The organism is Bradyrhizobium australiense (assembly GCF_013114825.1).
GTDB classification, from domain to species: Bacteria; Pseudomonadota; Alphaproteobacteria; order Rhizobiales; family Xanthobacteraceae; genus Bradyrhizobium; species Bradyrhizobium australiense.
In genome coordinates, this window is record NZ_JAAVLX010000009.1 from 169462 (window position 1) to 224252 (window position 54791).

Genomic DNA, 54791 nt, shown 5'->3' on the forward strand with positions numbered 1-54791 from the left:
GACGTCGATCTCCGCTTCGATGAAATGATGCGGCCGGTCGTAATAGGCCATGAATTTTCCGACCAGCCGGCCGCCGATCAGGATCGGAATGAAAGCGACGGCTGCGATGTGCTCGCGCGCGATCGTTTCCTTAAGGGTATCCGAAAGGGCTGAAGCGCCGACATTTTCGAAACAGACCGGACGCGGATTTCGTTCATCCCTGCCCCATGGCGAGTGGCCCTCAACGGCTTTCCGATACCCGTCCGACAGGCCCCGCCATCCGACGAAACGCATCACGTCCTTGTCGTCGAACAGGAGAATGGAGGCGCGCTCGCATGCGAGACCAGCGAGGATGGCGTCCAGAGCTGCGTCGTAAACCTCTGGAAAGGACGCGACGGACTGAAGCCTTTCGGAGAACTGGAACAGCGCCGCCTGCTCTTCGCTGCGGCGCGCCAGCGCCTGTTCGGCTTCCTTGCGAGCGCTGATATCATGCTGAGCGCGCACCGCATAAAGAAAATTTCCAGACGCATCGCGAACGCTCGAGGACGTCACCTCCGCCCAGATGTACGAACCGTCCTTTCGCGCGAGACGCTTTTCGGTGGTGTAACGATCGATTTCGCCCGCGATCTGTCGCCTGAACTGCGCGAGATCCTGTGCGACGTCCTGTGGCGAAGTCTCGTCAAAGATGGAGCGGCCGAGCAAGTCGGCCGCTTCTCGTCCGACCAGATCGCAGGCCTTCTGGTTGACGCGCAGCATCCGTCCAGCCTCGTCGATCTCGACGATGCCGACGCCAACATGTTCGTAGGTGACAGCCAATCTTTCTTCATGCGCCTGCCGCCATTCATCGCGGGGCAAATGAGGGACGTCCAGACAGGCAGACCGGCCCGGCTGGGAAAGAGTCTTGGCCGTCCGTTGCTGGATGTTCATTCCCGCCATCCCTGCCTCAAGGGCAATTTTGCGTCGCACGATACTCGGTGTCGGCACATGCAGGGACCAGCACGCATGACCGCTGAGCGCTTAGCTGTGGTCAAGTCTGGCAAGAGAAGATTGTTCCAAACGGTGGACCGGGCGCGGAAGTGTGCGTTTACCGGCGCGCTTCGTTTCCCGCGGGATGGACTGCAATTTGATCGCTAGCAACCCCGGCAGATCCCCGTGAACGTACTCACCTCCGCCCGCCCCCGTCGGCGAACCGGCGGCTTGCGCGGGTGAGCCTGACGCGCGCTGATGATCCGCTGCGAGGCGCCTGGATGTGGCGGCGTCACCAAGCGTGCGCGCGGCGCCGGCGAGTCGACAGAGCCGTAGGAGACGACCGGCGGTGGAGGATTGGGACGGAGCGGCGGCGTGTTCGCGGCGTTACCGATGCCGCTCGGATCGGAGAGCACCCTGGGATTGGCCGGTCCGAACGGTACGCCCGATATCGGCGAATTGCCGGCACCCGCCGAGCCGGCTGGCGGCGTCAATTGTGCTAACGCCTTTACGGGAACGATCAGCCCGAGCGCCACGAGGAGGACAAGCGCCGGATTGCGGGACATCGAGGTCTCTCCAGGAGGCACCCACTCAACGAAGATGTAGGGCGCGCGTTCCCTCGCCTCCGGGCGAACCCATTTTCGTGCTGTCCGTCCTGTTACGGAGTAGTCGTCGGTAATAGAATCAGACCTAATCAAGGCGCGATCACGTTTTGAGATTACGGCGGCATGAACCAGCCCGAAGTGCTCGATTCCGATATCCGCGCCCTGCAGCAATGGCTGCGCGCTGCCTGGCAGCAGCTCGGCGATCCTTCCCTCACCGTCTTCGCCCGGCGCGAGTTGCGCAACCAGATGAAGCAGTGCAGCGACGACCTGCGGAGATGCCTGAATAGAGTGGCTGAACCACAGCCCGAGCCGGTCCGACCACCGGCCTCGACCTATTCCAGACCATCACTGCGGATCCTGTCATGGTGACGGAACAGGATTAGGCGCCGGCCGCTCCGCTTTGCTAGTCGTCCCGCCCTGTTGATAACCCGAGCGCCTGTTAGGGAGCATCGAAACAGGCCGGCAGGGTGTGCTATCGGCATATCGGCTTGATTAACCACGGACAGAACACATGCGGATTACCCTGGTCGGTTCCCGCCATTTTGGCGTGACGACATTCAATACGCTACGCCAACATGGGGTCGATATCGTCCGCGTCGTCGTTCACGATGGCGAGGATCGGCTTGCCGCCGCCGCGCGGGCCGCCGGGGTTGACGTCGTGGTGCAGGCCGATCCGAAACGCGTCGTCGCGCCTGAAATTGCGCCCGGGACCGACCTCATCATCACCGCGCACAGCCATGCCCGCGTCACCAGGGAAGCGCTGGCCGCAGCCAAACTTGGCGGTATCGGCTATCATCCCTCGCTGTTGCCCCGGCATCGTGGCATCGCCGCGGTCGAATGGACCATCAAGGAAGGCGACCCGATCGCGGGCGGCACTGTGTACCACCTCGCCGACCGGATGGATGCCGGCGCGATCGCCGCGCAGGAGTGGGTGTTCGTCAAGAAAGGAGAAACTGCCCGTGAGCTCTGGGAGCGCGCGCTGGCGCCGCTCGGCCAGAAATTATTGGCCGATGTCGTTTACCACGCCAAAGCCCACGGCAGCCTGCCTGCCACGCCCCAAGATGAGGAATTTGCCACCAAGGCACCTAGCCTGACCGATGCCAGGCCTTGATTCCTACCATAATACCGCGGAATCGCGGAATTCCCGCCGCAAGCGAAGACGAAACTGAGAATTTTTGTTCCCGAGGCGGAACCGGATTCACCTTGATGTGTTTGAGATCGCGGGAACTTTCCACAGTGCTGCGGCGCACCCAAGTTTGGACACATTGTGACCAGATAAGGCGCGCCATCACACACATTTCGGGGATTTGATCCATGCGTTCCAACCGCATTCACAACCTGTTGTTTGTTTCGTTGCTTGCTTCCGCCGCCACCTTTGCCAGCGCGCCTGCCTCCGCCCAGTCCCCGTATGACGGCCTTTGGCAGGTCACCGTTGTCACAAAAACGGGCAATTGCGATGCGCAGACTACCTCGACCGTGAATGTCACCGACGGCAAGATTTCGGGCGGTCCGGTTTCCGGCAGCGTCGGTAGTGGGGGACTTGTGCGAGTCTCAATCAATGGTGCATATGCGAACGGTCAACTCAATGGCAACTCCGGATCGGGGAAATGGAATGGGGCTTCAGCTGGTGTCGCATGTAGCGGTCGATGGGAAGCGTCCCGTCAGTAAGGCAAGCGAGGCTTTTGAATTTTTCGCCAAAGCGCGGCGGCTGACATTCGCAGCCGTCGCTTTTTTTATCGCGGCATCCTCGGCCTCCACGAGCCATGCCCAGTCCAGCGCCTTCGCCGGTATGGCCGGCACCTGGTCCGGTGGCGGCACCGTGACGCTGGATGACGGTTCGAGCGAACGCATTCGTTGCCGCGCGATCTACAAGGTGGCCGGCCCCAACATGGAAATGGTCCTCACCTGCGCCAGCGACGCTTACAGGTTCAATCTGCAAGCCGCCGTAGTCGCAGCCGGCGGTGAAGTCAGCGGCACCTGGACCGAGTCCAGCCGCAATATCGGCGGCAGCATCCAGGGCCATGGCGCCGGCGGCAGCTTCCAGGTGGTCGCCCAGGCCGCCGGATTCGCTGCCAACATCTCGCTCAAGACCACCGGCAACAAGCAGCATATCGCCCTGAGGGCGGACAGTCAGTTCCGCGCCGCCAATATCTCGCTATCGAAATAGGTCAATCCGCCCGCCACCGGGTCATCGCCCGTCCTGTGTGCAATTGCGCACTGGGGCGAGCGAACCAGTACGCCGCGGCCTATCGATTCTAGCCGTGACGTCTCTGGAATACTGGGTCGCCCGCTGGAGCCTGTCATGGGGCGCGCATTCGCGCGACCCGTTGGCGGGCGACGACAGCACGGAGTTGGCGATCGCCCTAACTCGTCTTCGGCTTTTCGAGCTTCGCCGCGGTCTCCTTGATGGTCTTGGCGATCAGCAAGGCCTGCTCCTTGTTAAACGCAAAATCCTGCACGCCCCGGTGCGTGGTCAGCGACAGCACCATGATGTCGGGCTGGTGCTCGGGCCAGCCGGTTGCGAAGGCGGTCACGAAATCTGCAGAGGTTGATCGAGTGGTCATTGGCTCACGATATCCTTTTGTCTCTTCCGGCGCGCCTGTTGAAGCGGACAGCGCCCGCCCAGTGATGTCTGGTTACGCCTTGGGCACGAAGGCGGTGACTTCGATTTCGACCTTGGCCCTGACGTCGACCAGCCCGTCGATGTAGAGCAGCGTTGATGGCGGGAAATTGCGCCCGAGTGTTTCCTTCCAGGCTGCACCGATTCCGGGACCTGCGGCCTCGTACTCGCTGCGGCTGGTCAGGTACCAGGTCAGGCGAACGATGTGCTCGGGACCGGCGCCTGCTTCCCCAAGCAGCTTGACGATACGCTTCAGCGCGGTGCCGACCTGGGCGGCCATATCGGGGGCATAATCGCCCTTCTCGTCGCCGCCGGTCTGGCCGGCCAGCACGATCCATCTGCCGGGGGCGTCGAATTCGACGCCATGTGAGAAGCCGCGGGGTTTCGACCATTCGGCCGGTTGCAAGATACGCATGTTTCCTCCTCCTGTCGTTCCGGGATGCTCCGAACGTCCAAACCTCAGATGCGCAATTGCGCATCGGGGAATCTGAAGATTCCGGATTCGATGCTTCGCATCGCTCCGGAATGACGAAAGTGCTTAGCACTGAACCGCCGACCACTCCCACAGCGAACGCGTGCATCGCTGCCCCCGCGCATTTGCGCGTTGCAAATCGTGGCGCGCTCGCCGATACCGGCCTGCCCTCAACCGATCTCCCCCGCGAATGGACCGGACACAATCCAAAACCCTGGCCGCAATGTGGATGGCCGGCTGGCTGACCCTGATGCTGATCATCGCGATCGCCGGACGCGAAGCGGCGCGCGAGATCAACGTGTTCCAGCTCATGGAGATGCGTTCGATCCTCGGTTTCCTGATGCTGTACCCGATGATCCGCGCCAGGGGCGGATTTGGCGCGATGAAGACGAAACGCCTGCCGCAGCACGTTGCACGCAACCTCATTCATTATGGCGCGCAGCTCGGCTGGTTCTTTGCGCTGACGCTGATCCCGATCGGCCAGGTGGTGGCGATCGAATTCACCATGCCGATCTGGACCGCGATCCTGGCCGCCACGTTTCTGGGCGAGCGCATGACATCCTGGAAGATCACCGCCATCGTGCTCGGTGTAGTCGGCGTCGTCGTGATCGTTCGCCCGGCTGCCAGTGAGATCAATCCGGGGCAGTTGATCGCGCTGGCCGCCGCGGTCGGGTTCGGCGTTTCGGTGGCGATGGTCAAGTCGCTGACCCGGACCGAGCAGACGCTATTGATCCTGTTCTGGATGCTGGTGATACAGTCGGCGGCCGGTTTCTTCCCCGCGCTCTACGTCTGGACATGGCCACCGCCCCATCTCTGGGGCTGGGTCGTGGTGATCGCGTTTTGCGGCACGTTTTCCCACTACTGCATGGCGCGCGCGATGCTGCATGCGGATGCCACGGTGGTGATCCCGATGGATTTTCTGCGGGTCCCCCTAAGCGCCGCAGCCGGCTGGCTGATCTATTCGGAACGGCTGGATGCCTTCACCGTGCTCGGCGCGGCGCTCATCCTCACCGGCAATCTGTTGAACCTGAAACCGAATCCTTCGCCACCTGCGCGCGTGCAAGGCTGAAGTTTATTTCCCGGGCTGTGATCTAGATCACGTCAGAACGCGTGTCGCGTCGGTAACGGATGCTTCCGGATTTGGCTGTTCGCCTGCTTTTTTGTGGTGCGAAGCGGGCGATTCTTTGTAATGTCCGGCCCGCGTTACAGCCAAAGCCTTTGTTGATTCTGCAGGGGGATTTCCAATGCGTTACCAAACCCTCATTTTGTCCATCATATGCATGGTCTTTACGGCCGGCGCCGCTCAAGCCGAGAAGCGCGTTGCCTTCGTCGTCGGTAACGGCGCCTACAAGAACGTCGCGCCGCTGCCGAACCCGTCGGTCGATGCCAAGGCGATGGCTGCTGCGCTCCGCAATGTCGGATTCGAGGTGGTCGAGGGTTCCAATCTCACGCGCGACAAGATGACCGAGCGGCTGCTCGATTTCGGCAAGAAGGCGCAAGGCGCCGATGTTGCGCTGTTCTTCTACGCCGGCCACGGCATCGCGATCTCCGGCACCAACTATTTGCTGCCGATCGACGCCGACATCAAATCCGAAATGGACGTCAAGCTCGGCGCCGCAATCAACATCGATCTCACGCTCGAGCAGACCATGGGCGATGCCAAGGTCAAGCTGGTGTTCCTCGACGCCTGCCGCGACAATCCGTTCGCGGCCAAGATCAAGTCGAACTCGGCGACCCGCAGCGTCAACGTGCAAACGGGCCTCGCCGAAATGAAGTCCGGCGAGGGCACGCTGATCGCGTTCGCGACCGGCCCAGGCCAGACCGCGCTCGACGGCCAGGAAGGCTCCAACAGCCCGTTCACCCGCGCGCTGCTCGCCAATCTCACCCAGCCCGGCGTCGAGATCCAGCAGGCGATGACCAAAGTCCGCGCCCAGGTCAACGAGGAGACCAACAAGGGGCAGCTCCCCTGGGGGCACACCAATCTGATCGGTTCGGTCTATCTGAACGGCGCGCCCGCGCCGGGTGCCGTGGCTGCGGCAGCGCCGGCGGCGACGGCTTCGAAAGCGTCGGACGTGGAATTGGAGTTCTGGCGCTCGATCAAGGATTCCAACAAGCCCGAAGAACTCAACGCTTATCTGACCAATTATCCTAACGGTCAGTTCCGCTCGCTGGCCCTGTCGCGGATTGCGTCGCTGGAGAGCGGTGCAAAGGATGCAACCGCTACCCGCAACCTGAGCACGGGCATCGATCCCGCGACCTTCAAGGAAGAAGCGAACCAGACCACCGAGGACCAGATCGGCCTCGACAAGGGCCAGCGCCGCGACGTGCAGCGCCGCCTGACCGGGCTCGGCTTCGACACCAGGGTCACCGGTCAGTTCGACGCCCCGACCCGTGCCGTGATCACGCGCTGGCAGGCGGCGCGCGGCTATCCCAAGAGCGGCTACCTCAACAAGCTGCAGCACAAGGCGCTGCTGACGGAGATCGTGGCGGCCGCACCGACGGCGAGTTCCGATGAGGAGCGCCCCACTCCCAAGCGCCGCGCCCCCAGCACCGTTCAGGCGCAACCTCAGCCGCAGCAGCCCTCGCCGCAGCGCCAGTACAGCAATCCCGGCCCTGATCCGGCCGGCGCCGGACGCTTCATCGGCGGTGTCGTCGGCGGCATGCTGCGCTAACGGCGAGCGATCCATCTGCCAAAAAGGCCCGGGATGGTCCCGGGCCTTTTTTCAATACAGCTTGGCGGCGTGCTACTTGCCCGCGGCTTTTCGCAGCGCCTCGTTGATGCGATCCTGCCAACCCGGACCGCCTTCTTGAAACCATTCCAGCACGTCGTGGTCGATGCGCAGCGTGACCTGCTCGCGAACGCCGGGAACAGCGGTTTGTTTGGGTGGCGTTTGCGCCACCTTGGCGGTGGCGCGCTTGAATGCGGCCTCGGCCTCGGTGCGCGCATCGTTCAGGGTTCTCGGCCGCCGCGGCTGGTCCGCCATCGCTAAATTCCTTCAAACAACGCCGTCGACAAATACCGCTCGGAGAATGACGGCACGACGGCCAAAATGGTCTTGCCGGCGCTCTCGGGACGCTTGCCGATCGCCAGCGCCGCCGCGATCGCCGCGCCCGAGGAGATGCCGCCGGGAATGCCCTCCATGCGCGCCAGCGCGCGCGAGGTTTCGATCGCGATCGGACCGTTGACCCTGACGATCTCATCGATCACGGAGCGATCCAGGATGTCCGGAATGAAGCCGGCGCCGATGCCCTGGATCTTGTGCGGCGTATGCTGCCCGCCGCCAAGTACCGGACTTTCCTCCGGCTCAACGGCAACGATCCGCAAAGACGGCTTGCGGGGTTTAAGCACCTGTCCGACACCGGTGATGGTGCCGCCGGTGCCGACGCCGGCAACGAAGACATCGATGTCGCCACCGGTGTCGTTCCAGATCTCTTCCGCCGTGGTGCGGCGATGAATTTCGGGGTTAGCGAGGTTCTTGAACTGCTGCGGCATCACGGCGTTGGGCGTGGTCCGCACCAGTTCCTCGGCGGTTGCGATCGAGCCCTTCATGCCCTGCGCAGCCGGCGTCAGGATGATCTCGGCGCCGAGAAACGCCAGCATCTTACGCCGCTCGATCGACATCGATTCCGGCATCACCAATTTCAGCCGGTAGCCGCGCGAGGCCGCGACGAAAGCCAGCGCAATCCCGGTATTGCCCGACGTCGGCTCGATCAGCACGGTATCGGCGTTAATCACGCCGGCCTTCTCCATCGCGATCACCATTGCCGCGCCAATGCGGTCTTTCACGCTCGCGGCGGGATTGAAATATTCGAGCTTGGCCAGGATGGTTGCGCTAACACCATGCTGCTCCGGCAGTTTGCGCAAACGAACGATTGGCGTGTCACCGATCGCATCGACGATGGAGTCGAAGACCCGTCCCCGCCCCGGACGCTGCATTGCACTCGCGGCTGACGACGCATCCATCTCGACACTCCCAATGCGAACATGTGCGGGGAAAGGCGCTCTCCCTACTTAGGAGGCGGCCACATCGATGCGCAAGCCGGAATTGCTTGAACGAAGAGTTCGCTGCATTGCAAAATAAGAACGTCGCCAAATATCGCGAAATCAACGCATTTGTGTTGCGACTTCGTCAAAGATTTCTGTTTATACTTTGGTCGTGACTGAGCCTGAGGCTCAGATCGCCAGGAGGTCACGATGCCAGCTTTTGCTGAACTCCGGTCGACCGTACCATTAGGGCCCGATCCGCGTGGGTGTGATTTGCCGACGTGCCCTGTGTGCGCCGACACCATGGTCGCGGCGGAAGCTTCAGCTTACCTCAACGACAACGTGATCAGCTATCTCTGGACCTGTGACACCTGCGGTTACGGTTTCGTGACCAAGCATTCGGTCAAGAGGTTCGCCTGTAATTGAGATTTATCTCGGAGCAATATCACCGCGCGCCCAACCGGCGCGCGTTTGTTTTTGGAACGTCTCGAACGTGCCGGCGGTGATCGCGTCGCGCATGCCGCGCATCAGATGCTGGTAATAGGCGATATTGATCTCCGACAGCAGCATCGCGCCGAGCGTCTCTCCGGAGCGGACCAGATGATGCAGATAGGCGCGCGAGATGTTGCGCGCCGACGGCCATTCGCTTTCTTCGTCGAGCGGCCGCGGATCGTCGGCATGGCGGGCGTTGCGCAGATTGATCTGGCCGAAGCGGGTGAACGCCATGCCGTGACGCCCGTTCCTTGTCGGCATCACGCAATCGAACATGTCGATGCCGCGCGTCACCGCCTCCAGCAAATCCTCCGGCGTGCCGACGCCCATGAGGTAGCGCGGCCGATCGGCAGGCAACGCCGGCGCCGTTTCCTCAATCATCGCCAGCATCACCGCCTGCGGCTCGCCGACCGCAAGCCCGCCGATCGCGTAACCGTGGAAGCCGATCTCGACCAGTTCGCGCGCGTTGATGTGGCGCATTTCGGCGATATCGCCGCCCTGCACGATGCCGAACAGCATGCAGCCTTCTGGCGCGCTCTCAAAGGCCCGCTTGCTGCGCTCAGCCCAGCGCAACGACAGCCGCATCGCACGTTCGATGTCGTCGCGCCCTGCCGGCAGCCGCACGCACTCGTCCATCTGCATCGCAATGTCGGAGCCGAGCAGCCGCTGCACCTCGATCGAACGCTCCGGCGACAGCTCGACCTTGGCGCCATCGATATGCGAGCGAAACGTCACGGCGCGTTCGCTGACCTTGCGAAGGTCAGACAGCGACATCACCTGGAAGCCGCCGGAGTCGGTCAGCATCGGGCCGTTCCAGCCCGTGAAGCTCTGCAGGCCCCCGAGCGCCGCGATCCGCTCGGCGCCTGGCCGTAGCATCAGATGATAGGTGTTGCCGAGCACGATATCGGCGCCGGCGTCACGGACCTCGCGCCAGTGCACGCCCTTCATCGCGCCGGCGGTGCCGCACGGCATGAAGGCAGGCGTTCGCACCACGCCGTGCGGCGTCGTCAGGTGCCCGGTGCGCGCAGCACCATCGGTGGCGAGCAAATCGAAATGATTGGGAAGACTCATGGCGCTGCTTATTGCGTGCCGGGAACGACCAATCAACCCGCCAGTGCGCGCTCTAAGCAGCCCACGGCCCCACGCCGGACACAATTGGGCCGCCCAGAGCGCTCAACTCCTCACTTGTCAAACAAAACGATACCGTGTAGTTTTATAAGTAGAGCCAGGACGGGACGCCGGCGGGCGATGAGGCCAGCGGCGGCAAGTGCGTGTACGGTGACTGACGGCGGATGCCCTCCCCCTCTTTTCTGAATGAATCAATCCTCTCCGACAGGCGGATCAGGAGGACAGGCTCACGCCTGCTCAGGTCAGCCGTGTTGCTGTGCAGCCTCGCGGCTGCCGCCTGCACGTCCCTGCCGCGGACGCCCTACAGCGCTGCGGATGCCTCTAGCTCCCGCGTGCTCGATATCGATGGCCTGCGGCGCTACACCGACGAACCCGTCACAAAATTCCGTTTCGAGAAAGACGACCTCTCCTCAACCAGGACCTATCTCGCGCTCTCTGGCGGCGGCGCCGATGGCGCCTATGGCGTGGGGGTGTTGAACGGCTGGACCGCGGCCGGCACCCGCCCGACCTTCTCGGTGGTCTCAGGCGTAAGCACCGGCGGCTTGATCGCCCCTTTTGCGTTTCTCGGGTCCCAGTACGACGATACGCTGAGGGAGGTCTACACCAGCGGCATAGCTTCGAGCCTGCTCCATGATCCCAGCATCATCCGCGTGCTGTTCGGATCCGGCCTGTTCGGCAATACGCAATTGCGCGAGCTGGTGGCCCGCTATGTCGGGCCGGAGATCCTGGCCGCCGTTGCACGCGAAAATGCCAAGGGCCGAAAATTGCTCGTGGTGACGACCGATCTCGACACCCAACGCACGGTCGTTTGGGACATGGGGAAAATCGCAGCCGTCGGTTCGCCCGAGGCGCTGCGCCTGTTTCGCGACGTCATGGCGGCCTCCGCCAGCATTCCCCTGGTATTCCCGCCCATCCTGATCGAAGCCGAGGGCCAGGGTCGGCGCTTTGAGGAGATGCATGTGGATGGCGGCGTGACCGCTCCGGTCCTGACGCTGCCGGATGCCCTGCTCTTCCAGGGGCGTCTGCCCGGAAACAGCCGGATGAACATCTACATCCTCGTCAACAAAAAGCTCGAACGAACGTTTGAGCTCGTGTCCAACAGCACGATCGATGTCGCCTCACGCAGCCTGTCGTCGATCACCCAGTCCCAGACGCGCTCGGTCATCTTCTCGACCTACGATTTCGCCAAACGCAATCGCTGGGGCTTCCATCTGTCCTATATTGAGCGCGACTATCCCGCGTCGCCCTCGGAGGGCTTCGACACCGCCTATATGTGCGCCCTTTATCAATATGGGTATGAGAAGGCTGCGTCGGGCCGCGCCTGGACTTCGACGCTTCCGTGAGCCGCGCAGGAGCGGAACGACTACCTGCTTGGACCGCTGCCGATATAGCCAATTCGGCCAGATTCGCGATGACGCCCCTCTTGCTGCGCGTTATAGAGCAATGACTGATATCACGACCGCGCAGGAATCAACGGGCATGGGATTGACTGCGACCAAGGCCAGACCGGCAAGACGGGACGTCCCGAAGTCGCGCGGCGGCCGGCCGACGAAAAGCGCCGCCATCGAGCGCGATCAGCGGCTGATCGAAGTTGCCACCCGTCTGTTCTTGGACCGGGGCTACGATGCGACCTCGCTCGATGCGGTTGCGGAAGCAGCCCGGGTCAGCAAGCCCACCGTCTATTCGCGCTACGGCGACAAGCGGGGGTTGTTTGCGGAGGTGCTGAGGCGCGAAATTGCGCGCTGGCTTGCTCCGCTTGCTGAAGCGGCGGAGCTACAGCTCACGCGTTCCTCGGATATTTCGGTTGAGCAGCGGCTGATAGAGGTCGGGCGTGAGATGCTGATGTTCACCTGCGGCCCCGATGCCGTCGCGTTCAGCCGCATGATGACGTCACAGGCCATCAACTTCCCCGACATTGCCAAACTCGGCAGGGAAGAGGGCTGGTTGAAGGCCGTTTCCACGACCGCGCGCTTCTTTGATCATTTGGTCGCCCAGGGCGCGATGGACGTCGAGGATACCGGGGTCGCGGCTGAGGTCTTTCTCGACGTGGTCGTGGGTCACACGCACCGCATGGCGACGTTCGGAACGCCACTGGAGATGAAGTCCGCCGAAAAACGCATGCGCTCGGCGATCAGGCTGTTCCTGGCCGGCGCGCTTGGGCCATCGAGCCGCGTTCAGTCCATCCCCAAGGGAACCGTTCGGCGGCGCCCTCCCCGCTGACAATTCCGTGAGAACGGCGTTTGCGTCGATACGGGCTAGAAACATTCCCTTGACCAAAACAGAACGATACGGTATGGTTTTGTTACAAGCGAAGTGCGGGTCCTGCTTTCACGGGTCCCGGCGGGACTCGCGCCGCTTTGTTCGCCGTAGACGGCGGTACAGCCCGTTTACGACGCTCCGCGGCCGATCCGAATGCCTCCAAAAGGGTCGGCCGCGCGTTGTACGAGACGATCCGGCCCGTCCGCCGGCAGAGACAGCCTCAAGGATGGAGATAGCAACATGCGCACGCCCTGTTGGAGGCAGTGGCTCGCTGCGGTCGTGATGGCGATTATTCTCCCTGCCCCGGTCTATGCCATCGCGTCGTCGTCCGGTGAGCCAGCCTCGCTCCGCAATGAGGCCGGCGATAGCGCCGTGTCCGATCAGCAGGCGGTCAGCCGCGAGCTCGCGCTTTTCCGCGGGTCGGCGGTCTCACTGACGCAGGCGATGGCCATCGCCGAAGCCCTGCATGCCGTGCGACGACCGCCGATGTCAGCTTCGACGGCGCGCCGGATTCTCCGGTCTACCGGATAAAGACCCTTCACAACGACCGCATCTGGCAACACGCCATCGATGCCGCGACCGGCAAGATCGTCGGCGGCGAAGCCGCCCTGCGCTTGCAGGAGTTCGATGCCGAGGACCGCAGCAACCTCGTTGCACTCAAAACGATCCGGCACCGTTTGGCAGATGCCGTTCGCGTCGCCGAGCACGCGGCGTCGCGCAAGGCAATCAGCGGCGCTCTGATCCGCGAACGCGGCCGGCTGAATTTCGCGATCATCGTCATGAGTGGCAACGACCTGAAGCAGGTGATCCTCGAGCCTCCTGACGCCCCAAAGCGGTGATGACGGGGCTCGTCTGTACCCGTTGCAGCCCGGATGAGGCAAAAGCCGTTGACGGCGGCGCCAAGCTGCCGCATAAGTCCGCGCCATGACGACTTCGACCAAAGCGACCGCGAAAACCAAAGCACCCTCCGGGGGCTCGGGAGCCGTGCGCGCGTAGTCGAACGACCGCATCATCTAAACCGAAGCCCCGCCTGAAAAGGACCGGGGCTTTTTTATTGCCCGCAAGCATATGCTTAAACCAGAGGACAGACCCGTGAACCACGAACCCGTTGTAGCCATTGCCGGTGTAACCGGCGCGGTCGGCGCCGAATTCATCGCCACCATGGACAGGCGCGCCTTCCCGGTCCGCAGGCTCAAGGCGCTGGCCAGCGCCCGTTCGGCCGGGAAGACCATCGACTTCCGTGGCGAGCGGATCGTCATCGAGGAGCTCACCGAAAAGTCGTTCGAGGGCGTCGACATTGCGCTGTTCTCGGCCGGTGCCGGCATCTCCCGGAAGTTCTCGCCCGCAGCCGTCAAGGCCGGTGCGGTCGTGATCGACAATTCCTCGGCCTTCCGCATGGACCCGAACGTTCCGCTGGTGATCCCGGAAATCAACGCGGGCCGCATCCGCGAGCACAAGGGCATCATCGCCGTTCCGAACTGCTCGGCGATTACGGCGCTGGTGCCGCTGTGGCCGATCCACAAGGCCAACCGCATCACGCGCGTCATCCTCTCGACCTATCAGGCGGCGAGCGGCGGTGGTGCCGCCGTGATGCAGGACTTAGTGGAATCGACCCGCGCCTATCTCGATGGCCGGCCGTTCGCCCCCAAGGTGATCCAGCATCCCTACGCCTTCAACCTGTTCAGCCACAACACCGCGATCGATCCCGAAACCGGCTACAACGACGAAGAGACCAAGGTCATCAAGGAGACCCGGAAGATCTTCGAGGACGACAAGATCGCCATCGGCGTCACCTGCGTCCGCGTGCCGGTGCTGCGCGCCCATTGCGAGGCCATCACCTTCGAATGCGAAAAGCCGATCACCGAGCACGAGGTGCGCGCGATCCTGTCGAAGGCGCCGGGCGTTAGAATCGTCGACGACCGCGCGAAGAACTATTTTCCGATGCCGATCGATGCGTCGGGCCAGGATGACGTTTTGGTCGGCCGCATCCGCCAGGATCTCAGCGACGCCTCCGGCCACTCGATCTCGATGTTCGTGTCGGCCGATCAGCTTCTGAAGGGCGCGGCGTTGAATGCGATCCAGATCGCGGAATTGCTGCCGCAGCGTGCGATGGCGTGAGGTTGCGAGTTATAGCAGGCATTAATCCCTCATGGTGAGGAGGCGCCAACGGGTCCGCGCGAAGCGCGGCCCCGTTGGCGGCTCCTCAGGAATGAGGTCTGACAGAAGTAGCGGTGGGCACGCTTCGCTTTGCCCATCCTACGAAGCTACGCACCCGTCACGCGCCAGATAACGTTGCCGACATCATCCGCCACCAAGAGAGAGCGGTCCGGACCGAGCGTCACCCCAACCGGCCGCCCGTACGAGACCTTCTCATCCGGCGCGAGAAACCCCGTCAGAATGTCCCGCGCTGGGCCCGAGGGTTGCCCATTCTCGAATGGCACGAACACGACGGCGTAGCCGCTCAGCGTACTGCGATTCCAGGAGCCGTGCTGGCCGATCACCATGCCGTCCGGAAAGCCCGGCAGCGTGCCTGACGGCATCCAGCACAGGCCGAGCGAGGCGGTATGCCCGCCGAGCGCATAATCCGGTTGAATCGCTCTCGCCACCATGGCCGGATCCTGCGGCACGCGGTCGTCCACCGTCTGTCCCCAGTAGCAATAGGGCCAGCCGTAGAAACCGCCGTCGCGCACCGACGTCAGGTAGTCTGGCGGCGTCTCGTCGCCGAGGCCGTCGCGTTCGTTGACGACGGTCCAAAGCACGCCCGTGGTGGGCTCCCAGGCTAGACCCACGGGGTTGCGCAGGCCGCTGGCAAAGATGCGGCTCGTGCCATTAGCCAGATCGAGCTCATAGATCGCGCCACGGCCTTGCTCGACCTCCATGCCGCTCTCGGCGATGTTGCTGAGCGAGCCAACGCCCGCATACAGCCTTTTGCCGTCCGCGCTCGGCAGCAGACTCCGGGTCCAATGCCCGCCGGGCTTGAACGTGACGAGTTTCCGCCCTTCGGCCGTGATGCGGTCAGCGCCCGCGGCATAGGGAAAGGCCGCCACGCCATCGGTGTTACCGACATAGAAGGTCTCGCCCACCAGCGCCATGCCGAACGGCTGGCTCAACCTCTCCATGAAAATCCCGCGGCCCTCCGCAACACCGTCTCCGTCACGATCGCGCAACAGCGTGATGCGGTTGGCGCTGACGCCGAGCGCCGCGGCGCGCCGCATCGTCGCTTGCATCGCATAATGAAACACGGTCCTGATGGGACCTGGGATCTGCGTCGCCTCGGCAATGAGGACGTCGCCATTGGGCAGCACGTTGATCCAGCGCGGATGGTCCAGGCCCGCCGCAAACGCGTTGACCTTGAGCCCGGGCGCTGCGGTCGGCGTCTGTCCGTCGCTCCAGCCCTGCGCCGTCGGCATCTTGAGCGTCGGGATCGCGCCTTGCGGCTTCGCGGCCGGAATAGCCGGCGCGCTGCCCCAGGCTGGCTTGTGCGTTGCGCCCTGTAACCGGCGCCACAGCAGCGCGCCGGCGCCGATCAGCGCGACCATTCGCGCAAAAATGCCGGAAAAGGTCATGTAGGGCCCCTGTTATTGAGCGCGCACCGATGCGCCGAGAGACGGTAGTTATACGATCTTGGCGGCAACAGCCGAATCGAAGAGATAGGTGCTGGCGCTTCATTGTCAGAGCGCTTCCTCCCTGAACCTTTGCCCGCCCCATTGGCGGGCCTCTTTTTCAGGCGAAGACGCCCGGCTTTGCCTCAATCCGGCGCACGAAACAGCAAACAGGCATCGCCGTAGGAATAGAACCGGTAGCCGGCTGCGATCGCATGCGCATAGGCGCGCTTCATCGTATCGAGACCGGAGAACGCCGACACCAGCATGAACAGCGTCGAGCGCGGCAGGTGGAAATTGGTCATGAGGATATCGACCGCGCGAAAGCGATAGCCCGGCGTGATGAAGATCGAGGTCTCGCCGTCGAACGGCTGAACGGTGCCGTCTTCGCTGGCAGCGCTCTCCAACAGCCGCAGCGACGTGGTGCCGACAGCTATGATGCGCCCGCCTTTGGCGCGCGCGGCATTCAGTGCCGCCGCGGTATCGTCCGAGATCGATCCCCATTCGGCATGCATCTTGTGCTCGGAAGTTTCCTCGACCTTCACAGGCAGGAAGGTCCCTGCCCCGACATGCAGCGTTATCAGATGCAGTTCGACGCCATGACTGCGTAGCGCTGCCTCGAGCTCGGGCGTGAAATGCAATCCCGCCGTTGGGGCCGCGACGGCACCCTCATTCGCGGCGAACATGGTCTGGTAGTCGGCGGCATCGCGATCGTCGGGCGTGCGCTTGGAGGCGATATAGGGCGGCAGCGGCGGCGTGCCGAGATCGGCGATGGCCTGATCCAGCGCCGGTCCATGAAACGAAAACGACAGCGTGATCTCGCCCTCTTCGCCCTTGGCCTCGACCTCGGCATCGAGATGGCCGAGCAGGCAGACCTTGCCTTCATTGCCGAAACGAACGATGTCGCCGGGCGCGAGCTTCTTCGCCGGCTTGACCAACGCGCGCCAGCGCGACCCGTCCAGCCGCTTGATCAGGGTTGCCTCGATCTTCGGCTCGGTCTCGCGGCCGATGCGCCGGCCCTTGAGCTGGGCGGAAATTACCTTGGTGTCGTTGACGACGAGTTGATCGCCCGGCTCCAGCCATTGCGGCAGCTCGGCGACGGTGCGATCGCGCAGCACCCCGTCGGGTTGCACCACCAGCATCCGCGCAGCATCGCGCGGGCTTGCGGGCCGTAGCGCGATGCTCGTGGCGGGAAGTTCGAAATCGAAGAGATCGGTGCGCATGGCGCGCCTGCGCCTCACTTGGCATTACGGGGCACGCGAAGCGTGAACCTCAGATGCGCAATTGCGCATCGGGGAATCTCGAGATTCCGGATTGCCGCGCGTCGCGCGGCTTCCGGAATGATAGTTGAATCAAGCCGCGTCCAGCGCCATGCGCGCTTTCACGATCTTGTCCGGGTTCTGCACCGGCTCGCCGCGCTTGATCCTGTCGACATTCTCCATGCCCGAGGTGACCTTGCCCCAGACGGTGTACTGGCCGTTGAGGAAAGAGGCGTCGTCGAAGCAGATGAAGAACTGGCTGTCACCGGAATCCGGGCTCGCGGCGCGGGCCATCGACGCGGTGCCGCGCACATGCGGTTCCTTGTTGAATTCGGCCTTCAGCTTCTTGCCGGAGCCGCCCATACCCGTACCCTGTGGGCAGCCGGTCTGCGCCATGAAGCCCTCGATGACGCGATGGAACACGATGCCGTCGTAAAATCCCTCACGCACAAGTTCCTTGATCCGGGCGACATGGCCCGGCGCGAGATCGGGACGCATTTCGATGGTGACGGGGCCCTGGGTGGTTTCAAGGATCAAAGTATTTTCTGTATCAGCCATGCTCTTTTCTCTTCCGGTTTGGGTGGACGTTTGCGGGTTCTAAAAAGGACCGCGAAAGGCCGGCCGGCGACCGCACCGCCCAGTCCCTCGGTAAATGGCAACGGCGTGCAGCGTTGCAATGTCTCCATCACGGCAATCCGGTACGCGATCCGGTCGTTATCGTTGGCGCGTTCCGATTCATAGGTGATCCTGGGTTGGCCCAGAATGGCGCCTTCCCGGTTGAAGCTGACGACGACCGTGATGTCCATCGGGTTGGCGCGCGAGTAAGGCGGCGGCCGCCAGCAGGAATACAGTTTGGCAAAGACATCCTTGATGGTGTCGAGTTGCTGCGGCTGAGCCTGCGCATGCGCACCCGATGCGAGCCACACGAGAGCAGCGGCAAACCAGACGAATGGCTTGCTGCGGCCCGCTGTCATGGCCTCACTTAATGTCGGATGCGACTTGCACCTTCACCATCTTGTCGGGATCGACGACTGGTTCGCCGCGCTTGATCTTGTCGACCACGTCCATGCCCGACACGACTTCGCCGATCACGGTGTACTTTCCGTTCAGCGACGCGCCTTCCGCGAACATGATGAAGAACTGCGAATTCGCCGAGTTGGGATCGCTCGTTCGCGCCATTCCGACGACGCCGCGCTTGTACGGCACGTTGGAGAATTCGGCCGGAAGGTTCGGATATTTCGAACCGCCGGTGCCGTTAAAGTTCTTGCCGTCGCCGGTCTGCGCCATGAATCCCTCGATCACGCGATGGAACGGCACGTTGTTGTAGTAGCCCTCGCGCGCCAAGAGCTTAATGCGCTCGGCATGCTGGGGCGCAATGTCGGTCCGCAGCTTGATCACGATGCGGCCCTTGGTGGTGTCGATCACGATCGCATTCGTCTTGTCGAGATTGGCCGGCAGCGGCTGGGCGATTGCGGGAACCGCGCAGACGAGCGCGGCGACGAGTGCGAGAATTCGGATCATGTAGGCTCCACGCATGTGAAAACAGGAAAGCGCGTACGAGCGCGTTAACCCGCGAACTTGGCCTTCAGGCTCGCGGCAATCTGGGGCGGCACGAAGGCGGAGAAGTCGCCGCCCATGGCGGCGATCTGGCGCACCAGCGTGGCGGTGATCGGGCGGACCGCGGGCGACGCCGGGACGAATACGGTGTGCACCTCTGGCGCCATGACCTCGTTCATGCCGGCAAGCTGCATTTCGTAGTCCATATCGGTTCCGTCGCGAAGGCCGCGAATCATGATGGTGGCGCCGACCTGCCGCGCCGCAGCTACGGTGAGGTTGTCGTAGGTGGTGCAGTCGAAAGCGCAGCCGGCCTTTTGCGCAATCGGCTCACATACCGCCCGAACCATGTCGAGCCGCTCCTCGGTCGAAAACAGCGGCTTTTTGCCGGAATGGACGCCGATAGCGACAATCAGGCGGTCGCACAGCGTCACGGCGTGCCGCAGCACGTCCAGATGGCCGTTGGTGATGGGATCGAATGAACCGGGATAGAGCGCGATACGGGACATATGCCCTCCTACCCCGCCCCGGGCGGTCCGGCAAGCCGGGCCCGGTTCCCCCTGGTGCGGCTTTTTATTGGGATCGGCCAATGAACCAGTTTTGGGGCCCGGTGTCTCGCTGGGTGGACCGGCAATGTTTCGTCCGTCACTGGCCGACGAAACAAAACTCAGCCGCGACGAAACCATTTTTGGCGGCGGCGAAGACGGCCGGAAACTTGCGCCCATTACAAGTCTCCCAACGAAACGACGGGCCGCCAAGGCCCATGACAGGGGACCGTCATGATCAAGGCTTTTTCCGCCATCGCTGCTGCCGCTTTCATTGCCGCCGCGCTGACCATATTGCCCGGCTTTGCCCCTCAGGTCGAAGCCAGCGTGCCGCAGGCGCTTGCCAAGGGTGACCGTCTGGACATCCGCACCGTCGGCAAGGATTGCTCGCAGCAGGCCTGGCCAAATTTCGAAGCTTCCTGCCTGCGCACCGCCGGCTCCAGGTCGATGGTGAAGGAAGCCCGCCTGGTTACCGCTGACCGTACCCCGTAAGGGTCAAGTTCCGTTCCGACCTCCAAGGGACCGCAGTATTGGCGAGTAGGGATGCCTCCCTACTCGCCGTTTGCGTTTCTCGCCGAGCGGTGGGCGCTACTGCCTGCATCACTCGCGCGGCCCGTCTTGCCGGAAGGTCGCGCCGGGCGTACGTCTGCCGCATCAAACGGGAGTGAAGCAAGCGCGTGGCCAGCACGATATTCGACAGCGCCCTCTATCGCGACGTTTTCTCCACGCCGGCCATGCGGGCGGCATTTTCCGACGAGGCGCAGCTCAAGGCCTATGTGCAGGCCGAGGTGGCGCTTGCCACCGCGCAAGGCGAGACCGGCATGATTCCGCGCGAGGCGGCCGAAGCGATCACGCGGCAGGCGCCAGCGATCGCGCTCGATATCCAGCAGTTGAAGCGCGATACCGAAAATGTCGGCTACCCGATTGTCGGCCTGGTCCGCCAGCTATCGGAGCAATTGGGCGAAGCCGGCCGCTATTTGCACTGGGGGGCCACCACCCAAGACATCATGGATACGGCGACCGTGCTGCAACTGCGCGAAGCCGTTGCGCTGATCGAAACCCAGCTCGCCGAGGTCATGGCTACGCTCGCCAATCTCGCCCGCCTCCACCGCGATACGCCGATGGCCGGCCGAACCCATCTGCAGCAGGCGCTGCCGATCACGTTCGGGCACAAGGTTGCGATCTGGCTCTCGGCGCTGCAGCGCTCGGCCGAACGGCTCGAACAGGCCAAGCCACGCGCGCTTCAGGCGCAGCTCGGCGGCGCGGCGGGAACGCTGGCGTCACTCGGCGAGCGCGGACTGGACGTCCGTGCGGCTTACGCGCGCGTGCTCGGCCTCGCCGAACCCGACATCACCTGGCATGTCGCGCGCGACGGGCTGGTCGAACTGGTGCAGACGCTGGCCGTGATCTGCGGCGCGCTCGGCAAGATCGGCTATGACGTCATGATCCTGATGGCGACCGAGATCGGCGAGGTGTTCGAACCGTTCTCTTCGCATCGCGGCGCATCCTCGACCATGCCGCAGAAGCGCAACCCGATCTCGTCGGAAATTCTGCTGGCGAACGCGAAGGCGTCCCGCGACGCCGCTTCGCTGATGTTAGATGCCATGGTTCAGGATCTCGAGCGCGCCACCGGGCCGTGGCACTGCGAATGGCTTGCCATGCCCCAGGTCTGTCTTCTGACGGCCGGATCGCTGGCGCAGGCGCAATTCATGCTGTCCGGCCTGACCGTCGATCCCGAGGCGATGAAGCGAAACCTCCATGCCACGCGCGGGCTGATCGTCGCCGAAGCAGTCATGATGGGGCTTGCGCCGGCGCTCGGGCGTCAGCTTGCCCATGACGAGGTTTATGCCGCCTGCCGAGATGCGTTCGACTGCGGTGACGCGCTGCTCGACGCCCTGCTGCGGCGCCCAGCCATCGCGTCCGCCCTGCCGCGCGATCGGCTCGCCGCCTTGTGCGAACCATCGAACTATCTCGGCACCGCGGGGGCGATGGTGGACCGCGTGCTCGCGCGTCAAAACCAGCGATAAGCACGATCGATAAGCATCAGGGAGGATCGATTCGTGGCGACCCGCACTCTTGATCCGCCGCGCGGTTACCTTCGGCTTGGATGGCGCGCTTTGCTTGCCCTCGATCCCGCGCGCCCAGGCGAACTGTCCGGACTGGCCGATCAACGTCATCGTGCCGTTTGCCGTCGGCGGGCCGACCGACGCGATCACGCGCATCTATGCCGAATTCCTCTCGCACGACTTGGGCCAAAAGCTGGTGGTCGAAAACGTCGCCCGCGCCGGCGGAACGATCGGCTCGACGAGAGCCGCGCGCAACACCTGACGGCTATATCATCCAGTGGCGTACCCGGATGGACGAAGCGCAATCCGGGAAGGGTCTCACCACCGGATAGCTGATCCCGGTTTACGCAGCGCGTCACCCGGGCTGCGTGTCAGCGATAGCGACGAGAACTCTGGAAGCATTCCCAATACAACTATCGCGGCGCGAACCAGCAGATCATTGCCCATTGTCCATAATTGCTTCTGGCAGACCCGGTCTGATGTGCAGTTTGTGCCAATCGCGACCGAGCCCGGCACGTTGCAAGTCGGTTCAATTCGGTGACTGGGCGATGGGGGCGGCGCTCTCGCGAGGGTTGGAGGCGACTTGTGGCAGGGCAAGAGTGAAAGCGTCGACCAGCCGACGTCGCCAAGGTTGCGTCAGCATCGATAGCTTGCCTTCGAGCAGAGCCGCCCTTTCCCGGGCTCCCACGCTTTCCGTGCTGACTTTGAGCAGTTCGGCCAAGAGCTTGTTGGTGCGTTCGCATTCTCTTTCGAAGTCGGCCCGGTGGCCGCTGGCAATCACCTTCATCTCGGCCAGCTCAGTCTGCAAGGTCTCGATTTTTTGCTTTAAGGCGGTGACCACCTGGTGACCGCCCTGCGTTTGCGGCTGACGGGATATTGGGGAATGGCTGAATTCGCTGAGATCGACCTGGACAAGCGTCTTGCCGTCGTTGGAGCGGGAGCGCGGCCATCGGTGTCGTTTCACCAGAGCGCGGGCAGCTTCTGGGGAAATCTTGAGCCGTTCGCCCAGATCGGCATACGTCAGCATCTCGACGGGCATGATATCCGCTCCCGTTTGGCCGGACGGTCACCACCCGGACACAGCAAATAGTATCAATCCATAGTTAATGGCTGGTTTACCGTGAGCGGGAGCCATGACCGGCGCGCCGGGGCGAGTGTCCAGCTCATCCGGACCACGCACCTTGTCATTCCGGGATGCGTGCGCAGCACGCAGGCCCGGAATCCATCGCGCTGCAAACGCAAATGGCGGTATGGATTCCGGGCTCATCGCGTTCGCGATGCCCCCGGAATGACGGTGGAGGCGCTAGCCGCCGTTCCCGTTGACGCCGTTCTCGTCTTCCGAGATATGCTCGACCGACACCACGTGCTCGTCCTCGGCCGTATCGAACACGATGACGCCTTGCGTCGAGCGGCCGGCGATGCGGATGTCCTCGACCGGGCAGCGGATGAGCTGGCCGTTGTCGGTGACCAGCATGATCTGATCGCTGTGCTCCACCGGGAATGACGCCACCAGCTTGCCGTTGCGGTTGTTGACGCTCATCGCCACGATGCCTTTGCCGCCGCGGCCGGTGGTGCGGTATTCATAGGACGAGGTGCGCTTGCCGTAGCCGTTGACGGAGACCGTCAGCACGACCTGCTCCTGCGCCGACATTTCGGCGTAGCGCTCCTGCGAGAGCTGGAGCGAACCCGAGGTCTCCTCGCCCTCGGCATCAACAGGCTCTTCAAGCGCGGTTTCGCCGGCGACCGCGCGGCGCATCTTCAGATAGGCCGACCGTTCGTCCGAGGTGGTCTCGACATGGCGCAGGATCGCCAGCGAGATCAGTTTGTCGCCCTCCGCCAGCGCGATGCCGCGCACGCCCATCGAGGTGCGCCCCGTGAAGACGCGCACATCCGTGACGGGGAAGCGGATGCACTGGCCGCCGGCCGCGGTCAGCAGCACGTCGTCACGCTCGGTGCAGATCTGTACGTCGACGATCGATTCACCCTCCCCGAGCTTCATGGCGATGATGCCGGAGCGGCGGACATCGACGAAGTCGGACAGCTTGTTGCGGCGGACGGTGCCGCCGGTGGTGGCGAACATCACGTCGAGATTGCCCCAGGAGGATTCGTCCTCCGGCAGCGGCATGATGGTGGTAATGCGCTCGCCCTGCTCCAGCGGCAGGATGTTGATCAGCGCCTTGCCGCGCGCGTTGGGCGCCGCCACCGGCAACCGCCAGACCTTTTCCTTGTAGACCTGGCCGCGCGAGGAGAAGAACAGCACCGGCGTGTGGGTCGAAGCCACGAACAGCCGGCTGACGAAATCCTCGTCGCGGGTCTGCATGCCGGCGCGGCCCTTGCCGCCGCGCCGCTGCGCCCGATAGGTCGAGAGCGGCACGCGCTTGACGTAACCGGCGTGCGAGACCGTGACCACCATATCCTCGCGCTGGATCAGGTCCTCGTCCTCGACCTCGCCTTCCTGTTCGACGATCACGGTTTTCCGTGGGGTAGCGAATTTGTTCTTCACCTCGGCCAGTTCGGTCTTGATGATCGCCTGCACGCGCGCCCGCGAGCGCAGGATCTCGAGATAGTCGGCGATTTCCACCGCGAGCTTGTCGAGCTCTTCGGAAATCTCCTCGCGGCCGAGCGCCGTCAGCCGCTGCAGGCGCAAGTCCAGAATGGCCTTGGCCTGCTCCAGCGACAGCCGTGCGGTGCCGTCCGGCGCCATCCGGTGGCGGGGATCGTCGATCAGCGTGATCATCGCTTCGACATCCTTGGCCGGCCAGTCGCGCGACATCAACGTGTCGCGCGCGGTGTTCGGATCGGGCGAAGTTCTGATGACGCGAATGATCTCGTCGATATTGGCAACGGCGATTGCAAGGCCGACCAGGATGTGGGCGCGGTCGCGGGCCTTGCTGAGCAGGAACTTGGTCCGACGGGTGACCACCTGCTCGCGGAACGCGATGAACAGCGTCAGCAGATCCCTTAGGTTCATCGTCTGCGGGCGGCCGTTATCCAGCGCCAGCATATTTGCCGGGAAATTCGATTGCAGCGGCGTGAAGCGATAGAGCTGATTCAGCACGACATCGGCCATCGCCTCGCGCTTCAACTCGACGACGACACGGAAGCCGTCGCGGTCGGATTCATCGCGCAGGTCGGCGACACCTTCGATCTTCTTTTCGCGCACCAGTTCGGCGATGCGCTCGACCATGGTGGCCTTGTTTATCTGATAGGGAATTTCGGTGATGATGATCGCTTCGCGATCCTTGCGGATGGTGTCGATCGTGACCTTGCCGCGCATCACGATCGAGCCGCGGCCGAGGTGGTAGGCCGAGCGGATGCCCTGGCGGCCGAGAATGATGCCACCGGTTGGAAAGTCCGGTCCCGGAATGATGTTGATGAGATCGTCGATGCCGAGCGCAGGATTGTCGATCAGCGCCACGCAGGCGTCGATGACTTCGCCCAGATTGTGCGGCGGGATGTTTGTCGCCATGCCGACCGCGATGCCGCCGGCGCCGTTGACCAGCAGGTTCGGGAACTTGGCCGGCAGAACCGACGGCTCCTTCTCGGAACTGTCGTAGTTCGGCTGGAAATCGACAGTGTCCTTGTCGATATCGCCGAGAACCTCAAGCGCCGATCGGGTCAGACGGGCTTCGGTATATCGATAGGCCGCGGGCGGATCGCCATCGACCGAGCCGAAATTGCCCTGACCGTCGATCAGCGGCACGCGCATGGAGAAATCCTGCGCCATCCGCACCATCGCGTCGTAAATCGACTGGTCGCCGTGCGGGTGATACTTACCGATCACGTCACCAACGACGCGGGCAGATTTGACGTACTTCTTGTCGGGCGTGTGCCCCTGCTCGTACATCGAATACAGAATGCGGCGATGCACGGGCTTCAACCCGTCGCGCGCATCCGGCAGCGCCCGCGCCACGATCACGCTCATGGCGTAATCGAGGTAGGAGCGTTTCATCTCATCGAGGATGGAAACGGGACGGATATCGGAGTGCTCCGGCGGCTCGCCGGGCTTGTCGTCTTCGTTGTCGGACAAAGGGGAATCCAGTCAGTTCTCAGCTAAGAATCATATAGCGCATCGAAGCTCGAATCACCACCCCGAAGCGCGCTAACGAGGTCGTTTTTCCGCTCGTTTTTTCATGGACTTACCGGGATCGGAGACAGCTTTCGCGAGCCCTGCCGGAACCACCATTTCAAGGCAGGAAAGATAACGTAAAACTGTGCTCCCACGGTCGGCCTACTGGCCGAAAACCACCGCATGCATGATCCGTCCCGGCAGGAAGGTGAACAAGCCGGCGACGACGAGCGCGCCGAAGAAGATCGACGCCATGGCCTTGCGATGACCGCTGACATTGTGCCGGCGGGCATGCAGCACCGCGAGCGCCAGCATGACCGGCACGAGGATCGACAGCAGGTGGATCGGGCTGAACAGCCCGATCATCCGGATCTCGTTGATCCAGAGCGAGCTGATTGCGACCGCAGCCATCAGCGCGACCCAGATCCAGCCGATGGTCCGGTGCGGCAGGGTTCCCTTCGGTGCCGCGAATTGCACAATGCCGAGCGCGAACGCCGCCATGGCCGCGAAGGCATGCAGCGGGATCGTCCCGGGGGCCTCCAGCAGCGGTGCCAAGCTCATATGGTGGGCTCCAGATCCGGTTTAGGTTCGAGTTTAGGAGCAGCTTAAGTGAAACACCTCATGTAAATCACATGACGGCTGGGCGAACCGACCGCAGGCTCGGATCGCAGCGCGCCTGCAGACAGGTTTTCAGCCGAATACAGCGGATCCTTGCCGCGGCACATTAGTCGTAAAGCAGGCGTAAACGCCCCTTCTCGCAAGCGGATTTCTTGCTGGGCCAATGCGCCGGCCGAACGCCTCGCTCAGAAGGGAATGTCGTCGTCCATGTCGCTGTTGCGGCTGCCGGCCGCGACCGCCCGCCGTGGCGCGGAACTGGCCGGACCGCTGGAGCCGAAATCGCCTGACTCGTCGGAGCCGAAGCCGCCGCCCCCGCCGCGGCCGTCGAGCATGGTCAGGTTCGAGTTAAAACCCTGCAGCACGACTTCGGTCGAGTATTTGTCGACCCCGCTCTGGTCGGTCCACTTGCGCGTCTGCAACTGCCCCTCGATGTAAACCTTGGCGCCCTTCTTCAGATACTGCTCGGCGACCTTGCAGAGTCCCTCATTGAAGATCACGACGCGGTGCCACTCGGTCTTTTCCTTGCGCTCGCCGGTGGCCTTGTCGCGCCAGGTCTCCGAGGTCGCGATGCTCAGATTGGCAATCGGTCGCCCGTCCTGTGTGCGCCGGATTTCAGGATCCTTGCCGAGGTTGCCGACTAGAATCACCTTGTTCACGCTTCCCGCCATCGCCGCTCTCCACTCAATATCGCCGGCAAGAATCACTGGTCCGGCCCGCTTCCGTGCCGGCCGTCTTCAATTCTTGACCTGTCGCTTGTCCGTTTTCCGCGTCCGCTCCCGGACATCCGAACGGACCCTATACGCTCGCAGGCCCCGCTGACTTGGCGATCCCTCGGCAAGTCAGCGGTTATCCACATATAGCATCCCTGGGGCAAGCGTTCCAGCTTTGTTCCCGTTATTGATCATTGATCTATTCCCGTCCACCCGCTCAACCAGCGGAGGAGTTCGTCGGAACAAAATGGAACCCGAAAAAGACGAAACGGAACCCGAAAGTTCCACCTGAAATCGTGAATATGTTAAGCAAATCATTAGCTTGGTTCCACATACTTCGTTCGCGACTGTTGCAATTCGGAGACGCAATTTTCCCGCGAGTCACGCTATAGAAATTGCACAGCGGCGCGGGCGCTCGCGTCACCAACAACGCTTCAGGACCAGCGGAAGCGGATTAGAACTGGGGATAGACCATGAAGAAGTATCTGTTAGCTACAGTTGCTCTCATTGCATTTGCCGCGCCTGCGGCGGCCGCCGACCTCGCTGCGCGTCCCTACACCAAGGCGCCGCCGCCCGCGATTGCCGCCGTGTACGATTGGACCGGCTTCTACATCGGCGCCAACGGCGGCTGGGGTTCGAGCCACAAGTGCTGGGATTCGGTGGCACCGGCTCTGCTGCTTGGCCCTGAGGGTTGTCATGACGCGACCGGTGGGGTGGCCGGTGGTCAGCTCGGCTATCGCTGGCAGACCGGCACCTGGGTGTTCGGTCTCGAAGGCCAGGGTAACTGGGCGGATCTGAGGGGCAGCAACGCAAGCACGCTGTTCCTCGGCTCCCGGAACGAGTCGCGGATCGATGCCTTCGGCCTGATCACCGGTCAGATCGGTTACGCAGCCAACAACGTTCTGTTCTACGTCAAGGGTGGTGCGGCCGTCACCGCGGACCGCTTCCGCATCCGCGATATTCCCACTGGCATCGTCACTGGCACCACTGGCGATGATACCCGCTGGGGCGCCAGCGTCGGCGCGGGCATCGAATTCGGCTTCGCTCCGAACTGGTCGGCCGGCGTCGAATACAATCACCTGTTCATGCAGGACCGCACCTACACCTTCACCTCGCCAGTCACTGGCGCGTTCTTTGCCGCCGATCGCATCCGCCAGGACGTCGATCTCGTCACCGTCCGCGTCAACTACCGCTGGGGTGGCCCGGTCATCGCGAAGTACTGATCGCGACGCCAGCGCGGGACTACGGAAAGGCCGGCTTTACGCCGGCCTTTTTGCTGGGATGTCGACATGGTCACACCGTGCATCAGCTAAAGTTCGGCGGCCCGGTGATCGCCAGATACTGATCGTCGCTTTCAACCACCGCGGCCGGCCGCGCGCCTTTTTTGGTTGTAGCCGGGCGCAACCGCTGCCCGCCATGGTTGTATTCTCCACGCTTTTGACCCAGATGCGATATTTCCGCGACAGCATTTCGCGGGAACTTTCGCGCTATATGCCAAAACAACCTCAAATTGACGGCTGAGGAAAGTTAGGTTGGAGAGCCGCGAAAGGAAAAAACGTGGAGAAGACCCTGCTGACCACCACAGGCCTGATCGCGCTTGGGATGGCGCCCGCGATGGCCGCCGATCTTGCTGCCAGCCCCTATACCAAGGCGCCCGCCGCAGCGATTGCGATCAATAATTGGACCGGCTTCTACATCGGTGCGATGGGCGGCTATGCCCAACAAAACTCTTCGTCCCTGGGCGCGGGCGAGGTCAGCGGCGGCTTCGCCGGCGGTACGCTCGGCTACGACTGGCAGACCGGCAACCTTGTGCTCGGCGTCGAGGTCGATGCCGCCTGAGCGGATGTCGGCTTCACTGTGGGCAACCCAGCGCTTGCCGCGTTCGAGACCCGGATTCGCGAGATGGGCACCGTTCGTGGCCGCATCGGCTACGCCTTCGACCAAGTCCTCGTCTACGGCACCGGCGGCTATGCGTGGGCCGACAATCGCGTGACGATATCGGGGCTCGGTTTGAGCGTGTCGGACAGCAAGATCCACTCCGGCTGGACTCTCGGTGCCGGCGTCGAGGTGATGTTCGCACCGAAATGGTTCGGTCAAAGCCGAGTACCTCTATCGCAGCTTCGAAGGCCAGACCTACTTCGCAGGCATCGCTCCTCTTCCGAGCGGAACACTCAACCTGAACAGCGTTCAGGTCGGCGTGAACTACCACTTCTAAGATTTCCTGCTGAAGCTGCCTGCGCCTCCGTTCCGCAACCCGGAACGGAGGCGTTTTGTTCATCGGCGTTCCGCAACCGCGCTGCTGACGGCTGCTGCCAAAAAGATCTCAGTTCAAACAATCCGTTGATGGTTCGCGCGCGGCACTGGAAATTTTCCGTCGTTCTTCCTATGTTCCGACTTTCGATCAACGGCGCCTGATCCCGGTTCTTGGCCGGCAATGCGCGCCCAACGTGGCGCGTGCGATCTGCGCGCCTGGAAATGCCGATATGGATGAAGTGCTAAGGGCGAAGCGCCAACAGAACGTCGGCTCCGCATCGCGTGCGATTACCATTCGCGGTGCGCGCGAGCACAACCTCAAGAATGTCGATATCGAGATTCCCCGCGACAAGCTGGTCGTATTCACCGGCCTCTCGGGCTCCGGCAAATCCTCGCTCGCCTTCGACACCATCTATGCCGAGGGCCAGCGCCGCTACGTCGAGTCGCTCTCGGCTTACGCGCGCCAGTTCCTGGAGATGATGCAGAAGCCGGATGTCGACCAGATCGATGGCCTCTCTCCTGCAATCTCGATCGAGCAGAAGACCACGTCGAAGAATCCGCGCTCCACCGTCGGCACCGTCACCGAAATCTACGACTACATGCGCCTCTTATGGGCGCGCGTCGGCGTGCCCTACTCGCCCGCGACGGGCTTGCCGATCGAAAGCCAGGTCGTCTCACAGATGGTCGATCGCGTGCTGGCGCTGCCCGAGGGCACGCGACTCTATCTGCTGGCGCCGGTCGTGCGCGGCCGCAAGGGCGAGTACAAGAAAGAGCTCGCCGAATGGCTCAAGAAAGGTTTTCAGCGCGTCAAGATCGACGGCACGTTCTATGAGCTGTCGGAAGCGCCGACGCTGGACAAGAAATTCCCGCACGACATCGACGTGGTGGTCGACCGCATCGTGGTCCGTCCCGACCTTGGCCAGCGCCTCGCCGAAAGTTTTGAGACGGCACTGAAGCTCGCCGAAGGGCTGGCGGTGATCGAATATGCCGACGCGCCGGCGGGCGCACCTGCGGCCGAGGACAAGAAGAAGACCGCCAAGATCCACGACAAGAGTGGGCCCGAGCGGATTCTGTTTTCTGAAAAATTCGCCTGTCCGGTTTCCGGATTTACGATTCCCGAAATCGAGCCGCGGCTGTTCTCGTTCAACAACCCGTACGGCGCCTGCCCGGCCTGCGGCGGGCTTGGCGTCGAACAGCACATCGACGAAGACCTCGTCATTCCCGACAAGGAATTGACCTTGCGCAAGGGCGCGATCGCGCCGTGGGCAAAGTCGTCCTCGCCCTACTATATCCAGACGCTGACCGCGCTCGGCAAATTTTACAAGTTCACGCTCGACACCAAGTGGAAGGACCTACCGAAGAAGACGCAGGCCGCGCTCTTGCACGGCTCCGGCGACGACGAGATCAAGTTCTCCTATGAGGACGGCGTCCGCTCCTACGATACCAAAAAACCGTTCGAGGGTGTCATCACCAACCTCGAGCGCCGCTACCGCGAGACCGAGAGCGAATGGGCGCGCGAGGAGCTGGCAAAATATTTCTCCGACATTCCCTGCGAGGCCTGCAAGGGCCATCGCCTCAAGCCCGAGGCGCTCTGCGTCAAGATCGACGGCAAGCATATCGGCGAGATTTCAGAACTCTCGGTAAAGCGCGCCGGCGAATGGTTCGAAAGCGTGCCGAAGGCGCTCAACGACCAACAGAACGAGATCGCCGCGCGCGTGCTGAAGGAGATCCGCGAGCGGTTGTCCTTCCTGCTCGATGTCGGCCTGAACTATCTCACGCTATCGCGCTCTTCGGGCACATTGAGCGGTGGCGAGAGCCAGCGCATCCGCCTGGCCTCCCAGATCGGCTCCGGACTGACCGGTGTGCTCTATGTGCTGGACGAGCCCTCGATCGGCCTGCACCAGCGCGATAATGCGCGCTTGTTGGAGACGCTGAAGCGGCTGCGCGACCTCGGCAATACCGTGATCGTGGTCGAGCATGACGAGGACGCGATCCGCCTCGCCGACTACGTGCTCGACATCGGCCCCGGCGCCGGCATGCATGGCGGCCACATCGTGGCGCAAGGCACGCCCGCCGATATCATGAAGAATCCGAAATCGCTGACGGGTAAATATCTCACCGGCGAATTGTCGGTCGCGATCCCCGAGCGGCGGCCGCCGAACCACAGGCGAACGATCAAGGTCGTCAACGCCCGCGGCAACAATCTGAAAAACGTCTCGGCGGAAATTCCGTTGGGGCTGTTCACCTGCGTGACGGGAGTCTCCGGCGGCGGCAAGTCGACGCTGCTGATCGATACGCTCTACCGCGCGATCGCGCGCAAACTCAACAACGCCAGCGAAGGTGCCGCCCCGCATGACCGCATCGAGGGGCTGGAGCATATCGACAAGATCATCGACATCGACCAGTCGCCGATCGGCCGCACCCCACGCTCCAACCCCGCGACCTATACCGGCGCCTTCACCCCGATCCGCGAGTGGTTCGCCGGCCTGCCGGAGGCCAAGGCGCGCGGCTACGAGCCCGGCCGGTTCTCCTTCAACGTCAAGGGCGGCCGCTGCGAGGCCTGCCAGGGCGATGGCGTCATCAAGATCGAGATGCACTTTCTGCCCGACGTCTACGTCACCTGCGACACCTGCAAGGGCAAGCGCTACAACCGCGAGACACTGGAGGTCCTGTTCAAGGGCAAGTCGATCTCGGATGTGCTCGATATGACGGTGGAAGAAGCCGCAGAATTCTTCAAGGCCGTCCCCCGCGTCCGCGAGACCTTTAAAACGCTGCACCGTGTCGGCCTGGACTACATCCACGTCGGCCAACAGGCGACGACCCTGTCCGGCGGCGAAGCCCAGCGCGTCAAGCTGGCAAAGGAGCTGTCAAAACGCGCGACGGGACGCACGCTGTACATCCTGGATGAGCCGACCACGGGTCTCCACTTCCACGACGTTGCAAAGCTGCTCGAAGTGCTCCACGAGCTGGTCGCGCAAGGCAACACGGTGGTCGTGATCGAGCACAATCTGGAGGTCATCAAGACCGCCGATTGGGTGATCGACCTCGGCCCGGAAGGTGGCGACGGCGGCGGCGAGATCGTTGCGTGGGGACCTCCGGAGGATATCGTCAAGGCGCCGCGGAGTTATACGGGGAAGTTTCTGGCCGCGGTGCTGAAGAAGGCGGATGGGAAGCCGAGGAAGAGCGGAGCCGCGAGCGAGGCGGCGGAGTGAGCGAGGCGGCAGGTGTTCATCAATCCTTCGTTCACCTGCCGCGTGTGTCTGGGATAATCTATGTCAGCTTCCGTCGCCGCTTACCACGATTTCAGATCACCGTAGGCATATTTTGCCAATTATCGAATCCGACGGGGATCAGTTGCGCTGCCACCACGATTCACATTGCACTGGCGGCCAATTTCCATAGATGCTCTGTTGAATCTTCAGGCCGGCCGGGAACCCTGGGCTCCATACGTCGATCCATTGTCAGCACCGAAACGCGCGCACCTCATCGCCGACGTCCGTCGCAACGCCGCTTTCTACGGCACCCCTACGCCCCTCCCCGAGATCTACCGTCTGAGAAACGCCCCGAACGCCCTTGGCCCGTCGCCGACCTTGATCTCGCCTGTCACCTTCAGCTCGACCGCATCGATCACGCTGATCGAGTTGCTCTCCCAGTTCGCCACGATGATCTGCCTGCCGTCCGCCGTCGCCGCGATCCCTTCCGGGTAATCGCCCACGGTAATGCGCTTGACCGGAGCCAGCGTTAAGAGATCGAACACGCTGACGGTGCCGTCATACTGGTCGGAGACGAAGCCGCGGCCCTGGGCCAGTGCGACCGCATAGGGCCGCAAGCCCGTCTTCACGCGCGCGATCTCGCGGGCCTCCGCGATATCGATGACAGACACATCGTTCGATCCGACATTAGCTGTGTAGGCGCGCCGGCCCTCGGCATCGATGGTAATGCCAAACGGGCGCTCCCCGACCTTGATCGTGGCCCGCCGTTTCCGCGTCGCCGTATCGATGACGGAGACGCTGTCGGCATCGCGGTCCGCCGAAAGCAGGAGCCGCCCGTCCGATGTCACCGCAAGCCCCGACGGCGAGGCACCGACCGCAATATCCGCGACCACGCGCAGCTCTTTCGGATGGATCACCCGCACCGCCGCGGCGTACCAGTCCGCCACATAGACCGTCGCACCATCCGGCGCCACCGCCACGCCGAGCGGACCGCCGCCGACGTCGATCTTGCCGACGACCTGGCGCGCAGCGGCGTCGATCACCGTGAGCGCCTTGGCGTCAGGACTCGTCACATAGGCGAAGCGTCCATCCGGCGTGACGGCGACGCCCGCCGGCTTGCCGCCAATCGCGATGGTCGCGACCGGCCGCGACGTCGCGAGATCAACGACGGTGAGATTTTCGCTGAGCTGATTGGTGACAAACGCCTCCTCGGCCCAAGCGCTCCAAACCGTGCCGATGCTGGCGACCAGCGCCGCCAGAACAAGGACCCGCACAATCAGCTTCCGCGTTCGACCTTCTTCTTCAGCGCTTCGAGCCCCGCGCGATAAAGCCCGCTCACCGCCTTCACGGCAGCCTCATCGCTCAGCTCCGGCGGCGGATCGTTGTTGGGAAAGCCGCGATAGAACGCGCCAGCCCATTCCAGGACGCTGCCCTTGCCGTCTGCGCTCGGCGACACCGTCAGCGTGGAGGAGTAATTAGTGACCGGCAGCACCTTCACGTCGACGGCCGTGATCCGGTAGGAATAGGTCATCTTCTCGGCATCGTACTTGTAGAGTTCCTCATCGACGGTCGCGCCGTCTGCCAGCGTCAGCCGCCGCGTCGCCTCGATCTCGTTGCCTTTCGTGCCCTCGGTCCTGCTGACCGGCTGCAGCCAGCTCATGTCCTGGAAATTGCCGACCACCGCCCACATCTTCGCCGGCGGCGCGTTGATCTCGATCGATTCCCGCACCTTCTGGCGGGTTGGCCCGTGCGCCCAGGCGGCCCCCATTACCGCCAGCGCCATTACCACAGCGCCCACCCTCGCGATCGTCCCTCTCATGTCGTTTCCCCAAGGTTTCATTGGCCCCGCGCTGGCGCGCGGTGGCGATATCGTTACGCATTCTCGTGCCAAAGAAGGCTGGTTCGTGGCGCAGCCGGGGAAGCGGTCGCGACAGGATGGCGTTGGCCGGCCTGTTCCTCGCCGCGCAGCAAGCGGGTCGCGCGGCAAGGCTGCCTACGCCGCTCCCAAAAACTGCAAAGCCCGCGCCTACACCGTCCAGTAGTGCGGATGCGGCTGCGAGCGGTCGCCCCAGTCGAAGGCGTCATCATCGAGCTCGCACGGACCCTTGTGGAGATCCTCCAGTGTCACGTCGGTCTGGTAGGCCTGACGCGCGGGATCAAACCGGAGAGCGTCCCACCGGATCGGACAATGATGGTGGCTGCCGAGCAGCCCTCCGGTCTTGACGACGGCGTAGGCAACCGTTCCGCTCACCTTGTCGAGCATCAGCCGCTCGATCGAGCCGAGCTTTGTGCCGTCGCGCCCGTACACGTTCACGCGCTCGACGCGATCACTGGGCACGAGGGTATGAGGCATGGCGACCTCCCTGTTTTCCCTTGTTCGGTCGAGATAATAGCACAACCGAGTCCGGCATGGGTGATCGCACGCTGCGACAAAGTCTGCAGTTACCGTACGATGGGTAGAGCCAACGGGGCCGGCCGACAGGCCGGACCCGTTGGCTCTACCCGTCGTACAAGCCCTCACTCCTCGATCGCCGCCTGCACGAAACCGTCCGGATCGTCGCAAAACTCGCGCAGGACCTTGTAGTGATCGGTCTCGCGCACCGTCACGGGCTCCAGCCCGTACTTTGTCAGCCGTAGCAGCGTCGCGTTCGGATAGGCCATTAGCACCGGCGAATGTGTGGCCATGATGATCTGGCAGTGGCCGATCTGGTCCATCCGCCGCATCAGTTTCAGAAACTCGATCTGGCGCGCGGGCGACAGCGCGGATTCCGGTTCGTCGAAGATGAAGATGCCCTGCCGCTGGCAACGCTCTTCGAAGAAGCGCAGAAAACCTTCGCCGTGGGAGTGCGAGAGGAAGTCAGGAGGCGGCGGCCCGAACGGGTCATCCAGCGCTGCCTTGTCCAGATATCTCGCAACCGAGAAGAAGCTTTCCGCGCGGAAGAACCATCCGTTGGTAATCTTGGGCAGCCAGCTGGCGCGAAGTGCGGCCGAGAGACTGCCGCCCATCTTTTCCAGCGCGCCGGAGTGGTCGACTGGCGCATAGCCCTTGCCACCGCCGGCTTCATCGTAACCGGCAAGCACAGCGATGCCTTCGAGCAACGTGGATTTCCCGGTGCCGTTCTCGCCGACGATGATGGTGATCGCACGCTGAAAACTGAGTTCGAAGTCGTCGCACAGCAGCGGCAGACAGAACGGATAGGCCTCGCGGTTGGTGATCCGCGTCGGCTCGAGCCAGATGCGCTTGAGGTACGGCGCCGGCAGGTTGATCGGGCGATTGCGTCGTGAGGCCATGTGGGCGGGTCCGAAGGGAACAACTTCGCATTCAATGCATATATCAGGATCGTCCTGCAACCCCAGATGGCAGGAAAGCCCTTTGCCAAGAACCAGCGATGCCGAGCGCCGCCTACGCCCTCTTCCGCAATGCCATCCTCAACGAGCAGCAGGTCGTCTGCGACTACAGCGGCCGCAGCCGCGAACTCTGCCCACATATCATTGGCACCAACAAACGCGGCGAAGAGGTTGTGCTGGCCTGGCAGTTCGCCGGCGAAGCAGTGGCCCGCTGCCGCAATGGCGCTGCCTGAAACTCGCCGATGTCAGCGATGCCCGGGTGCGCCCGGGCCGCTGGCATGAGGGCGGCTCGCATCGCACCACCCAGACCTGCGTCAGCGATATTGATCTCGACATCAACGTTCACGTTCGCAAGCGGCGCTAATGCCGCCTCACATTCAATCGTCATCACCCGCGAAGGCGGGTGACCCAGTATTCCAAAGACGCCAGTGATTGAACGAAGAAGCCGCAGCGTACTAGATTCCTCGCCTCGCGGGAGATGACGAGTTCACGTAATCCTCGCCCTCATTGGGATGAGGGAAGCGATTATCGAATGAATACACTCGCCTCTCTCTCGCAAACCGAGAACGCGCGCCACGTTACACGTCGCCGCACTGCTGTCGAAATAGCAACCTGCCCGCGCCAATGCGCGAACGCGCTTCGGTCCAATTTTTGCCGGCATACATGTCGTATGGTTAATCTGCGAACGACGTTTCTCACATCCGTACAAACGTCGCTTGCAGACGGCTCTTCGGGGGCGCGTTCGCGCCCACTTCCACAAACGATACGTCACCATGCCGGTGCAATCAGTCCGCGATGGCGGCCTGCAGGGGGGTTATACGAGTGTTCAACTTCAGGGGACAAAAAATGAAACGACTACTTCTAGCTGGTGTGGCTTTTTCGGTCGCGACCGCGGCCTCGGCGGCCGACATGCCGGCGCGGCCCTACGCCAAGGCTCCGGCGGTGGTGTCTCCGGCGTACAACTGGTCGGGCTTTTATATCGGCGCGATGGGCGGCTTTGGCTGGGGTGGCAGCGATAGCGACGGCAGCGGCGGGTTCGGCGGTGGCACGATCGGCTACAACTGGCAGCTCCCCGGCAGCCAGTTCGTATTCGGTGTCGAAGTCGACGCCGCCGGCGCCAGCATCAAGGACAGCGTCACCGAAGACATCGGCGGCCTCCTGGTCACGACGGAAAACAAGATCAACTCATTCGGCAGCGTGACCGGCCGCGCCGGCTTCGCGATGGATGCGGCCTTGATCTATGCCAAGGGAGGTTATGCCTGGGCCAACAACAAGGCCTCGATTTCAGCGCTGGGCACGACGTTTTCGGACAGCCAGTCTCACTCGGGATACACGATCGGAGGCGGCCTCGAATATTTGTTCACGCCAAGCTGGTCGGCCAAGGCCGAATACATGTACACCAGCCTCGGCGGCGAGACCTACAATTTCGGCGGTTTCCCGCTGGATTCCGGCACGCTCGACTTCCACACCATCAAGGTTGGCGTGAACTATCACTTCAGGTGAGGTCGAGAAGTGTAGAGCTGTAGGGTGGGCAAAGCGTAGCGTGCCCACCACTCAGGAGCGAACCGGAAAGACGGTGGGCGCGGCGCAAGACCGCATTGGCACCTACAGACTGTCGTCACCCGCGAAGGCGGGTGACCCAGTATTCCAGAGATGCTTGTAACTGAAACGCAAGGCCGCGGTGTACTGGATGCCCCGCATGCGCGGGGCATGACATCGCATTTGGGGAAACAGTGCCCCCGTTCAAACCACCTCGAGCACCAGCTCCATCGTCATCAGCACCGGATTGTCGCCGCGTATCAGCCGCCCCTCGGCGATGCCGCCGAGATAATCGACGAGCGCGACGTCGAGCTCGGCCTGCAGCGTGCCATCAGCGCCGGGCGCGATCGCGCCCGCCGTGATCGCAAGCTCGGTCGCAAACGGCACGACGGTTCGGCCATCGGTGAAATGCGCGCCGATGGTGGAGCCGACGCCGCCGTGAATGCGCGCGCGCAGGATACCGTGCTGCCGGCAGAAGGTCTCCAGCGCGGCGGCAAAATCCTGATTCGGCCGCAGCCGCAGCGCGAAGGCGCGGCTGGTGGTCTCGGCGTCCGTGCTCGCGCGCGCGATGGGACCGAACAATTTGAAATTGGTCTCGGGATCGTGCTCGGCCGTGAAGATCGCGCCGTCGAGGCCGAATGCTTCCACCGCAAACGATTCGGCGATGATGCTCTCCTCGGGCAGAATGTGGCCGCCGTGCAGATGTCCGTCGGTCTCTGTCCACAGCCCGTGGCAATGGAAGAACGGCGCCCTGTCGCGCTCGCCGAGCGTCATCGCGCCGAGCTTCAGCCGCGTCAGGCCGGACGGCCGAAACGTGTCGCTGTAGAACGCAGCATTCGCGCCGGTCTTCGACAGCGCCGGCATCACATAGGCAAACGGCCCGAGCGCCCCTCCCCGCATGCTCAACACGCCGCCTGAAAATCCGGCTTCGGCAAAGCCGCGGCGCACGGCCTCCAGCAGCGGCAGGCCGGCCTGCAGCGTGAACGAAAACGCCCGGCCCCGCGCCTCGACCCATTGGATGCGTTCGGGCGCGGGCGGCCCGGGCTGCGCGATGCTGCGCATCGGTTCAACTGCCAGTCTTCGAGACGTTGTCATTGGACGCGATTTCAGCACGCGAACCGGGCGCCACTTCGCCCGAAAACGCTTTGGTCTCAAGCAGCCCTCGCGCCTCGAGTTCATCGCGGACCAGCCGCTTTGGAATTTTGCCATAGCCGGATTTCGGCAGCGCCTCCCAGAAGAAGAAGCGCTTCGGCATTTTATAGCGCGGCACCTTGGGCGCCAGGAATGCGGCAAGCTCCGCTTCGCTCACGGCAGCGGCGCCCTCGCGCGCGACGCAGACGGCCACCCCGACCTCCCCCCAGAACGGGTCGGGCACACCGAGGACAGCGACTTCGCCGATTGCGGGATGGGTGAGAATCTTCTCCTCGACCTCGCGCGGATAGATGTTGGAGCCGCCGGAGATGTACATGTCCGAGGCGCGACCGGTGATGTAGACGAATCCCTCCTCGTCCATATGGCCGAGATCGCCGGTGCGAAACCAGCCGTCGCGAAACGCCTTCGCATTGGCCTCGGGGTTGTCGTAATAGCCAGCGAACACGGCGGGGCCGATCACGCAGATCTCGCCGGTCTCGAACGGCATCAATTCGCGGCCGTCATCGCCCTGAATCGCGACCTGCATGCCGGTGCGCTCGAAGCCGCAGGTGCCAATGCGGGCATGCGGACTGTCCTCGGGATCGTGCAGACTGGCCGGCATCACCGTGATGTTGCCGGTGACTTCGCCGAGCCCGAAATACTGTACCAGCACCGGGCCTAGCTTGTTCAGCGCAGCTTTCTGGTCCTCGCGATACATCGGCGCGCCAGCATAGATCACGAACCGCAGGGAGGAATGGTCATATGTGTCGACCGCCGGATGCTCGACCATCATCTTCAAAATGGTCGGCACGGTGAACATGTTGCTGACGCGATGCACCTCGATCAGCCGAAATGCTTCCGCGATGTCGAATTTTTCCGACGGCAGCAAAATGGTCGACACAGCGCGCGCGGCCTGCACGAGCTGGTGCACGCCGGCGCCATGCGACAATGGCGCGACCACCAGCGAGGCATCGGTCTCCGTCGTGCCCGGCATCAAATCGGCGAGATGGTTGGTCACGACGAACGCCATCTGTCCGTGGGTGAGCACGGCCGCCTTGGACCGACCCGTCGTTCCGGACGTGAAGAAGAACCAGCAGGGATCGTCATAGTCGACCGCCGCATTCTCGACCCTGGCGCCCACGTGCGCCGCGATCACTTCGCTCACCGCGCGTTCGCCAAGGGTGCCCTCGCCGATCCGCCAGATGAATTCGAGCGCGGGATTGGCCGCCGCCGTAGCGTGATCAGGGAAATCGCCATGGCACAAAAAGGCCTTCGCGCCGGAGGCGGTGGCGAGATAGGCGACCTCGTCCGGCATCAGGCGGAAATTGGTCGGCACCCAGACCGCGCCAAGCCGAAACGCCGCGAACATCGACCAGAACATCTCGTCGCAATTTTTGGAATGGACGAGGATGCGGTCGCCCTTGACGATACCGCGCGCGGCGAGACCTGCGGCCAGAGCCGACACGGCACCATCGATCTCGCGCCAGGTCCAGGATTTATCGCCCCAGATGAAGCCAACGCGGTCGCCATGGCGGCGGGCATTCTGGGTCAGCATATGCGCGAGATTCATCACCCGGCGCGACATCCGCGCCAGACCGCCGCGCGGGGTAGGAATGGTCACCGTTTCAGTCACAGGGAATCAACCATTAGGGTTTGGAAAACCGACATAGAACATCTCATTGCAAGGATACCAGAAAGCCCGGCGTCAGCTCAAATTCGCCGTCGGGCGCTACCGGCCATGATAGTCTCCGGCCGGCGGATCCCGTCACCAATTCACAGGATCCCGACATGAAGTCGTTCAAGGTGGTTACCGAGAAACGGAAGAGCGACAAGGCGGCCATCGCGTTCACGATCGAAGCTCATCAGCGGAATGCCCGCGCTAACCCGGCCGACAGGATCATCCGCTACGATTTTGTCCGCGAGGCCAGCCAATGGAAGATCGACGACATCAAGGGCGCCGTCGACGGCAGCCCGTGGTCGGTCCGCACCCTGCTTGTCGTCTCATTCAAGTGTTCGGATTTAATCGATGGCCCGCCAGCCATGTGTGAGCCGGCGGGCTCTCCAGAATCTACTGCGGATGGTTGGCCAGTTCCTGATCACTCAAGCGCCAGTCCTGCCAGAGCTGAAGCGCGCCCAGCACGACGACGATTCCACCGAGGGCGACGTGCCAAGCCCGCAACATCTCATCACCGGCATAGCCGAGAATGAACGGCGAGGCGGCCAGCCAGAGGCCGAGCGCGATCTCCCCCACCTCCTCCCAGCGCTGCAGTGCAACATATTCGAGCTGAGCCAGACCGAAGACCAGCATGCCGACCACGAATGTATTGAGGATCATGGTGCTGCGTTCGGCGTCCATCACGTCGTGGCTGGAGAAGGGAAACCACGGCGATACCACGATCAGCACACCAAGCAGCATGCCGAACCAGTCTTCCCAAGTGCGATGCTTGCTGAAGAAATGAATGCCCGACATTGTAAACCTCCCCTTGAAAAGAGGCATACGTCGGCGGCCGCAATCACAGCATTTTCGATATCGAGCCCAGACCCGGCCGCCACGGCGGCGTATGTCATTCCAAACACGTAGGAACCCGACCCACGGTTGCCAAGGCCTCGCCCGCAAAGATCCTGTAAGCGCGCGCGTCCCTTGTTGCACTGCACCGAGCCGCTGCAGGTTCTCGCTCGAGGTACGCAGGCCTAGATTGATTCCAGGGCCTTGCGGAAATCGGCAATCCTTGTCGCCGAGCCGCATCTTGGCCTGGCCACGATCGTTCCAGGAAGTCGTCGGCCGGGTCATATTGCGCGCCTTGTCATAATCGGCCAGACCGCCCCTGGTATTGCCCTGGAAAAGTTTGATCATGCCGCGATTGCGCCACCTGCGCGCGTCCGTCGGCGCCAGTTTGAAGACCTCGCCATAATTTGTCGCGGCACGGTCGAGTTGCTCGCTGTCGCGATAGGCATTGCCGCGGTTGATATAGGCCAGCACCTCGTCACGTTGATGCAGGTTTGCCAGTTCTGGTCGTCTTCGGCAGACGCGGCGGTCGGTTGCGCTGATATCGCCGCGGTGCCCAGCAATGCAGCGGTCAGGCAGGTCACAACACGCATGTCAGCCAATCCCAGCGAGCCAGTTGTCCCTTCGCCGCCGGGTTGCATCGGCGGGTTCATTCCCTAAATGAAACGGTGAATCATCCGGGAATCGCCGCATGGCCGCCGTCCGCGACAACAAGGCTCAAAACCGTTTCGAACTCGACGTCGAGGGCGCCGTGGCGTTTGCGAATTATCGGATCACGCCCGCGGCGGTCATCATCACCCATACCGAAACACCGCGCGCCCTGCGCGGCCGCGGCATCGCTTCCGAGCTGATCAGGGGCGCGCTCGAACTAATCCGCGCCGACGGACGCAAGGTCATCGCCGGCTGCGGCTTTGTCGTGGATTATCTGCGCAGAAATCCGGAATTTGCCGATCTGACCGGATAGCCGCCTTGTAGCCCGGATGGAGCGCAGCGCAATCCGGGATCAGTTTCCCCTCGGCAAGAGACCCCGGATTTCGCTGCGCTCCATCCGGGCTACGAGATAAGACCCCTCACGTAATCCGGATCGACATATCCGGCAGGCCGTCGAGCTTGCACAAGATAACGTCGCCCTTCACGACCGGTCCGACATTTTCCGGCGTGCCCGAATAGATGATGTCACCGGCCTTGAGTTCAAAAGCCTCCGAAAGCTTGGAAATCTGCTCGGCCACGCTCCAGATCATGTTCTGCAGATTTGAGTTCTGCTTGACCGTACCGTTCACGGCCAGCGAGATCGCGCCCTGAGTGAAATGGCCGGTCTTCGTGGCCGGATGAATCGGCCCGAGCACGGCGGAGCGATCGAAGCTCTTGCCAATTTCCCATGGCTTCTTCTCGTCGCCCATCGCCCGCTGCAGATCGCGCCGCGTCATATCGAGGCCAAGTGCGTAGCCGTAGACATGGTCGAGCGCCTGCCCCACGGGGATATTGGTGCCACCGGACTTCAGCGCCGCCACCAACTCAACCTCATAATGATAGTTCTTGGTAAGCGAGGGATAAGGATGATCGCCGACCGTTCCGATGGCGACATTCTGGATGGCGTCGGTCGGCTTCTGAAAGAAGAACGGCGGCTCGCGACTAGGATCCGAGCCCATTTCGCGGGCATGCGCGGCATAGTTGCGTCCGATGCAATAGATCCGCCGCACCGGAAAGACATCGGTCTCGACCACGATGGGTATGGTCGTCGTGCCAACCGGAAAAAGCGATTTCGGGCCAGCCTGCCCTGCGGCCGTGCCACCTTGGGCCGCTGTACCCGCCAGCGCGAGCGCACCCGTGGCCAGAATGGTCCTGCGATCAACATCGGTCATTGGCATCCTCCTTGTTTTACGAGTCTTCTTGTCCGCCCGTATCTACAGCGTTTGCTCCGCGAAGTAGATACCGTTTGCACGTTGCTGCATTGCAATCGCACCAAAAGAAAGAAGGCCCGCGTCGCCGCGGACCTTCGCATGTCAGGCCGAGCGAAGCGTCAGTGCTTGATATCCGGCGGCAGCTTGCCACCATTGGCGGCCAATTTGGCCATGACCTGCTTGTGCAGCCAGATGTTCATGCTGGCGGAATCGTTGCTGTCGCCGGTATAGCCGAGCTCTTTTGCAAGATCCTTGCGCGCAGCGAAGCTGGAATCGATGTCGAGCGCCTTCATCAGATCGACGATCGAGGTGCGCCACTCCAGCTTCTCACCCTTGGCTTTCACCGCCTGATCAAGGATCGGCGCAACGTCGACGGTCGCCACAGGTGCAGCGGCGCCACCGGATGATCCGCCTCCCGCAGCCGCACCGCCGCCAGCCGGCGCGGCGTCTGCCTTGGTGCCGAAGATCGCGCTCATGATTTTTCCGAAAATGCTCATCGTTCGCTCCCAATGAGTTGAGGATGGGGTGAGTCTCTGGCGGCACTATTTGACCGGCAGCACCACGCCGGGATCGCCTGCAACTTTAGCTTGCCAGGCGAAGCTTGCCAATGAAACATTCACCTAAGCGTGAGTGCGCTTGTTGCTGTTCGGGAGTACGCTGTCGGCACAGTTCGCGACATGACCAGCTCCATCCTCTGTCTTCGCGTCTGGCTTGATCGTGATCGTTTTATGACACGGCGCGTTTGAGTCTTTCGATTGGCGCGCGATGCGACCGCGAGGGAGACAGCGACCATGGCTACATATCACGGCAATGTCACATCGATGGCGCAGAGCGCACGGGATACCGCCGCCGCGCCAGTCATCCGAACGATAGGCTTCGCCGAACTCGGCCGTGCGTTGCGGCGCGGCTGGGAAGATTTCAAGGCCGTGCCAACCCACGCCATCATCCTGTGTGTGATCTATCCCGTTCTCGGACTGGTGCTGGCACGCGCCGTTCTCGGCTATTCTGTCATACCGCTGTTATTTCCGCTGGCCGCTGGCTTCGCCCTGATCGGCCCGTTTGCGGCGCTCGGCCTCTACGAGATGAGCCGCTGCCGCGAACGCCGTCAACCGGCAACCGCCTGGGATGCGCTCGAGGTAGTACGCTCGCCGTCGTTCGGCGCGATGCTCGGACTCGGCGTGCTGCTGCTGGCACTTTTCGTGACCTGGGTGGCGACCGCGCAGGCAATCTACATCGCCGCGTTCGGCTATGCGGGAGCGACCGGTTTTTCCGATTTCGCGACGCGCGTGCTGACCACACCGCAAGGCTGGTGGCTGATCGTGGTTGGCTGCGGCGTCGGCTTCCTGTTCGCCTTCGTCGCGCTCTGCGTCAGCGTGGTCTCGTTCCCGCTGATGCTGGACCGTCATGCCGGTGCCGGCGATGCAATGGTGACCTCGCTGCGCGCGGTCGCGCGTAACCCCGTGCCGATGGCGGCTTGGGGATTGATCGTCGCGGTGCTGCTGGTCGCGGGAACGCTGCCGTTCTTCCTCGGACTTGCCGTCGTCATTCCGCTGCTCGGGCACGCTACCTGGCATCTCTATCGAGAGACGATCGAGCCAGAACTTAACCCGCAGCCGCTTCCGCCCCGCGCGCACCGCGAGCGGAAACCTGCCGCCGATTTCCCGGTCAATCTGTTCCCCTGGCGGCACAAGGATGGCGCATAGACCTGCACGGAACCTGATCGATCAAGCCGCCGGTCGAGCCCGACCGGCGGCTTGGCTGTTCACCCCTCACTAACGATGAATTGAGCATGTTCAACGGAATGGCATTGCGGGCACTTAGATAAGCCTTGTTTTGGCCGATCTTGCTTCGAACATTCGGCGTGGCGTCGACACTAACGCCGAAGACGCATCGATCGTGGAGCGAACGGCACGATGATCTCTCGCCTTTGTCTGCGCGCCCTGCCCTTGGGCGCGCTGTTACTGACCTCGGCGGCCGCGCTCGCCGCGCCCTGCGGCACGGGCCCGTTCGAAACATGGCTGGAGGACTTCAAGAAGGAAGCGGCCTCCAACGGAATATCGGCATCTGCCATCCAGGCCGGCTTGACCGGCGTCACGCTCGACAAGAGCGTGCTGGCCCGCGACCACTCGCAAAAGGTCTTCAGCCAGAGTTTTGAGGAATTCTCCGGCCGCATGGTTCCGCCCCGGCTGACGCGTGGCTCCAACATGCTCAAACAATACGGCTCAGTGCTCGGGCGCATCGAACAGGCATACGGCGTGCCTGGCGAAGTGCTGGTGGCGATCTGGGGCTTGGAAACCGATTTCGGCGTCAACATCGGAAAGTTTCCGACGCTGCGCTCGCTGGCGACGCTGGCCTATGATTGCCGCCGCGCCGATATGTTCAAGGCCGAGTTGATGGACGCGCTACGCATCGTCGAGCGCGGCGATATCGCGCCACAGGATCTGCGCGGCGCCTGGGCCGGCGAAATTGGCCAGACCCAGTTCATGCCGTCGTCCTACGTCAAGTTCGCAGTCGACTTCGACGGCAACGGCCGCCGCGATCTCTTGCGCAGCCCTCCCGACGTGCTGGCCTCGACCGCCAACTTCCTCGCCAGCCACGGCTGGCAACGCGGCAAGGACTGGGAGCCCGGCAGCGCCAATTTCGCTGCTATCAAGGAGTGGAACAAGAGCGAGGTCTACGCCCGGACGATCGCCTATTTCGCGACACAGCTCTCACGGGCGCCTTGACAACTCAAGGGCCGGCCGCAGCGACCGGCCCTTTGAGTGCCGATCTATCTCACCGTGCCTGCGTGCATTGCTTTACTGAGATGCGCCGCGCAGACACCCGCCCTGCCGCTCAGCAGCGCATCCTGGGCAGCGGCGATTTCCTTTTGGGCGGCGATCTTGCCCTCACCATCCGCCATGTTCTCGATCATCGTTTCAGTCTTGCTCAGATTGTCGCCGCTGCAGGACGCTTTGACTCGCGCGGCGTCGGCGGGAGAGACGGCGTGTGCCAAGGCTGCAATTGCAGCGACTGCGAGTAATTTGTTGAGCATGGTAACTCCCTTTTTGTTTTTGGACATGCGGCGCCATTGCCGCCTGCGAGAGCGATTGTTCGTCGAAGCGCGAGAACTTCGGAATGAACTTCGCGCGAGATTGTGAGCGCGGCGCGCAAGGGGCTTATGCGGAATCGTGTTTTTCATTACAGTTCGGTAATGAAGCGCGGCTTCGGCAATCATCTTCCGCCGAATTCACGGCAACGACGGTTGGCGCGCGCGCTCGCTTCGACGCGGACTGTGCGACAAAAATGAGTGCGGGCTTCCTCGGCGCGTGAAGAACCTCAACGTCAAGAGACCGGCACGTACGTCCACTTGCGCGAGCCATGTTGCCGCAACGGCCCGCTGAACAGATCGGCTCTATCCGCGGGTCGCGAGGAACTTGCGGGGCTTTCCTTCTGATAATGAATTTATCTTCATTTCATTCCGTACGCTGCATGCGATTCGTGCATAAGAAGATTCCAAAAACTTCGGAAACGGTTGCACATTTCGTCGGCCCTTCGAGGGCCTGCGAACTTGTTATCGGCCTTTTTGGTCGCCGATTAGGGATTTTTGCCGATTACAAGGAACCCACACATCTAGGGCATTACTTTCATGTTTTGTGCACGGATCGCGCGCTCCGGCCGGCAATCCGCCAGCTATGCCGAAAGGTTAAGCGGCCCTTACCTTAGTTATGCGTTCTAGGATTAGCTGCACCGCAACATCGGAACTTCTGCACTGCAAAATCTAAGCTATATTCATTTCAACGATGAAGCCGTCCTCCAAGGGCTGAATCGTAATGCAAGGAGACTACGATGCTACTCTCGCTCATCCGCATGATCCAGGCGTTCCGGGATTACCAGCGCAATGTCAGCGAACTGTCCCAGCTCAGCGATCGCGAACTGGCCGATATCGGCCTTGATCGCTCGGACATCCCGCGCGTTGCCGCCGGAAGCTATAACGGCTGATCTCTGTTCAGCCGCCTGATGAACCGATAACGCCCGCCCCGCTGCGGGCGTTGTCGTTTCTGGTGCTGCGCGCCGCTTGAAAACGCGCTAACCCTGAGCGCATGATTTCCTCTAGTCCCCAAACTGACACCGTCCATGTGATCGGCGGCGGCCTTGCCGGCTCGGAAGCGGCCTGGCAGGTCGCCAATGCGGGCGTTCGCGTCGTCCTGCACGAGATGCGCCCGTTGCGGATGACCGAAGCGCACCGAACCGAGGGCCTGGCCGAACTCGTCTGCTCCAACTCATTCCGCTCTGACGACGCCGCCAACAACGCCGTGGGGCTGCTGCATGCCGAGATGCGGCGGCTGGGCTCGCTGATCATGCGCTCCGCCGACGCCAACCAGGTGCCCGCGGGCGGTGCATTGGCGGTCGACCGTGACGGGTTTTCCGCCGCCGTAACCCGGGCCCTGGACGACCATCCTCTGATCGAGATCAACCGGAGCGAGATCGCCGGTCTGCCGCCCGTCGAATGGGGCAACGTGATCGTCGCGACCGGCCCCCTCACCTCGGCGCCGCTGGCCGATGTCATCCGCGAACTCACCGACGAGAACGCGCTGGCGTTCTTCGATGCGATCGCGCCGATCGTGCACAAGGAGTCCATCGACATGTCGGTGGCATGGTTTCAGTCACGCTACGACAAGGTCGGGCCCGGCGGCACCGGCGCCGATTACATCAACTGTCCGATGACGAAGGAGCAGTACGACGTCTTCGTCGCAGCGCTCCTGGCTGGCGAGAAGGTGGATTTCAAGGACTGGGAGACCAACACGCCTTATTTCGACGGCTGTCTGCCGGTCGAGGTGATGGCCGAACGCGGCCACGAGACGCTGCGGCACGGCCCGATGAAGCCGGTAGGACTCACCAATCCGCATAATCCGACGGTCAAACCCTATGCCATCGTACAGCTACGACAGGACAACAAGCTTGGCACGCTCTACAACATGGTCGGCTTCCAGACCAAACTGAACTATGGCGCTCAACAGCGTGTGTTCCGCACCATTCCAGGACTCGAGAAAGCCGAATTCGCCCGGCTCGGCGGCCTGCATCGCAACACCTTCCTGAACTCGCCAAAGCTGCTGGATGGGCAATTGCGGCTGCGCGCGCAGCCGCGGTTGCGCTTTGCCGGCCAGATGACCGGCTGCGAGGGCTACGTGGAATCCGCGAGCATCGGCCTGATCGCAGGCCTCTATGCTGCGGCCGATGCCCGGGCGCAGTCGCTCGAGCCGCCGCCAGTGACCACGGCGCTGGGCTCGCTGCTCGGTCACATCACGGGCGGCCACATCGAAACGTCAGAGGCAGGAACGCGCTCGTTCCAGCCGATGAACATCAATTTCGGCCTGTTTCCTCCGCTTGCCAGCCTGCCGACCAAGAAGTCGGACGGCACGCGGCTGCGCGGCAACGAGAAGACGGTCGCCAAGAAGCAGGCGCTCAGCGCACGCGCCTTGTCCGATCTCGATCGCTGGATCGCCGATCATCTGCGCGTAGCGGCGGCGGCGTAATCCCATGGGCTTGCCGAAAGACGATGCCGCCACTCTGTCGGCGCGATGGACCGAAGGCGTGCTGTTGAAGCGCGACGTGTTCTCGACGGTCGAACGCGGCCGGTTTCGCGACGATGCCGGCGATGTCGATGCCGTGCTGCGCCGGCTCGATCAGGTGCCGCTGTGGTCCTACTCGCTCGCCCGCCATTTGTTCGCCCGCGAGCGCCGCGCGCTGGCGCTGGCGCGCGATCTCGACGTCGGCCCGAAACTGCTCTGGGCCGGACGGCAGGCTCTGGTGCGTGGTTTTATCGATGGTGTCGCGCTGCACCTGGCGAAACCTCATGGCGACATAGCCTATTTCCGCTCCGCCAAATCAGCTCTTCGCAAGCTGCACCGCGCTGGCATTTGCCACAACGATCTCGCCAAGGAGCAGAATTGGCTGGTGGGCCGCGACGGCCGAGCCTATCTCACCGATTTCCAACTGGCGGCTTGCTTTTCGAGCAGAAGCCGGCTGTTCCGGATCGCGGCCTACGAGGATCTGCGGCATCTTCTCAAGCACAAGCGCAGCTATGCGCCGTCGGCGCTGACGCCGATGGAGCGCAAGATTCTGGCGCGCAAGTCCTTTGTCGCCAGCATCTGGCTCAAGACGGGTAAGAAGGTCTACCAGGCCATCACCCGCGGCCTGTTCAATTTCACCGATCGTGAAGGCGGCGGCCGCCGGCTGGTCAACGATGCGCCGGTGCTGAGCGCCCTGATCAGGAAAAATCCTGAAGTGCGCGATACCGCCATCGTCGCGTTCGCCGACCGCCGTACCGGTGTCGGGCTATATGCCTTCGTCGAGGCCGATAGCATCGCGCTGGAAAAGCAGTTGCGCAGCGAGCTCTCGTCGGCGAAGGGCGTCAAACCGCCGGAGCATATTCAGGTGGTGCATGCCCTGCCGCGCGACACCGCCGGCAAACCGCGCACGGAGATCCTGCAACTCGTCGCCATGAACCAGCTCGATCTGATCGAGCCGCTGATCGCGAATGACGTCGACCGCGCCTTCCTGAAGGATATTCTGGAAAGCCGGAAGAATCTCCGCGACCGCTTCAATTTCGAAAGCAGCGAGTTGAATTCGCGATCGAATTGACCCGGATGTCGTCACCCGCGAAGGCGGGCGAGCCAGTATTCCAGAGGCTTTGGAGACCAATCGAGAGGCCGCGGCCTACTGGATACCCCGCCTGCGCGGGGTATGACAGGCCTGGATTTACGCCGCCGCCTACCCACCAAACTCCCGCGAGCGCGACGCGCGCCACAACGTCCATAGCGTCCGGAGTCGTGACGTCACGTGCGGCACGAACGGATCGACGTCAGCCCGCGACATACGCTGCAGATGGCGGCGGACCATCGCCAGCGGCAGGAATACCGGCCGCAGCTGCGGCGGCACATGCGTGAGTAGCTCGAAGGCGGTGCGGAGGTGTTTTTGCCCCTCTCCGATCAACTGGTCGATCGCAGCACGCGCTTGTGGCGTCTGCTTGCCCGAAAATACCTGCTCTATCCCGCTGCCATGTTGCTGCAGCAATTGCAGCGGCACGAAAAGCTGGCGCCGCGCGGCATCGTGCGGCAAGGCGATGAGTACTTGCGCGATTCCTTGGGCCAGTCCGGCGTGGCGCGCGAGATGGTCGACCGCCGCCGATGGCGGCACCGCAATCCGCGCAGCCAGCGAGAACAGCGCTGAGGCCGTATCGGTGATATACCCTTCCAGCGCCGCCATCGACGGCATCGGGTCGTTGTAGAGATCGAACTGATGCTCGTCGATCAGCCGCGATAGCGGCTCGATCGGCAGGCGGAATTCGCCGATGGTCTGCAACAGTTCAGCTGCGACCGGATTGCCCTCGACGCCGCCATGGCCGGCGCCTTCCAGCATGTCGGTCCACCATTGCAGCCGCATCTCGCCCGGCAGCGGCTGGGTGACATGCTCGCGCACGCGCGATATCTCGACGTTGAAGGCGTAAATGGACAGCAGCGCCCGGCGCTGGACCTGAGGCAGGAACAGCGTCGACGCATAGCCGACGAAATCATGCGTGCGCACCAGGTCGGCACAGAACGCAGCGGATTCTTTCGACGTCGCCGCGGCGCTCATGGCACCGCGATCAACGCCGCCGCAACGCGCCGCCGCTCGCCCAGCATGATGTTGTAGGTGCGGATCGCCGGCCCCGTCTGCATCGCATCGAGCACCACGCCCACGGCGCGCAGCGCCTCGCGAAGACCGCGCGGCGGCACCCAGACTTCGGTGCCGGTGCCGACGATCAGCGTATCGATGGCGTTGGCGGCCTTGAAGACGCGCGCAAGGGAATATTCGTCGATCTCGGCGGGCTTGGTCACCGGCCAGGCCCAGATCGCATCCGGCAGGCACAACAGGGAGCCGCGATGCGACATGTCGGCGAAGGCGAAGCCGCCCTTGCCATAGGCTTCGATCGGCGCTGACCTCGGAAGATGCGGAGCGTCCGAGGATGAGCTTGTCTGATTGGGCATGACCTTTTCCGAAAACCGGGTTCCCGCCCTTCGGGTCCAGCCCGAGGGCATGCTTTTCGGACTATGCGCTATTTCTTCGCAGGCCTATCCGGCGCGTCGCGGTGCTCGCCAACGCCGAGATAGATCAGGATCGGTGCCGCGATGAAGATCGAGGTGTAGGTGCCGACCAGCACCACGCCGAACATCATGACCGCCGTGAAGCTGTGGATCGCGTGGCCGCCGAACAACAGCAGCGCCAGCAAGGCCAGCGTCACCGTGACGTGGGTGATGATCGAGCGCGACAGCGTCGAATTGATGGATTCGTTCAAAAGCTGCGGCATCGGCATTTTCTTGTAGCGCCGCAGCATTTCCCGGATGCGATCGTAGATCACGACGGTGTCGTTCAGCGAGTAGCCGAGGATCGTCAATAGCGCCGCGATGCTGGTGAGGTCGAAATCGACCTGCGAGATCGACATGAAGCCGATCGTCAGCACGATATCGTGGACGTTGGCGATCATGGCGCCGAGCGCGAATTGCCACTCGAACCGGAACCAGAGATAGATCAGGATTGAGAAGATCGCGAGCATCAAACCGATCATGCCGTAGGCCAAAAGTTCGCCCGAAACACGCGGCCCCACCACCTCGACGCGCCGGTAGTCGACGCTATCGCCGAGCGCGCCGCGCACTTTGGTCACCGCCTCTTGCTGCGCCTTGTCGCCTCCGGGCTGCTCCGCGACACGGATCAGGACGTCGGCCGGACCACCAAACTGCTGAAGCTGGACCTCACCGAGGCCCAGGTTGCTCAGGCTCGCACGCATCGCGCCGATGTCGGCCGAACCGGACTTGGATTGAACTTCCAGGAGCGTGCCGCCCCGAAAGTCGATGCCGAAATTCAGCCCGTGCGTGAAGAACAGTACGATCGCGACGATCGAAAGTGCCGCCGAGATCGGAAAGCTGATGCGGCGAAAGCGCGTGAAATCGAAGTGTGTATCGTCGGGGACAATGCGCAGCGGCGGCAGCAGATCGAGCGCGGCGACCACGGTCAGCGCGGCAATCAGGACGCCCAGCCCGATGAGAACGTATTGTGTCAAAGCCGGCTCCGCATTCTCAGATTGGCACGGTCTTCGGCCGCTTCCATCGTACCCACCCTGCAACGATCAGGCTGGTCAGCGTAAACGCGGTGAACACCGTAGTGATGATGCCGATGCCGAGCGTGACGGCGAAGCCGCGGACCGGCCCGGTGCCGATATAGAACAGCACGGCGGCGGCGATAAAAGTGGTGATGTTGGAGTCCAGAATAGTCGCCAGCGCGCGCCTGAACCCGGCGTCGATCGCCGAAATCGCGTTGCGGCCGCCACGCAACTCTTCACGAATGCGCTCGTAGATCAGCACGTTGGAATCCACGGCGATGCCGACTGTCAGCACGATGCCGGCGATGCCCGGCAGCGTCAGTGTAGCATTCAGGAGCGACAACAGGCCGAAGATCATGGCGACGTTGATGGCTACCGCGATGTTGGCGAACACGCCAAACAGCCGATAGGTCACCAGCATGAACACGATGACCATAATTGAACCGACATAGGCCGCAAGCTCGCCCTTCTCGATCGAGTCCTGGCCGAGGCCCGGACCGACGGTGCGCTCTTCGACCACTGTCAGAGGCGCCGGCAGGGCGCCGGCCCGCAACAGGATCGCAAGATCGTTGGCGGCCTGAACGGTGAAGCTGCCGGAGATCTGCCCCGAGCCGCCGGTGATCGGCTCGCGGATCACGGGCGCAGAAATCACTTCATTGTCGAGCACGATCGCAAACGGCAAGCCGACGTTTTCCGACGTCGCCTGGGCAAACTTGCGCGACCCCGACGTGTTAAAGCGGAAGCTGACGATCGGCTCGTTGGTGCGCTGGTCGAAACCCGGCTGGGCGTCGGTCAGATCGCCGCCGGAGACCAGCACCTGCCTCTTGATGACATACGGAACCTTCGGCGAGGTCGAGCTCATCAGCACCTCGGAGTCCGGCGGCACCCGGCCCTGCTGGGCCTGGTCCGGCGACACCGAGGTATCGACCATGCGGAATTCCATCTTCGCCGTCTTGCCGAGCAGTTCTTTCAGATGCGTCGGATCTTGCAGACCCGGCACCTGTACGAGGATGCGATCATTACCCTGGCGCTGGATGATCGGCTCGACGGTGCCAAGCTCGTTGACGCGCTTCTCGACAATCTGGATCGATTGCTCGATCGTCTTGCGCATGCGTTCGAGCATCGCAGCCTGCGGGATCGTCAGGCGGATTACTCCCCCGCCGGCATCGACCACCTCGATGTCGCGCTGTCCGCTGGACCCCAAGAGCCCCCCAATCGGTTGCGACATGTCTCGCAATTTGGACAACCCAGTCGCCTGATCGGCCTCGCGGCTGATACGCACTTCGACCGCGTCGTTGCGGACAGCGAGGCCGGTATAGGCAACCTTGGCGTCGCGCAGCACGCGACGAGCCTCGTCGCGGATCTGATCGAGCTTTTCCTTCTTCACGTAGTTGGCGTCGACTTCGAGCAGCAGGTACGAACCACCCTGCAAATCGAGGCCGAGCACGATGTGGCGTTGCGCCCATACCGGCCAGGTCTTGACCCGCTCCTGGGGAAAGAAGTTCGGAACCGCGCACAGGCAGACGATCAGCGCGGTCAGAATGATCGCCAGCGCCTTCCACCGCGTGAAATACAACATCGAGTAGACCCGTCAGATCCAGGAAAATGCGCCGCGATAGGCGGCGCGCAAAAACTCAGCTCGCGGACGTTTCGTCCTTGGCCTCACTCTTTTCCTTGGCTGGCTCGCCCTTGGCGCGGACGCCTGAAATCATCTGCCGCATCTGCCGCACGCGGACGCCATCCGAAATCTCGAACTCGATCTGGTCATCGTCCACCACTTTGGTCACCTTGCCGACCAGACCGCCCGAGGTGACCACGGTGTCGCCGCGGCGGATGTTTTTGACCAATTCCTGATGATCCTTCACCTTCTTTTGCTGCGGGCGCAGAATCAGGAAGTACATGATCACGAAGATCAGCGCGAACGGCAGCAGCGACATCAACATGCTGTTGGCATCGCCGCCGGCTGCAGCCTGGGCGTACGCAGGGGTAATCAGCATTCGAACAATCCTCGTGAGACGGAAAAGAACCGGCCATGCCTGGGCATAGCGTCCTGGGGCATGTCGCCGGTCCGGGCAAATTTGCGCGGACTATAGCGGCGGCGGGCCCAATTGCAACGTTGGCCGCCCCCTCATTTAGGCCGCTTGCGAGACCTTCCAAGGCCCGTTAAGGCTGCGCCGTCAGGAACTCGGGAAATGTCGAAAAAAACCAAGAAAACTGCGGCTCGAACAGCGCCCCGCGCCACCGCCAAGGCCGCCTCGCGAGGACAAGTGAAAACCGCGACAAAAGGTCCGGCAAACAGGCTCAACGGCGCTACCGCCGAGCGGATCGCCACCGCACTGGAAGCCATCGCCGGCCACCTTTCCGCGGCGTCTCCAGCGGCGGGAAGCGCCTACTCGTTCGGCTCCGCCGACGCCTTTGTCTGGCACCCGGACGGCCGCCTTTCGCCGGTGCCGCGCGTCAGCCGCGTCGACCTCGGCCTGCTCAAGGGCATCGACCGGATGCGCGACATCCTGATCGAGAACACCGAGCGCTTTGCCGATGGCCTGCCCGCCAATAACGCGCTGCTGTGGGGCGCGCGCGGCATGGGCAAGTCGTCGCTGGTGAAGGCGACACATGCCAATATCAACATCGACCGAAAGCCGGCCGACCGGCTGAAGCTGATCGAGATCCACCGCGAGGACATCGAGAGCCTGCCCGCCCTGATGGACCTGTTACGCAGTTCCGATTTTCGCTTCATCGTGTTCTGCGACGACCTCTCCTTCGACGGCAACGATGCTACCTACAAATCGCTGAAAGCGGTGCTTGAAGGCGGTATCGAGGGACGTCCCGACAACGTCATCCTCTACGCCACCTC

The 54791-nt window shown here is 62.8% G+C and carries 57 protein-coding genes and 2 pseudogenes (2 of these 59 only partly in view); 26 read left to right on the forward strand and 33 right to left on the reverse strand.

Annotated features, from left to right (window positions below):
- Together HCN58_RS37835 and HCN58_RS26670 are read right to left on the reverse strand one after the other, a co-directional pair.
- A pseudogene (locus tag HCN58_RS37835) lies at nt 1–915 on the reverse strand (PAS domain S-box protein) (its annotated part extends 24 nt beyond the left edge of the window); the annotation flags it as partial.
- A gap of 194 nt (nt 916–1109) precedes the next feature.
- On the reverse strand, nt 1110–1511 hold the full coding sequence (locus tag HCN58_RS26670; RefSeq protein ID WP_171582336.1) for a hypothetical protein: 402 nt from the start codon (nt 1509–1511) through the stop codon (nt 1110–1112).
- A 162-nt stretch (nt 1512–1673) separates the two neighbouring features.
- Between HCN58_RS26670 and HCN58_RS26675 the strand changes: the two genes are divergently transcribed.
- The 4 genes from HCN58_RS26675 (at nt 1674) to HCN58_RS26690 (ending at nt 3717) form a co-directional block, all read left to right on the forward strand.
- On the forward strand, nt 1674–1919 hold the full coding sequence (locus HCN58_RS26675; RefSeq protein WP_171582337.1) for a hypothetical protein: 246 nt from the start codon (nt 1674–1676) through the stop codon (nt 1917–1919).
- Between the two features lie 142 nt (nt 1920–2061).
- Nucleotides 2062–2661 carry a formyltransferase family protein gene (locus tag HCN58_RS26680; RefSeq protein WP_171582338.1) on the forward strand — a complete coding sequence of 200 codons (600 nt, stop codon included), beginning with the start codon at nt 2062–2064 and terminating at the stop codon, nt 2659–2661.
- Nucleotides 2662–2864: 203 nt separating this feature from the next.
- On the forward strand, nt 2865–3218 hold the full coding sequence (locus HCN58_RS26685) for a hypothetical protein (RefSeq protein WP_171582339.1): 354 nt from the start codon (nt 2865–2867) through the stop codon (nt 3216–3218).
- Entirely contained in the window at nt 3163–3717 is a 555-nt protein-coding gene (locus HCN58_RS26690) for a hypothetical protein (RefSeq protein ID WP_171582340.1), read from the forward strand. Before HCN58_RS26685 ends, HCN58_RS26690 begins: the two co-directional genes overlap by 56 nt.
- 196 nt (nt 3718–3913) lie before the next feature.
- Here HCN58_RS26690 and HCN58_RS26695 read toward each other — a convergent pair whose 3' ends face one another.
- Both HCN58_RS26695 and HCN58_RS26700 read right to left on the reverse strand, forming a co-directional pair.
- Entirely contained in the window at nt 3914–4114 is a 201-nt protein-coding gene (locus tag HCN58_RS26695; RefSeq protein ID WP_065729280.1) for a hypothetical protein, read from the reverse strand.
- Nucleotides 4115–4186: 72 nt separating this feature from the next.
- Nucleotides 4187–4585 carry a RidA family protein gene (locus HCN58_RS26700; protein WP_171582341.1) on the reverse strand — a complete coding sequence of 133 codons (399 nt, stop codon included), beginning with the start codon at nt 4583–4585 and terminating at the stop codon, nt 4187–4189.
- Nucleotides 4586–4832: 247 nt separating this feature from the next.
- On the opposite strand from HCN58_RS26700, the gene HCN58_RS26705 reads away from it, so the two are divergent.
- Both HCN58_RS26705 and HCN58_RS26710 read left to right on the forward strand, forming a co-directional pair.
- Nucleotides 4833–5711 (forward strand): DMT family transporter, encoded by an 879-nt coding sequence (locus tag HCN58_RS26705; protein ID WP_171582342.1) that lies wholly within the window; start codon nt 4833–4835, stop codon nt 5709–5711.
- Between the two features lie 175 nt (nt 5712–5886).
- The gene (locus tag HCN58_RS26710) at nt 5887–7314 is read left to right on the forward strand and encodes a caspase family protein (RefSeq protein ID WP_171582343.1); all 1428 of its coding nucleotides are present in this window, start codon (nt 5887–5889) and stop codon (nt 7312–7314) included.
- A 72-nt stretch (nt 7315–7386) separates the two neighbouring features.
- On the opposite strand, the gene HCN58_RS26715 is transcribed toward HCN58_RS26710, so the two are convergent.
- Nucleotides 7387–7626, reverse strand: coding sequence for a BrnA antitoxin family protein (locus tag HCN58_RS26715; protein ID WP_171582344.1), 240 nt, complete (start codon nt 7624–7626; stop codon nt 7387–7389).
- 2 nt (nt 7627–7628) lie between these two features.
- On the reverse strand, nt 7629–8606 hold the full coding sequence (cysK, locus tag HCN58_RS26720) for a cysteine synthase A (protein ID WP_171582345.1): 978 nt from the start codon (nt 8604–8606) through the stop codon (nt 7629–7631).
- Nucleotides 8607–8837: 231 nt separating this feature from the next.
- Here cysK and HCN58_RS36130 point away from each other — a divergent pair, with 231 nt between their 5' ends.
- Nucleotides 8838–9053: a hypothetical protein gene (locus HCN58_RS36130; RefSeq protein WP_235983917.1), complete on the forward strand. Its 216-nt coding sequence runs from the start codon at nt 8838–8840 to the stop codon at nt 9051–9053.
- 3 nt (nt 9054–9056) lie between these two features.
- Here HCN58_RS36130 and tgt read toward each other — a convergent pair whose 3' ends face one another.
- Nucleotides 9057–10190 carry a tRNA guanosine(34) transglycosylase Tgt gene (gene tgt / locus HCN58_RS26725; protein ID WP_171582346.1) on the reverse strand — a complete coding sequence of 378 codons (1134 nt, stop codon included), beginning with the start codon at nt 10188–10190 and terminating at the stop codon, nt 9057–9059.
- Nucleotides 10191–10411: 221 nt separating this feature from the next.
- On the opposite strand from tgt, the gene HCN58_RS26730 reads away from it, so the two are divergent.
- Nucleotides 10412–11590 carry a patatin-like phospholipase family protein gene (locus tag HCN58_RS26730; protein WP_171582347.1) on the forward strand — a complete coding sequence of 393 codons (1179 nt, stop codon included), beginning with the start codon at nt 10412–10414 and terminating at the stop codon, nt 11588–11590.
- A 136-nt stretch (nt 11591–11726) separates the two neighbouring features.
- Nucleotides 11727–12467 carry a TetR/AcrR family transcriptional regulator gene (locus HCN58_RS26735; RefSeq protein ID WP_171582348.1) on the forward strand — a complete coding sequence of 247 codons (741 nt, stop codon included), beginning with the start codon at nt 11727–11729 and terminating at the stop codon, nt 12465–12467.
- A gap of 419 nt (nt 12468–12886) precedes the next feature.
- Here HCN58_RS26735 and HCN58_RS26740 read toward each other — a convergent pair whose 3' ends face one another.
- Complete coding sequence (locus tag HCN58_RS26740; RefSeq protein ID WP_171582204.1) at nt 12887–13516, reverse strand: hypothetical protein; 630 nt, start codon at nt 13514–13516, stop codon at nt 12887–12889.
- 58 nt (nt 13517–13574) lie between these two features.
- On the opposite strand from HCN58_RS26740, the gene HCN58_RS26745 reads away from it, so the two are divergent.
- On the forward strand, nt 13575–14624 hold the full coding sequence (locus HCN58_RS26745) for an aspartate-semialdehyde dehydrogenase (protein WP_171582349.1): 1050 nt from the start codon (nt 13575–13577) through the stop codon (nt 14622–14624).
- Nucleotides 14625–14770: 146 nt separating this feature from the next.
- Here the strand turns inward: HCN58_RS26745 and HCN58_RS26750 are convergent, their stop codons facing one another.
- The 6 genes from HCN58_RS26750 to coaD all read right to left on the reverse strand — a co-directional run bounded on the left by HCN58_RS26750 (nt 14771) and on the right by coaD (nt 19430).
- Nucleotides 14771–16072 (reverse strand): PQQ-dependent sugar dehydrogenase, encoded by a 1302-nt coding sequence (locus HCN58_RS26750; protein ID WP_171582350.1) that lies wholly within the window; start codon nt 16070–16072, stop codon nt 14771–14773.
- Nucleotides 16073–16254: 182 nt separating this feature from the next.
- The gene (gene queA, locus HCN58_RS26755; RefSeq protein ID WP_171582351.1) at nt 16255–17331 is read right to left on the reverse strand and encodes a tRNA preQ1(34) S-adenosylmethionine ribosyltransferase-isomerase QueA; all 1077 of its coding nucleotides are present in this window, start codon (nt 17329–17331) and stop codon (nt 16255–16257) included.
- A 129-nt stretch (nt 17332–17460) separates the two neighbouring features.
- Nucleotides 17461–17925: a peptidylprolyl isomerase gene (locus HCN58_RS26760; RefSeq protein ID WP_171582352.1), complete on the reverse strand. Its 465-nt coding sequence runs from the start codon at nt 17923–17925 to the stop codon at nt 17461–17463.
- Complete coding sequence (locus HCN58_RS26765) at nt 17901–18341, reverse strand: UCP034077 family protein (protein WP_171582353.1); 441 nt, start codon at nt 18339–18341, stop codon at nt 17901–17903. The genes HCN58_RS26760 and HCN58_RS26765 overlap by 25 nt, the downstream gene beginning before the upstream one ends.
- A gap of 4 nt (nt 18342–18345) precedes the next feature.
- Complete coding sequence (locus HCN58_RS26770) at nt 18346–18888, reverse strand: peptidylprolyl isomerase (protein WP_171582354.1); 543 nt, start codon at nt 18886–18888, stop codon at nt 18346–18348.
- Nucleotides 18889–18932: 44 nt separating this feature from the next.
- Entirely contained in the window at nt 18933–19430 is a 498-nt protein-coding gene (gene coaD / locus HCN58_RS26775; protein ID WP_171582355.1) for a pantetheine-phosphate adenylyltransferase, read from the reverse strand.
- A 270-nt stretch (nt 19431–19700) separates the two neighbouring features.
- Between coaD and HCN58_RS26780 the strand changes: the two genes are divergently transcribed.
- The 3 genes from HCN58_RS26780 (at nt 19701) to HCN58_RS26790 (ending at nt 21794) form a co-directional block, all read left to right on the forward strand.
- Nucleotides 19701–19958, forward strand: a complete 258-nt coding sequence (locus HCN58_RS26780; protein WP_171582356.1) for a hypothetical protein — start codon at nt 19701–19703, stop codon at nt 19956–19958.
- Between the two features lie 185 nt (nt 19959–20143).
- On the forward strand, nt 20144–21493 hold the full coding sequence (gene pcaB / locus HCN58_RS26785) for a 3-carboxy-cis,cis-muconate cycloisomerase (RefSeq protein WP_171582357.1): 1350 nt from the start codon (nt 20144–20146) through the stop codon (nt 21491–21493).
- 49 nt (nt 21494–21542) lie between these two features.
- Nucleotides 21543–21794 carry a type 2 periplasmic-binding domain-containing protein gene (locus tag HCN58_RS26790; protein WP_235983919.1) on the forward strand — a complete coding sequence of 84 codons (252 nt, stop codon included), beginning with the start codon at nt 21543–21545 and terminating at the stop codon, nt 21792–21794.
- A 267-nt stretch (nt 21795–22061) separates the two neighbouring features.
- Here HCN58_RS26790 and HCN58_RS26795 read toward each other — a convergent pair whose 3' ends face one another.
- The 4 genes from HCN58_RS26795 to HCN58_RS26810 all read right to left on the reverse strand — a co-directional run bounded on the left by HCN58_RS26795 (nt 22062) and on the right by HCN58_RS26810 (nt 26887).
- A complete protein-coding gene (locus tag HCN58_RS26795; RefSeq protein ID WP_171582358.1) occupies nt 22062–22571 on the reverse strand; it encodes a hypothetical protein in 510 nt (169 codons plus the stop codon).
- Nucleotides 22572–22835: 264 nt separating this feature from the next.
- Nucleotides 22836–25562 (reverse strand): DNA gyrase subunit A, encoded by a 2727-nt coding sequence (gyrA, locus tag HCN58_RS26800; RefSeq protein WP_171582359.1) that lies wholly within the window; start codon nt 25560–25562, stop codon nt 22836–22838.
- 201 nt (nt 25563–25763) lie between these two features.
- Nucleotides 25764–26162, reverse strand: a complete 399-nt coding sequence (locus tag HCN58_RS26805) for a DUF2306 domain-containing protein (protein WP_171582360.1) — start codon at nt 26160–26162, stop codon at nt 25764–25766.
- A gap of 242 nt (nt 26163–26404) precedes the next feature.
- Nucleotides 26405–26887 carry a single-stranded DNA-binding protein gene (locus HCN58_RS26810; protein ID WP_171582361.1) on the reverse strand — a complete coding sequence of 161 codons (483 nt, stop codon included), beginning with the start codon at nt 26885–26887 and terminating at the stop codon, nt 26405–26407.
- Nucleotides 26888–27402: 515 nt separating this feature from the next.
- Here HCN58_RS26810 and HCN58_RS26815 point away from each other — a divergent pair.
- From HCN58_RS26815 to uvrA, 3 genes and pseudogenes are all read left to right on the forward strand, one after another.
- On the forward strand, nt 27403–28152 hold the full coding sequence (locus tag HCN58_RS26815) for an outer membrane protein (protein ID WP_171582362.1): 750 nt from the start codon (nt 27403–27405) through the stop codon (nt 28150–28152).
- Nucleotides 28153–28531: 379 nt separating this feature from the next.
- A pseudogene (locus HCN58_RS26820) lies at nt 28532–29144 on the forward strand (outer membrane protein).
- A 268-nt stretch (nt 29145–29412) separates the two neighbouring features.
- Nucleotides 29413–32394 carry an excinuclease ABC subunit UvrA gene (gene uvrA, locus HCN58_RS26825; RefSeq protein WP_171582363.1) on the forward strand — a complete coding sequence of 994 codons (2982 nt, stop codon included), beginning with the start codon at nt 29413–29415 and terminating at the stop codon, nt 32392–32394.
- Between the two features lie 332 nt (nt 32395–32726).
- Here the strand turns inward: uvrA and HCN58_RS26830 are convergent, their stop codons facing one another.
- The 4 genes from HCN58_RS26830 to HCN58_RS26845 all read right to left on the reverse strand — a co-directional run bounded on the left by HCN58_RS26830 (nt 32727) and on the right by HCN58_RS26845 (nt 35685).
- The gene (locus HCN58_RS26830; protein WP_171582364.1) at nt 32727–33668 is read right to left on the reverse strand and encodes a YVTN family beta-propeller repeat protein; all 942 of its coding nucleotides are present in this window, start codon (nt 33666–33668) and stop codon (nt 32727–32729) included.
- Nucleotides 33669–33670: 2 nt separating this feature from the next.
- Nucleotides 33671–34213, reverse strand: coding sequence for an SRPBCC family protein (locus HCN58_RS26835; RefSeq protein WP_171582365.1), 543 nt, complete (start codon nt 34211–34213; stop codon nt 33671–33673).
- 207 nt (nt 34214–34420) lie between these two features.
- Complete coding sequence (locus HCN58_RS26840) at nt 34421–34747, reverse strand: PRC-barrel domain-containing protein (protein ID WP_171582366.1); 327 nt, start codon at nt 34745–34747, stop codon at nt 34421–34423.
- A 164-nt stretch (nt 34748–34911) separates the two neighbouring features.
- The gene (locus tag HCN58_RS26845) at nt 34912–35685 is read right to left on the reverse strand and encodes an AAA family ATPase (protein WP_171582367.1); all 774 of its coding nucleotides are present in this window, start codon (nt 35683–35685) and stop codon (nt 34912–34914) included.
- Between the two features lie 98 nt (nt 35686–35783).
- Here HCN58_RS26845 and HCN58_RS26850 point away from each other — a divergent pair, with 98 nt between their 5' ends.
- Together HCN58_RS26850 and HCN58_RS26855 are read left to right on the forward strand one after the other, a co-directional pair.
- A complete protein-coding gene (locus HCN58_RS26850) occupies nt 35784–35975 on the forward strand; it encodes a hypothetical protein (protein WP_171582368.1) in 192 nt (63 codons plus the stop codon).
- A 613-nt stretch (nt 35976–36588) separates the two neighbouring features.
- Nucleotides 36589–37245, forward strand: a complete 657-nt coding sequence (locus tag HCN58_RS26855) for an outer membrane protein (RefSeq protein ID WP_171582369.1) — start codon at nt 36589–36591, stop codon at nt 37243–37245.
- 240 nt (nt 37246–37485) lie between these two features.
- Here HCN58_RS26855 and HCN58_RS26860 read toward each other — a convergent pair whose 3' ends face one another.
- From HCN58_RS26860 to HCN58_RS37205, 3 genes are all read right to left on the reverse strand, one after another.
- Entirely contained in the window at nt 37486–38343 is an 858-nt protein-coding gene (locus HCN58_RS26860; RefSeq protein WP_171582370.1) for a PCC domain-containing protein, read from the reverse strand.
- 4 nt (nt 38344–38347) lie between these two features.
- Entirely contained in the window at nt 38348–40045 is a 1698-nt protein-coding gene (locus tag HCN58_RS26865) for an acyl-CoA synthetase (protein ID WP_376701223.1), read from the reverse strand.
- Between the two features lie 435 nt (nt 40046–40480).
- Nucleotides 40481–41392: an SPW repeat domain-containing protein gene (locus HCN58_RS37205; protein ID WP_311966875.1), complete on the reverse strand. Its 912-nt coding sequence runs from the start codon at nt 41390–41392 to the stop codon at nt 40481–40483.
- A gap of 217 nt (nt 41393–41609) precedes the next feature.
- Between HCN58_RS37205 and HCN58_RS26880 the strand changes: the two genes are divergently transcribed.
- Complete coding sequence (locus HCN58_RS26880) at nt 41610–41882, forward strand: GNAT family N-acetyltransferase (RefSeq protein ID WP_171582371.1); 273 nt, start codon at nt 41610–41612, stop codon at nt 41880–41882.
- A gap of 106 nt (nt 41883–41988) precedes the next feature.
- Here HCN58_RS26880 and HCN58_RS26885 read toward each other — a convergent pair whose 3' ends face one another.
- Together HCN58_RS26885 and HCN58_RS26890 are read right to left on the reverse strand one after the other, a co-directional pair.
- Complete coding sequence (locus tag HCN58_RS26885) at nt 41989–42780, reverse strand: fumarylacetoacetate hydrolase family protein (RefSeq protein ID WP_171582372.1); 792 nt, start codon at nt 42778–42780, stop codon at nt 41989–41991.
- A 158-nt stretch (nt 42781–42938) separates the two neighbouring features.
- Entirely contained in the window at nt 42939–43316 is a 378-nt protein-coding gene (locus tag HCN58_RS26890) for a DUF3597 domain-containing protein (RefSeq protein WP_171582373.1), read from the reverse strand.
- A gap of 294 nt (nt 43317–43610) precedes the next feature.
- Between HCN58_RS26890 and HCN58_RS26895 the strand changes: the two genes are divergently transcribed.
- Both HCN58_RS26895 and HCN58_RS26900 read left to right on the forward strand, forming a co-directional pair.
- On the forward strand, nt 43611–44522 hold the full coding sequence (locus HCN58_RS26895; protein WP_171582374.1) for a DUF2189 domain-containing protein: 912 nt from the start codon (nt 43611–43613) through the stop codon (nt 44520–44522).
- Nucleotides 44523–44732: 210 nt separating this feature from the next.
- Nucleotides 44733–45545: a lytic murein transglycosylase gene (locus HCN58_RS26900; RefSeq protein ID WP_171582375.1), complete on the forward strand. Its 813-nt coding sequence runs from the start codon at nt 44733–44735 to the stop codon at nt 45543–45545.
- Between the two features lie 44 nt (nt 45546–45589).
- Here the strand turns inward: HCN58_RS26900 and HCN58_RS26905 are convergent, their stop codons facing one another.
- The gene (locus HCN58_RS26905) at nt 45590–45880 is read right to left on the reverse strand and encodes a hypothetical protein (protein WP_235983920.1); all 291 of its coding nucleotides are present in this window, start codon (nt 45878–45880) and stop codon (nt 45590–45592) included.
- A 56-nt stretch (nt 45881–45936) separates the two neighbouring features.
- On the opposite strand from HCN58_RS26905, the gene HCN58_RS26910 reads away from it, so the two are divergent.
- The 4 genes from HCN58_RS26910 to HCN58_RS26925 all read left to right on the forward strand — a co-directional run bounded on the left by HCN58_RS26910 (nt 45937) and on the right by HCN58_RS26925 (nt 49443).
- Nucleotides 45937–46131, forward strand: a complete 195-nt coding sequence (locus HCN58_RS26910; RefSeq protein ID WP_171582377.1) for a hypothetical protein — start codon at nt 45937–45939, stop codon at nt 46129–46131.
- A 516-nt stretch (nt 46132–46647) separates the two neighbouring features.
- Nucleotides 46648–46800 carry a DUF1127 domain-containing protein gene (locus HCN58_RS26915; RefSeq protein ID WP_074832357.1) on the forward strand — a complete coding sequence of 51 codons (153 nt, stop codon included), beginning with the start codon at nt 46648–46650 and terminating at the stop codon, nt 46798–46800.
- 101 nt (nt 46801–46901) lie between these two features.
- A complete protein-coding gene (gene trmFO / locus HCN58_RS26920; RefSeq protein WP_171582378.1) occupies nt 46902–48335 on the forward strand; it encodes a methylenetetrahydrofolate--tRNA-(uracil(54)-C(5))-methyltransferase (FADH(2)-oxidizing) TrmFO in 1434 nt (477 codons plus the stop codon).
- Nucleotides 48336–48339: 4 nt separating this feature from the next.
- Nucleotides 48340–49443, forward strand: coding sequence for a serine/threonine protein kinase (locus tag HCN58_RS26925; protein WP_171582379.1), 1104 nt, complete (start codon nt 48340–48342; stop codon nt 49441–49443).
- A 129-nt stretch (nt 49444–49572) separates the two neighbouring features.
- On the opposite strand, the gene HCN58_RS26930 is transcribed toward HCN58_RS26925, so the two are convergent.
- The 5 genes from HCN58_RS26930 to yajC form a co-directional block, all read right to left on the reverse strand.
- On the reverse strand, nt 49573–50436 hold the full coding sequence (locus HCN58_RS26930) for a phytoene/squalene synthase family protein (RefSeq protein WP_171582380.1): 864 nt from the start codon (nt 50434–50436) through the stop codon (nt 49573–49575).
- On the reverse strand, nt 50433–50828 hold the full coding sequence (locus tag HCN58_RS26935) for an Mth938-like domain-containing protein (RefSeq protein ID WP_171582381.1): 396 nt from the start codon (nt 50826–50828) through the stop codon (nt 50433–50435). Before HCN58_RS26935 ends, HCN58_RS26930 begins: the two co-directional genes overlap by 4 nt.
- A gap of 68 nt (nt 50829–50896) precedes the next feature.
- The gene (secF, locus tag HCN58_RS26940) at nt 50897–51898 is read right to left on the reverse strand and encodes a protein translocase subunit SecF (RefSeq protein WP_171582382.1); all 1002 of its coding nucleotides are present in this window, start codon (nt 51896–51898) and stop codon (nt 50897–50899) included.
- A gap of 16 nt (nt 51899–51914) precedes the next feature.
- Nucleotides 51915–53516, reverse strand: a complete 1602-nt coding sequence (secD, locus tag HCN58_RS26945; protein WP_171582383.1) for a protein translocase subunit SecD — start codon at nt 53514–53516, stop codon at nt 51915–51917.
- A gap of 55 nt (nt 53517–53571) precedes the next feature.
- Nucleotides 53572–53934, reverse strand: coding sequence for a preprotein translocase subunit YajC (yajC, locus tag HCN58_RS26950; protein ID WP_057855867.1), 363 nt, complete (start codon nt 53932–53934; stop codon nt 53572–53574).
- A 195-nt stretch (nt 53935–54129) separates the two neighbouring features.
- On the opposite strand from yajC, the gene HCN58_RS26955 reads away from it, so the two are divergent.
- A protein-coding gene (locus tag HCN58_RS26955) for an ATP-binding protein (protein ID WP_171582384.1) crosses the window boundary here: on the forward strand, nt 54130–54791 show its 5' portion. The gene runs 322 nt beyond the window's last position; the window shows 662 of its 984 coding nt (coding positions 1–662); its start codon is at nt 54130–54132; its stop codon lies off the right edge, out of view.

What these genes read in the sequence shown, in the direction of transcription:
- HCN58_RS36130 (WP_235983917.1), top strand. Translation starts at nt 8,838, where the DNA reads ATGCCAGCTTTTGCTGAACTCCGGTCGACCGTACCATTAGGGCCCGAT.
- HCN58_RS26805 (WP_171582360.1), bottom strand. Translation starts at nt 26,162, where the DNA reads ATGAGCTTGGCACCGCTGCTGGAGGCCCCCGGGACGATCCCGCTGCAT.
- HCN58_RS26930 (WP_171582380.1), bottom strand. Translation starts at nt 50,436, where the DNA reads ATGAGCGCCGCGGCGACGTCGAAAGAATCCGCTGCGTTCTGTGCCGAC.
- HCN58_RS26740 (WP_171582204.1), bottom strand. Translation starts at nt 13,516, where the DNA reads ATGCGGTCGTTCGACTACGCGCGCACGGCTCCCGAGCCCCCGGAGGGT.
- HCN58_RS26810 (WP_171582361.1), bottom strand. Translation starts at nt 26,887, where the DNA reads ATGGCGGGAAGCGTGAACAAGGTGATTCTAGTCGGCAACCTCGGCAAG.
- HCN58_RS26680 (WP_171582338.1), top strand. Translation starts at nt 2,062, where the DNA reads ATGCGGATTACCCTGGTCGGTTCCCGCCATTTTGGCGTGACGACATTC.
- HCN58_RS26730 (WP_171582347.1), top strand. Translation starts at nt 10,412, where the DNA reads ATGCCCTCCCCCTCTTTTCTGAATGAATCAATCCTCTCCGACAGGCGG.
- coaD (WP_171582355.1), bottom strand. Translation starts at nt 19,430, where the DNA reads ATGTCCCGTATCGCGCTCTATCCCGGTTCATTCGATCCCATCACCAAC.
- HCN58_RS26935 (WP_171582381.1), bottom strand. Translation starts at nt 50,828, where the DNA reads ATGCCCAATCAGACAAGCTCATCCTCGGACGCTCCGCATCTTCCGAGG.
- HCN58_RS26765 (WP_171582353.1), bottom strand. Translation starts at nt 18,341, where the DNA reads ATGACAGCGGGCCGCAGCAAGCCATTCGTCTGGTTTGCCGCTGCTCTC.
- HCN58_RS26685 (WP_171582339.1), top strand. Translation starts at nt 2,865, where the DNA reads ATGCGTTCCAACCGCATTCACAACCTGTTGTTTGTTTCGTTGCTTGCT.
- queA (WP_171582351.1), bottom strand. Translation starts at nt 17,331, where the DNA reads ATGCGCACCGATCTCTTCGATTTCGAACTTCCCGCCACGAGCATCGCG.
- HCN58_RS26915 (WP_074832357.1), top strand. Translation starts at nt 46,648, where the DNA reads ATGCTACTCTCGCTCATCCGCATGATCCAGGCGTTCCGGGATTACCAG.
- HCN58_RS26845 (WP_171582367.1), bottom strand. Translation starts at nt 35,685, where the DNA reads ATGGCCTCACGACGCAATCGCCCGATCAACCTGCCGGCGCCGTACCTC.
- cysK (WP_171582345.1), bottom strand. Translation starts at nt 8,606, where the DNA reads ATGGATGCGTCGTCAGCCGCGAGTGCAATGCAGCGTCCGGGGCGGGGA.
- HCN58_RS26760 (WP_171582352.1), bottom strand. Translation starts at nt 17,925, where the DNA reads ATGGCTGATACAGAAAATACTTTGATCCTTGAAACCACCCAGGGCCCC.
- HCN58_RS26715 (WP_171582344.1), bottom strand. Translation starts at nt 7,626, where the DNA reads ATGGCGGACCAGCCGCGGCGGCCGAGAACCCTGAACGATGCGCGCACC.
- HCN58_RS26910 (WP_171582377.1), top strand. Translation starts at nt 45,937, where the DNA reads ATGAACTTCGCGCGAGATTGTGAGCGCGGCGCGCAAGGGGCTTATGCG.
- HCN58_RS26780 (WP_171582356.1), top strand. Translation starts at nt 19,701, where the DNA reads ATGATCAAGGCTTTTTCCGCCATCGCTGCTGCCGCTTTCATTGCCGCC.
- HCN58_RS26900 (WP_171582375.1), top strand. Translation starts at nt 44,733, where the DNA reads ATGATCTCTCGCCTTTGTCTGCGCGCCCTGCCCTTGGGCGCGCTGTTA.
- HCN58_RS26895 (WP_171582374.1), top strand. Translation starts at nt 43,611, where the DNA reads ATGGCTACATATCACGGCAATGTCACATCGATGGCGCAGAGCGCACGG.
- HCN58_RS26675 (WP_171582337.1), top strand. Translation starts at nt 1,674, where the DNA reads ATGAACCAGCCCGAAGTGCTCGATTCCGATATCCGCGCCCTGCAGCAA.
- HCN58_RS26690 (WP_171582340.1), top strand. Translation starts at nt 3,163, where the DNA reads ATGGGGCTTCAGCTGGTGTCGCATGTAGCGGTCGATGGGAAGCGTCCC.
- secD (WP_171582383.1), bottom strand. Translation starts at nt 53,516, where the DNA reads ATGTTGTATTTCACGCGGTGGAAGGCGCTGGCGATCATTCTGACCGCG.
- HCN58_RS26700 (WP_171582341.1), bottom strand. Translation starts at nt 4,585, where the DNA reads ATGCGTATCTTGCAACCGGCCGAATGGTCGAAACCCCGCGGCTTCTCA.
- HCN58_RS26885 (WP_171582372.1), bottom strand. Translation starts at nt 42,780, where the DNA reads ATGACCGATGTTGATCGCAGGACCATTCTGGCCACGGGTGCGCTCGCG.
- HCN58_RS26745 (WP_171582349.1), top strand. Translation starts at nt 13,575, where the DNA reads ATGCTTAAACCAGAGGACAGACCCGTGAACCACGAACCCGTTGTAGCC.
- HCN58_RS26750 (WP_171582350.1), bottom strand. Translation starts at nt 16,072, where the DNA reads ATGACCTTTTCCGGCATTTTTGCGCGAATGGTCGCGCTGATCGGCGCC.
- HCN58_RS26925 (WP_171582379.1), top strand. Translation starts at nt 48,340, where the DNA reads ATGGGCTTGCCGAAAGACGATGCCGCCACTCTGTCGGCGCGATGGACC.
- HCN58_RS26735 (WP_171582348.1), top strand. Translation starts at nt 11,727, where the DNA reads ATGGGATTGACTGCGACCAAGGCCAGACCGGCAAGACGGGACGTCCCG.
- HCN58_RS26770 (WP_171582354.1), bottom strand. Translation starts at nt 18,888, where the DNA reads ATGATCCGAATTCTCGCACTCGTCGCCGCGCTCGTCTGCGCGGTTCCC.
- HCN58_RS26835 (WP_171582365.1), bottom strand. Translation starts at nt 34,213, where the DNA reads ATGAGAGGGACGATCGCGAGGGTGGGCGCTGTGGTAATGGCGCTGGCG.
- HCN58_RS26705 (WP_171582342.1), top strand. Translation starts at nt 4,833, where the DNA reads ATGGACCGGACACAATCCAAAACCCTGGCCGCAATGTGGATGGCCGGC.
- HCN58_RS26850 (WP_171582368.1), top strand. Translation starts at nt 35,784, where the DNA reads ATGCCGAGCGCCGCCTACGCCCTCTTCCGCAATGCCATCCTCAACGAG.
- uvrA (WP_171582363.1), top strand. Translation starts at nt 29,413, where the DNA reads ATGGATGAAGTGCTAAGGGCGAAGCGCCAACAGAACGTCGGCTCCGCA.
- HCN58_RS26860 (WP_171582370.1), bottom strand. Translation starts at nt 38,343, where the DNA reads ATGCGCAGCATCGCGCAGCCCGGGCCGCCCGCGCCCGAACGCATCCAA.
- HCN58_RS26695 (WP_065729280.1), bottom strand. Translation starts at nt 4,114, where the DNA reads ATGACCACTCGATCAACCTCTGCAGATTTCGTGACCGCCTTCGCAACC.
- tgt (WP_171582346.1), bottom strand. Translation starts at nt 10,190, where the DNA reads ATGAGTCTTCCCAATCATTTCGATTTGCTCGCCACCGATGGTGCTGCG.
- HCN58_RS26795 (WP_171582358.1), bottom strand. Translation starts at nt 22,571, where the DNA reads ATGCCCGTCGAGATGCTGACGTATGCCGATCTGGGCGAACGGCTCAAG.
- HCN58_RS26905 (WP_235983920.1), bottom strand. Translation starts at nt 45,880, where the DNA reads ATGTCCAAAAACAAAAAGGGAGTTACCATGCTCAACAAATTACTCGCA.
- HCN58_RS26880 (WP_171582371.1), top strand. Translation starts at nt 41,610, where the DNA reads ATGGCCGCCGTCCGCGACAACAAGGCTCAAAACCGTTTCGAACTCGAC.
- HCN58_RS26710 (WP_171582343.1), top strand. Translation starts at nt 5,887, where the DNA reads ATGCGTTACCAAACCCTCATTTTGTCCATCATATGCATGGTCTTTACG.
- yajC (WP_057855867.1), bottom strand. Translation starts at nt 53,934, where the DNA reads ATGCTGATTACCCCTGCGTACGCCCAGGCTGCAGCCGGCGGCGATGCC.
- HCN58_RS26890 (WP_171582373.1), bottom strand. Translation starts at nt 43,316, where the DNA reads ATGAGCATTTTCGGAAAAATCATGAGCGCGATCTTCGGCACCAAGGCA.
- HCN58_RS26670 (WP_171582336.1), bottom strand. Translation starts at nt 1,511, where the DNA reads ATGTCCCGCAATCCGGCGCTTGTCCTCCTCGTGGCGCTCGGGCTGATC.
- HCN58_RS26840 (WP_171582366.1), bottom strand. Translation starts at nt 34,747, where the DNA reads ATGCCTCATACCCTCGTGCCCAGTGATCGCGTCGAGCGCGTGAACGTG.
- HCN58_RS26855 (WP_171582369.1), top strand. Translation starts at nt 36,589, where the DNA reads ATGAAACGACTACTTCTAGCTGGTGTGGCTTTTTCGGTCGCGACCGCG.
- trmFO (WP_171582378.1), top strand. Translation starts at nt 46,902, where the DNA reads ATGATTTCCTCTAGTCCCCAAACTGACACCGTCCATGTGATCGGCGGC.
- HCN58_RS26815 (WP_171582362.1), top strand. Translation starts at nt 27,403, where the DNA reads ATGAAGAAGTATCTGTTAGCTACAGTTGCTCTCATTGCATTTGCCGCG.